The 55,742-nt window shown below is 59.1% G+C and carries 56 protein-coding genes and 1 other RNA gene (1 of these 57 running past the window's edge); 17 read left to right on the plus strand and 40 right to left on the minus strand.

Annotation, left to right across the window (positions count from 1 at the left end):
- Positions 1-54: 54 nt before the first annotated feature.
- Positions 55-591, plus strand: a complete 537-nt coding sequence (gene priC, locus ACJ8PE_RS08700; RefSeq protein ID WP_197761799.1) for a primosomal replication protein PriC — start codon at positions 55-57, stop codon at positions 589-591.
- Positions 592-699: 108 nt separating this feature from the next.
- A complete protein-coding gene (gene rsmS, locus ACJ8PE_RS08705) occupies positions 700-879 on the plus strand; it encodes a pleiotropic regulatory protein RsmS (protein WP_016928837.1) in 180 nt (59 codons plus the stop codon).
- Between the two features lie 31 nt (positions 880-910).
- Here rsmS and mscK read toward each other — a convergent pair whose 3' ends face one another.
- From mscK to acrR, 3 genes are all read right to left on the minus strand, one after another.
- Positions 911-4,237 (minus strand): mechanosensitive channel MscK, encoded by a 3,327-nt coding sequence (gene mscK, locus ACJ8PE_RS08710; RefSeq protein ID WP_442536749.1) that lies wholly within the window; start codon positions 4,235-4,237, stop codon positions 911-913.
- Between the two features lie 153 nt (positions 4,238-4,390).
- The gene (locus tag ACJ8PE_RS08715) at positions 4,391-4,744 is read right to left on the minus strand and encodes a DsrE/DsrF/TusD sulfur relay family protein (protein WP_042783805.1); all 354 of its coding nucleotides are present in this window, start codon (positions 4,742-4,744) and stop codon (positions 4,391-4,393) included.
- Between the two features lie 11 nt (positions 4,745-4,755).
- Positions 4,756-5,415: a multidrug efflux transporter transcriptional repressor AcrR gene (gene acrR / locus ACJ8PE_RS08720; protein WP_033642109.1), complete on the minus strand. Its 660-nt coding sequence runs from the start codon at positions 5,413-5,415 to the stop codon at positions 4,756-4,758.
- Between the two features lie 142 nt (positions 5,416-5,557).
- Here acrR and sdeX point away from each other — a divergent pair, with 142 nt between their 5' ends.
- The 4 genes from sdeX (at position 5,558) to ykgO (ending at position 10,503) form a co-directional block, all read left to right on the plus strand.
- Entirely contained in the window at positions 5,558-6,745 is a 1,188-nt protein-coding gene (gene sdeX / locus ACJ8PE_RS08725) for a multidrug efflux RND transporter periplasmic adaptor subunit SdeX (RefSeq protein WP_033642108.1), read from the plus strand.
- 17 nt (positions 6,746-6,762) lie between these two features.
- Positions 6,763-9,909, plus strand: a complete 3,147-nt coding sequence (gene sdeY / locus ACJ8PE_RS08730) for a multidrug efflux RND transporter permease subunit SdeY (RefSeq protein ID WP_033651107.1) — start codon at positions 6,763-6,765, stop codon at positions 9,907-9,909.
- 186 nt (positions 9,910-10,095) lie between these two features.
- Complete coding sequence (locus ACJ8PE_RS08735) at positions 10,096-10,350, plus strand: type B 50S ribosomal protein L31 (protein WP_123061424.1); 255 nt, start codon at positions 10,096-10,098, stop codon at positions 10,348-10,350.
- Between the two features lie 12 nt (positions 10,351-10,362).
- Positions 10,363-10,503 (plus strand): type B 50S ribosomal protein L36, encoded by a 141-nt coding sequence (gene ykgO, locus ACJ8PE_RS08740; RefSeq protein ID WP_004940304.1) that lies wholly within the window; start codon positions 10,363-10,365, stop codon positions 10,501-10,503.
- A gap of 105 nt (positions 10,504-10,608) precedes the next feature.
- Here the strand turns inward: ykgO and ACJ8PE_RS08745 are convergent, their stop codons facing one another.
- From ACJ8PE_RS08745 to ACJ8PE_RS08755, 3 genes are read right to left on the minus strand one after another with little or no spacing between them, the layout of a single operon-like run.
- Positions 10,609-11,487, minus strand: a complete 879-nt coding sequence (locus ACJ8PE_RS08745) for a metal ABC transporter solute-binding protein, Zn/Mn family (RefSeq protein ID WP_042783804.1) — start codon at positions 11,485-11,487, stop codon at positions 10,609-10,611.
- Positions 11,488-11,512: 25 nt separating this feature from the next.
- Positions 11,513-12,370, minus strand: coding sequence for a metal ABC transporter permease (locus tag ACJ8PE_RS08750; RefSeq protein ID WP_197793441.1), 858 nt, complete (start codon positions 12,368-12,370; stop codon positions 11,513-11,515).
- Positions 12,367-13,080, minus strand: a complete 714-nt coding sequence (locus ACJ8PE_RS08755; protein WP_197761791.1) for a metal ABC transporter ATP-binding protein — start codon at positions 13,078-13,080, stop codon at positions 12,367-12,369. The genes ACJ8PE_RS08750 and ACJ8PE_RS08755 overlap by 4 nt, the downstream gene beginning before the upstream one ends.
- A gap of 397 nt (positions 13,081-13,477) precedes the next feature.
- Here ACJ8PE_RS08755 and ACJ8PE_RS08760 point away from each other — a divergent pair, with 397 nt between their 5' ends.
- The 3 genes from ACJ8PE_RS08760 (at position 13,478) to ACJ8PE_RS08770 (ending at position 14,613) form a co-directional block, all read left to right on the plus strand.
- Positions 13,478-13,831 carry a hypothetical protein gene (locus ACJ8PE_RS08760; protein ID WP_047572432.1) on the plus strand — a complete coding sequence of 118 codons (354 nt, stop codon included), beginning with the start codon at positions 13,478-13,480 and terminating at the stop codon, positions 13,829-13,831.
- Between the two features lie 159 nt (positions 13,832-13,990).
- On the plus strand, positions 13,991-14,359 hold the full coding sequence (gene tomB / locus ACJ8PE_RS08765) for an Hha toxicity modulator TomB (RefSeq protein ID WP_004940312.1): 369 nt from the start codon (positions 13,991-13,993) through the stop codon (positions 14,357-14,359).
- A gap of 50 nt (positions 14,360-14,409) precedes the next feature.
- Positions 14,410-14,613 (plus strand): HHA domain-containing protein, encoded by a 204-nt coding sequence (locus tag ACJ8PE_RS08770; protein WP_004940313.1) that lies wholly within the window; start codon positions 14,410-14,412, stop codon positions 14,611-14,613.
- A gap of 281 nt (positions 14,614-14,894) precedes the next feature.
- Here the strand turns inward: ACJ8PE_RS08770 and ACJ8PE_RS08775 are convergent, their stop codons facing one another.
- Both ACJ8PE_RS08775 and gbpA read right to left on the minus strand, forming a co-directional pair.
- A complete protein-coding gene (locus ACJ8PE_RS08775; protein ID WP_197793439.1) occupies positions 14,895-15,413 on the minus strand; it encodes a cytochrome b in 519 nt (172 codons plus the stop codon).
- Between the two features lie 52 nt (positions 15,414-15,465).
- The gene (gene gbpA, locus ACJ8PE_RS08780; protein ID WP_197779813.1) at positions 15,466-16,893 is read right to left on the minus strand and encodes an N-acetylglucosamine-binding protein GbpA; all 1,428 of its coding nucleotides are present in this window, start codon (positions 16,891-16,893) and stop codon (positions 15,466-15,468) included.
- 253 nt (positions 16,894-17,146) lie between these two features.
- Here gbpA and gspS point away from each other — a divergent pair, with 253 nt between their 5' ends.
- The gene (gspS, locus tag ACJ8PE_RS08785; protein WP_033642100.1) at positions 17,147-17,509 is read left to right on the plus strand and encodes a type II secretion system pilot lipoprotein GspS; all 363 of its coding nucleotides are present in this window, start codon (positions 17,147-17,149) and stop codon (positions 17,507-17,509) included.
- Here gspS and ACJ8PE_RS08790 read toward each other — a convergent pair.
- The 16 genes from ACJ8PE_RS08790 to ffs form a co-directional block, all read right to left on the minus strand.
- Positions 17,506-18,321 (minus strand): prepilin peptidase, encoded by an 816-nt coding sequence (locus ACJ8PE_RS08790; protein WP_197761783.1) that lies wholly within the window; start codon positions 18,319-18,321, stop codon positions 17,506-17,508. The two genes, gspS and ACJ8PE_RS08790, sit on opposite strands and share 4 nt — an antisense overlap.
- Positions 18,306-18,800, minus strand: a complete 495-nt coding sequence (gspM, locus tag ACJ8PE_RS08795) for a type II secretion system protein GspM (RefSeq protein ID WP_197793438.1) — start codon at positions 18,798-18,800, stop codon at positions 18,306-18,308. Before gspM ends, ACJ8PE_RS08790 begins: the two co-directional genes overlap by 16 nt.
- A complete protein-coding gene (gene gspL, locus ACJ8PE_RS08800; protein ID WP_404768986.1) occupies positions 18,797-19,930 on the minus strand; it encodes a type II secretion system protein GspL in 1,134 nt (377 codons plus the stop codon). Before gspL ends, gspM begins: the two co-directional genes overlap by 4 nt.
- Before the next feature lie 3 nt (positions 19,931-19,933).
- On the minus strand, positions 19,934-20,836 hold the full coding sequence (gspK, locus tag ACJ8PE_RS08805; protein ID WP_197793436.1) for a type II secretion system minor pseudopilin GspK: 903 nt from the start codon (positions 20,834-20,836) through the stop codon (positions 19,934-19,936).
- Entirely contained in the window at positions 20,833-21,447 is a 615-nt protein-coding gene (gspJ, locus tag ACJ8PE_RS08810) for a type II secretion system minor pseudopilin GspJ (RefSeq protein WP_042783795.1), read from the minus strand. The genes gspK and gspJ overlap by 4 nt, the downstream gene beginning before the upstream one ends.
- Positions 21,444-21,821 carry a type II secretion system minor pseudopilin GspI gene (gene gspI / locus ACJ8PE_RS08815; protein ID WP_370528315.1) on the minus strand — a complete coding sequence of 126 codons (378 nt, stop codon included), beginning with the start codon at positions 21,819-21,821 and terminating at the stop codon, positions 21,444-21,446. Before gspI ends, gspJ begins: the two co-directional genes overlap by 4 nt.
- Positions 21,703-22,278, minus strand: a complete 576-nt coding sequence (locus ACJ8PE_RS08820; RefSeq protein WP_147880922.1) for a prepilin-type N-terminal cleavage/methylation domain-containing protein — start codon at positions 22,276-22,278, stop codon at positions 21,703-21,705. The genes gspI and ACJ8PE_RS08820 overlap by 119 nt, the downstream gene beginning before the upstream one ends.
- Positions 22,275-22,733: a type II secretion system major pseudopilin GspG gene (gene gspG, locus ACJ8PE_RS08825; RefSeq protein ID WP_197779839.1), complete on the minus strand. Its 459-nt coding sequence runs from the start codon at positions 22,731-22,733 to the stop codon at positions 22,275-22,277. Before gspG ends, ACJ8PE_RS08820 begins: the two co-directional genes overlap by 4 nt.
- Before the next feature lie 11 nt (positions 22,734-22,744).
- Entirely contained in the window at positions 22,745-23,956 is a 1,212-nt protein-coding gene (gene gspF, locus ACJ8PE_RS08830; RefSeq protein ID WP_099818243.1) for a type II secretion system inner membrane protein GspF, read from the minus strand.
- Positions 23,946-25,442, minus strand: a complete 1,497-nt coding sequence (gspE, locus tag ACJ8PE_RS08835; protein ID WP_404768984.1) for a type II secretion system ATPase GspE — start codon at positions 25,440-25,442, stop codon at positions 23,946-23,948. The genes gspF and gspE overlap by 11 nt, the downstream gene beginning before the upstream one ends.
- Positions 25,439-27,328, minus strand: a complete 1,890-nt coding sequence (gene gspD, locus ACJ8PE_RS08840; RefSeq protein ID WP_232096301.1) for a type II secretion system secretin GspD — start codon at positions 27,326-27,328, stop codon at positions 25,439-25,441. Before gspD ends, gspE begins: the two co-directional genes overlap by 4 nt.
- 126 nt (positions 27,329-27,454) lie before the next feature.
- Positions 27,455-27,958: a type II secretion system protein N gene (locus tag ACJ8PE_RS08845; RefSeq protein ID WP_332107494.1), complete on the minus strand. Its 504-nt coding sequence runs from the start codon at positions 27,956-27,958 to the stop codon at positions 27,455-27,457.
- A 30-nt stretch (positions 27,959-27,988) separates the two neighbouring features.
- On the minus strand, positions 27,989-28,432 hold the full coding sequence (locus tag ACJ8PE_RS08850; protein ID WP_226772955.1) for a winged helix-turn-helix domain-containing protein: 444 nt from the start codon (positions 28,430-28,432) through the stop codon (positions 27,989-27,991).
- Between the two features lie 435 nt (positions 28,433-28,867).
- Positions 28,868-29,362 carry a FidL-like protein gene (locus ACJ8PE_RS08855; RefSeq protein ID WP_033642090.1) on the minus strand — a complete coding sequence of 165 codons (495 nt, stop codon included), beginning with the start codon at positions 29,360-29,362 and terminating at the stop codon, positions 28,868-28,870.
- The gene (locus ACJ8PE_RS08860; RefSeq protein WP_033642089.1) at positions 29,347-30,144 is read right to left on the minus strand and encodes a winged helix-turn-helix domain-containing protein; all 798 of its coding nucleotides are present in this window, start codon (positions 30,142-30,144) and stop codon (positions 29,347-29,349) included. Before ACJ8PE_RS08860 ends, ACJ8PE_RS08855 begins: the two co-directional genes overlap by 16 nt.
- A 366-nt stretch (positions 30,145-30,510) precedes the next feature.
- Positions 30,511-30,607, minus strand: an RNA gene (gene ffs, locus ACJ8PE_RS08865) — signal recognition particle sRNA small type.
- A gap of 156 nt (positions 30,608-30,763) precedes the next feature.
- Between ffs and ACJ8PE_RS08870 the strand changes: the two genes are divergently transcribed.
- Complete coding sequence (locus tag ACJ8PE_RS08870; RefSeq protein ID WP_033642088.1) at positions 30,764-31,078, plus strand: MGMT family protein; 315 nt, start codon at positions 30,764-30,766, stop codon at positions 31,076-31,078.
- Between the two features lie 64 nt (positions 31,079-31,142).
- Here ACJ8PE_RS08870 and ACJ8PE_RS08875 read toward each other — a convergent pair whose 3' ends face one another.
- The gene (locus ACJ8PE_RS08875) at positions 31,143-31,634 is read right to left on the minus strand and encodes a YbaY family lipoprotein (protein ID WP_033642087.1); all 492 of its coding nucleotides are present in this window, start codon (positions 31,632-31,634) and stop codon (positions 31,143-31,145) included.
- A gap of 231 nt (positions 31,635-31,865) precedes the next feature.
- On the opposite strand from ACJ8PE_RS08875, the gene tesB reads away from it, so the two are divergent.
- Entirely contained in the window at positions 31,866-32,729 is an 864-nt protein-coding gene (gene tesB / locus ACJ8PE_RS08880) for an acyl-CoA thioesterase II (RefSeq protein ID WP_033642086.1), read from the plus strand.
- A 90-nt stretch (positions 32,730-32,819) separates the two neighbouring features.
- On the opposite strand, the gene amtB is transcribed toward tesB, so the two are convergent.
- From amtB to ACJ8PE_RS08905, 5 genes are all read right to left on the minus strand, one after another.
- Positions 32,820-34,106: an ammonium transporter AmtB gene (gene amtB / locus ACJ8PE_RS08885; RefSeq protein WP_033651092.1), complete on the minus strand. Its 1,287-nt coding sequence runs from the start codon at positions 34,104-34,106 to the stop codon at positions 32,820-32,822.
- 35 nt (positions 34,107-34,141) lie between these two features.
- Positions 34,142-34,480, minus strand: a complete 339-nt coding sequence (glnK, locus tag ACJ8PE_RS08890) for a P-II family nitrogen regulator (protein WP_004940327.1) — start codon at positions 34,478-34,480, stop codon at positions 34,142-34,144.
- Between the two features lie 278 nt (positions 34,481-34,758).
- Positions 34,759-36,537, minus strand: a complete 1,779-nt coding sequence (smdB, locus tag ACJ8PE_RS08895; RefSeq protein ID WP_187048664.1) for a multidrug efflux ABC transporter permease/ATP-binding subunit SmdB — start codon at positions 36,535-36,537, stop codon at positions 34,759-34,761.
- A complete protein-coding gene (smdA, locus tag ACJ8PE_RS08900) occupies positions 36,530-38,305 on the minus strand; it encodes a multidrug efflux ABC transporter permease/ATP-binding subunit SmdA (protein WP_033642081.1) in 1,776 nt (591 codons plus the stop codon). The genes smdB and smdA overlap by 8 nt, the downstream gene beginning before the upstream one ends.
- A gap of 92 nt (positions 38,306-38,397) precedes the next feature.
- Positions 38,398-38,859 carry an Lrp/AsnC family transcriptional regulator gene (locus ACJ8PE_RS08905; protein ID WP_004940330.1) on the minus strand — a complete coding sequence of 154 codons (462 nt, stop codon included), beginning with the start codon at positions 38,857-38,859 and terminating at the stop codon, positions 38,398-38,400.
- Between the two features lie 122 nt (positions 38,860-38,981).
- Here ACJ8PE_RS08905 and ACJ8PE_RS08910 point away from each other — a divergent pair, with 122 nt between their 5' ends.
- Entirely contained in the window at positions 38,982-40,022 is a 1,041-nt protein-coding gene (locus ACJ8PE_RS08910; RefSeq protein ID WP_197762090.1) for a PLP-dependent cysteine synthase family protein, read from the plus strand.
- Positions 40,023-40,085: 63 nt separating this feature from the next.
- Here the strand turns inward: ACJ8PE_RS08910 and cof are convergent, their stop codons facing one another.
- A complete protein-coding gene (cof, locus tag ACJ8PE_RS08915) occupies positions 40,086-40,907 on the minus strand; it encodes an HMP-PP phosphatase (RefSeq protein WP_094142063.1) in 822 nt (273 codons plus the stop codon).
- 104 nt (positions 40,908-41,011) lie between these two features.
- On the opposite strand from cof, the gene ACJ8PE_RS08920 reads away from it, so the two are divergent.
- Together ACJ8PE_RS08920 and queC are read left to right on the plus strand one after the other, a co-directional pair.
- Entirely contained in the window at positions 41,012-42,748 is a 1,737-nt protein-coding gene (locus ACJ8PE_RS08920; RefSeq protein WP_442536745.1) for an SgrR family transcriptional regulator, read from the plus strand.
- A gap of 94 nt (positions 42,749-42,842) precedes the next feature.
- Positions 42,843-43,541, plus strand: a complete 699-nt coding sequence (queC, locus tag ACJ8PE_RS08925; protein WP_197762094.1) for a 7-cyano-7-deazaguanine synthase QueC — start codon at positions 42,843-42,845, stop codon at positions 43,539-43,541.
- Positions 43,542-43,588: 47 nt separating this feature from the next.
- On the opposite strand, the gene ACJ8PE_RS08930 is transcribed toward queC, so the two are convergent.
- The 9 genes from ACJ8PE_RS08930 to bolA all read right to left on the minus strand — a co-directional run bounded on the left by ACJ8PE_RS08930 (position 43,589) and on the right by bolA (position 54,227).
- Complete coding sequence (locus ACJ8PE_RS08930) at positions 43,589-43,990, minus strand: acyl-CoA thioesterase (protein ID WP_033642075.1); 402 nt, start codon at positions 43,988-43,990, stop codon at positions 43,589-43,591.
- Between the two features lie 154 nt (positions 43,991-44,144).
- Entirely contained in the window at positions 44,145-44,525 is a 381-nt protein-coding gene (locus ACJ8PE_RS08935; protein ID WP_197793430.1) for a ComEA family DNA-binding protein, read from the minus strand.
- Positions 44,526-44,663: 138 nt separating this feature from the next.
- A complete protein-coding gene (gene ppiD / locus ACJ8PE_RS08940) occupies positions 44,664-46,547 on the minus strand; it encodes a peptidylprolyl isomerase (RefSeq protein WP_033642073.1) in 1,884 nt (627 codons plus the stop codon).
- 178 nt (positions 46,548-46,725) lie between these two features.
- Positions 46,726-46,998: a nucleoid-associated protein HU-beta gene (gene hupB, locus ACJ8PE_RS08945; protein WP_004940351.1), complete on the minus strand. Its 273-nt coding sequence runs from the start codon at positions 46,996-46,998 to the stop codon at positions 46,726-46,728.
- Between the two features lie 216 nt (positions 46,999-47,214).
- A complete protein-coding gene (lon, locus tag ACJ8PE_RS08950; RefSeq protein WP_019454189.1) occupies positions 47,215-49,569 on the minus strand; it encodes an endopeptidase La in 2,355 nt (784 codons plus the stop codon).
- A 194-nt stretch (positions 49,570-49,763) separates the two neighbouring features.
- Positions 49,764-51,035, minus strand: coding sequence for an ATP-dependent protease ATP-binding subunit ClpX (clpX, locus tag ACJ8PE_RS08955; protein WP_004940354.1), 1,272 nt, complete (start codon positions 51,033-51,035; stop codon positions 49,764-49,766).
- 143 nt (positions 51,036-51,178) lie between these two features.
- Positions 51,179-51,802 carry an ATP-dependent Clp endopeptidase proteolytic subunit ClpP gene (clpP, locus tag ACJ8PE_RS08960; protein WP_016928858.1) on the minus strand — a complete coding sequence of 208 codons (624 nt, stop codon included), beginning with the start codon at positions 51,800-51,802 and terminating at the stop codon, positions 51,179-51,181.
- Between the two features lie 438 nt (positions 51,803-52,240).
- The gene (gene tig, locus ACJ8PE_RS08965; RefSeq protein ID WP_117188096.1) at positions 52,241-53,545 is read right to left on the minus strand and encodes a trigger factor; all 1,305 of its coding nucleotides are present in this window, start codon (positions 53,543-53,545) and stop codon (positions 52,241-52,243) included.
- A gap of 367 nt (positions 53,546-53,912) precedes the next feature.
- Positions 53,913-54,227 (minus strand): transcriptional regulator BolA, encoded by a 315-nt coding sequence (gene bolA / locus ACJ8PE_RS08970; RefSeq protein WP_004940361.1) that lies wholly within the window; start codon positions 54,225-54,227, stop codon positions 53,913-53,915.
- Between the two features lie 314 nt (positions 54,228-54,541).
- On the opposite strand from bolA, the gene ACJ8PE_RS08975 reads away from it, so the two are divergent.
- Entirely contained in the window at positions 54,542-55,120 is a 579-nt protein-coding gene (locus ACJ8PE_RS08975; RefSeq protein ID WP_033642071.1) for a lipoprotein, read from the plus strand.
- 51 nt (positions 55,121-55,171) lie between these two features.
- Positions 55,172-55,742: the start of a muropeptide MFS transporter AmpG gene (gene ampG, locus ACJ8PE_RS08980; RefSeq protein WP_197793429.1), read on the plus strand. It continues 908 nt past the right edge of the window; the window shows 571 of its 1,479 coding nt (coding positions 1-571); the start codon lies at positions 55,172-55,174; its stop codon lies beyond the right edge, outside the window.

A 55,742-nucleotide genomic window follows, 5' to 3' on the forward strand; every position in this document is an offset into this window, starting at 1 on the left:
TCAGGACGGCATCGCGGGCAAGCTTACGCCTGTTGAAATCAAGAGGGAGCTTATGTGAGCACTCAGCGTCTATTACAGGTGTTGGCACAGCAGATCGCGGCGCTGGCGGCCGAAGTGACCCCGCGCGGCGATGTGCCAATCCCGCAGGCGCGGTTCGACGCCGCCCTGTTCGCCAACCGCGGCACGCGGCTGCGCGACTACCTGGCCGAAGTGGAGAAAAACTTCGCCCAGCTGCAAAACGCCGCTAACGACAGCCGCGCCAGCCAGGTGGCCTTTCTGGCCGAAAAACTGGTGGCTCAGATCGCCGCCCTGCAGCGCGAGCTGGCGACCCAGGCGCTGCGGCGCAAGAATCAGCCGAAGGAAGCTCCCGAGGTCGATCTCTACCACAAGTTGGCCGAGCATCAGGATTACGAGCGCCGGCTGATCGCCATGATTCAGGATCGGGAAAGCCTGCTGGGGCGCCAGACCACGCTGGCGGCGCAGCAAAAGCTGCAGCACGAGCTGGCGGCCCTGGAGGGGCGGCTGATGCGCTGTCGTCAGGCGTTGGCGCGCATCGAGCGCAATATCGAGCGCAAAGAAAACGGTTTTTGAAGATTTATCACAATATTTTAATGATTATTCCCCGGTTGCGCGCCGGGTTCACTATACTCTGCCGATACCCGAGTTATTCATCCCATTAATTAAATAAGCGCAGGTGCTATGTCTCTGGAAAACGCCTCACCCGAACTGCAGCTGGCGGTAGACTTGATTTACCTGCTGGAATGCAACGAGATCGATCCGGCCACCGCGCTGGCGGCGCTGGATATCGTCAAACGGGATTATCAGGAAAAGCTGCAGCGCGCCGGCGTCACCTCTCCCTATCTGCCTGCCGGACAGTAACCGGGGACAGCGCCGCTGTCCCTTTCGCCTCTCATTGCTTATCCGCCGCCGTCTGGCCGCCGTCGTCCGGCGATAGCGTTCTTTTCACTTCCTGCACTTCATTGCCCTGCTGGTTATGCAGATACACCTCCAGCTGATTGAAGGCGATGTCGATGCCGTTTTCCCGGCACAAGCGGTCGATTGAGCGATTCAGTTCGTCCACCGTGTAGCTGCGATCGCGCAGTTCCCGCACATAGAGCCGCAGTTCGTGATCCAGCGTGCTGGCGCCGAAGTTGAGGAAGAACACCTGCGGTTCGGGATCGGTCATCACCCGCGGGTTGTCGTGCGCCGCCTGCAGCAGCACCTTTTTCACCTTGTCCAGATCGGAGCCGTAGGCCACGCCGACCTTGATCAGCACGCGGGTGATGGTATCGGACAGCGACCAGTTGATCAGACGCTCGGTGACGAACGCCTTGTTCGGAATGATCACCTCTTTGCGATCGAAGTCGGTAATGGTGGTGGCGCGAATGCGGATCTTGCTGACCGAACCGGAGAAGGTGCCGATGGTGATGGTATCGCCGATGCGGATCGGGCGTTCGAACAGAATGATCAGGCCGGAGACGAAGTTGGCGAAGATCTCTTGCAGGCCGAAACCCAGCCCGACCGTCAGACCGGCGGCCAGCCATTGCAGTTTGTCCCAGGATACGCCGAGCGATCCCAGCGCAACCACGGCGCCCACGGCGGTAATCAGGTAAGTGAGCACGGTGGTGATGGCATAAGACGCCCCCTGCCGCAGTTGCAACCGCGACAGCACCACCACCTCCAGCAAACCGGGCAAGTTGCGGGTGAGCACGTAGGCGACAATCACTGCGGCGATCGCCACCATCATGTTGCCCAGCGTCACCGCCTGCGACACGCTGCTGCCCGCCACGGTGCTGGTGTAATGCCACAGCGTGATGCTGTCCAGATAAGCGATGACCGTCACCAGATCCGACCAAATGGCGTAGAAGGCGCTGGCGAAGATGGCGAACAGCACCAGGGTGGTCAGGCGCAGCGACTGCTGGTTGATCTGATCGAGCGCCAGCGGCGGCTCTTCCACCACCGGTTCGCCGCCTTCGGCTCCTTCTTTCGCCACGTTTTGCCGCCGCGCCAACGCGCGCCGGTAAGCCAGACGCCGCGCCGCCACGCTCAGGCCGCGCAGCGCGGTCAGGTATACGATATTCCACAGGAAAAACAGATACAGGCTGTCTATCCAGCGGCTGGCCAGCCGCAGCGTGGTATAGAAGTAGCCGGCGAACATCAGCCCCAGCAGGATCAGCGGCGTGGCGGCCAGCGCGGTGACCACCACCAGCCGCACGGCGTGCGAGCCTTTTTCACGCCAGCTGTCGCGGCACAGCGGGAACACCAGCACCGTGAGCAGCGCCAGCGTCAACATCACCACGATCTGGCCGATCACGTCTTCCACCAGACGCAGCGGCGCTTTCTCGCCCAATACCGACCAGAAGATCAACGGCTGCAGCGCCAACCCCAGCCGCAGCGTCTGACGGCGGTAATGCGCGCACAGGTTGGCGCCGAAGTTGAAATGCCGCTCGGCGATGCCGCCCGGTTTCAGCATGCGATAGCTGAAGCCGAACACCAGCCACGACAGCGCCAGCTGCTGCGACAATGCCCATATAAAGTCGCTGATGCCGAAATCCGCGCGATACATCCAGAAACCGACGCCGAGGAGTAACGCGGCGCCGGGCAACACTTTCAGCAAGGTCAGCGCGATGGCCTTCGGCGTGTGCAGTTGGCCGTCGCGCTTAAGTTGCCCCACGTCGTTGGCCAGCTTTTGCAAATGGCCGTCGATCAGCCGGTAGCGCCAGCGCAATACCCCGATCGCCAACAGCATCGGGATCAGGAACACCAGCGCATTCAACCCGCCCTGCACCAGCTTGCCGCCGTCGAATTTGAGATCGAGCCCGGCAATCTGATCGCGCACCGCCTCCGGCATCGCCTTCAGCCACGCCAGATCGACCGGCTTGTTGCTGTTGACCCAGAAAATCTGCTGGGTCAGCGTATCTTGCAGCGAACCGTAAACGCTGGTCAGCTGCTGCTGATTGATCTGCAGGTTGATCGACAGCGACAGCTGGTTGCTGAGCTGCTTGTTCAGCTGATCCAGCAGTTCGCGGCGCATATCGACGATCTCGTTTAACGCGTCGATCACCTCCGGGCCGGCCTTTTCCTTGCTTTCGGCCACCAGCTGGTTGATGTAATCCTCTCCTTTGAACAGATCGTCGCGTTGCTGATTGATATCGAACTGCTCCAGCCGCAAATCGGCGATGCGCGTGTCCATATCCGCCAACAGCGTGCCCTGCGGCAGGCTCTGCTGCTGCTGATACAGGATGCGCGACAGCACCAGGCTGCCCTTCAGCACCTGGATCTGTTCTTTAAGGTTACGCTCCGCCTGCAGCCCGCGGTCGAGCCAGTTTTTGACCCGAATGTTCTGCTGGAACAGGGTGTTGCTCTCTTCGGTGGCGGCGATCAGCCGCTGGCTCAGCTGGCGGTTGACGTCCAGTTGCTTGCTGACCAGTTGATCGTGCTGAATATCGGTGGCGTCTTCCGGGTTCTGCGCCTCTTTGGCGGTCTTTTCAGACAGCGTCAAACGTTTGCTGTTGACGATCTCCTGCAGCAACTGCACCGAGCGATCCAGCGCGTCGATATGCGCCGTGGTGTAATCACGCTGTTTTTGCAGCAGATCCTGCAGCGTGGTATTGGCTTCCAGACTTTTGCGCTGTAGCTCCAGCTGCGCGTTGAGCAACGCCTGTTCGGTGGTCAGCATCACCTGCTGGCTGTTGCGCAGCGAATCTTGCCCCGGCGTCTGGCCGCTGAGCTGGCTGCGGATCTCCTGCAGGCGCTGCGAAGCGGCGTACATGGTGCTTTGTACTCGTTCAGGCTGGGTTTGCAGCGACACCAGTTGGCTGTTGTAAGTAGAGAGGCTCTCCTGCGCGCTTTGCAGCTCGTCGAGCGTTTGATACAACCGGCTTTCCAATTGGCGCAGCGACAGCGGCAACAGCGCGGCGCGCGCCGCCGCATTGTCTACCGGCTGCTTCAGCGCATCCAGTTCGGCGGTCACCTGACTGAGTTTCGCCGGCGCCTGCTGCACCTGCTGTTTAAGCTGCGCCGCGTCCTGCCGATTGCGCTCGATGGCGTCCAGCAGCTCCAGCGTGCGGGTTAAATCCTGTTGGGACAGCTTTTCGACCGGCGTCAGGGCTTTTTGCTTGTTCAGCGCTTCCAGCTGGCTTTGCACTTCGCTGCGCTGCGGCAAATCGCCGTTCAGCGCCGCCTGCACCGGCAAGCTCAGCGTGCAAATCAGGAAAAGGAGTGTCGCGGCGGCGATGCGCCGACAAACGAGCGCGGCGTCAGAGAGGGCAGAGTCAACCAGCGATGCATGATTTAGCTTCGGATCGGTTAAGAAGCCTGAAGATTATCACGATCGCCGGCGGGCAACGAACAACAAAAACGTTGCCGATGATGTCCCGTTGTCGCGAAATCAGAAAGTGAGCACTTTCTCCGCCGCCAGCGTCCACTGCGCCAGTTCGACCAGCGTGCCGATCTCCACGCCGTCCGCCAGCGGCAAGCGGCTGACGCCGCGCGCGTCGGCGCAGGTCTTGCACAGCTTGACCGGCACCTGCTGCGCGGTGAGGATCTCCAGCATCTGCTGCAGATGGTATCCTTCGTGCGGCTGCTGTCCTGCCAGCCCGGCCACCACCGCGTCGGACATCAGAAACAGCCGCAGGTCGAGACTGCTTTGCTGCTCTTTCAGCGCGATGGCCAACCGCAGCGCATTGAACAAGGATTCATGGCCATAGGCGGCGCCGTTGGCGATGAGAACAACTGATGACATGAAATCTCTCCTTATAAAGGAAGGCGGTCGACGTCGGGGTTGAGGCGCAAGGTGGGGCAAAACTGCAGCATCTCCAAAAACGCATCGACCAGCGCTTCGGCTTCGGCCCGCAGATCGAAACTTTCCGGCATAAACAGCCAGTTTTCCATCAGGCCGGTGATATAACCGCGCAGGATGATCGCCGCACGGCGGGTATGCAAATCGGCGGGCAATTGCTCGTGGTGAATGCAGTTATACAGCACCGCTTCGATGCGTTCATAGCCGGCGAGGTACAACACCTTGCGCGAATCCAGCAGCGGCATCATTTCACCGACAAACTCGCATTTGTGGAATATAATCTCCATCAACGCCCGCCTGCGGCCGTCTTCAACCGTAGACGTCAGAATGTAAATCAGAATTTCCCGGATAACCCGCAGTGGATTATCGGGAAACTTTGCCTGATACTCTGTTTCGAGCTGGTCAATTTTCGGCTCGGTAGATTCCCAAACTTCATTAAACAGGTCTACCTTATTCTTGAAGTGCCAGTAAATGGCTCCACGCGTAACCCCGGCAGCGGTGGCAATATCTGTCAGTGACGTTGCAGCAACGCCACGTTCAGAGAACTCTCTCACCGCAGCATCGAGGATTTGCTGCCGGGTTTCTTGCGCCTGCTGTTTGGTTTTTCGTGCCATGGCATTGTTATTTAGGGGGAGTGTGATTTACATACATTCGCGAATGTATGTACCATAGCACGCACATATAATTAACGCAGCAATGGGTTTTAAAGCTTGTGATCCATTGATCATTTTGAAATCGGACACTTGAGGTTTTTCTATGAACAAAAACAGAGGGTTAACGCCTCTGGCGGCCGTTCTGATGCTTTCAGGCAGCTTAGTGCTAACAGGATGTAACGATAAAGAAACCCAACAGCAAGGCGCCCAACAGCAGGCTCCTGAAGTGGGCGTAGTCACTTTGAAGGCCGAGCCTCTCAATATCACTACCGATCTTCCTGGCCGCACCGCTGCGTATCGCATCGCCGAAGTTCGCCCTCAGGTCAGCGGCATCATCCTGAAGCGTAACTTCGTTGAAGGCAGCGATATCAAGGCCGGGACGTCTCTGTACCAAATCGATCCCGCGACCTATCAGGCCAGCTACGACAGCGCGAAAGGCGATTTGGCCAAAGCGCAGGCCAGCGCTTCCATCGCACGCGTGACGGTAAACCGCTACAAGCCATTGCTGGGCACCAGCTACATCAGCAAACAGGACTATGACAACGCCGTGTCCACGCTGCAGCAAGCGGATGCCGCCGTGGTGGCCGCCAAGGCCGCCGTGGAAACCGCGCGCATCAACCTGGCGTACACCAAGGTGACCTCTCCGATCTCCGGCCGCATCGGCAAATCCGCCGTGACCGAAGGCGCGCTGGTCAGCAACGGCCAGGCAACCGCCCTGTCCACCGTGCAGCAGCTGGATCCGATGTATGTCGACGTCACCCAGTCGAGCACCGACTTCCTGCGCCTGAAGCAAGAACTGGCCAGCGGCGCGCTGAAGCAGGAAAACGGCAAGGCCAAAGTGAAACTGATGCTGGAAAACGGCACCGAATACGCGCAGGAAGGCACGCTGGAGTTCTCCGACGTCACCGTCGATGAGACCACCGGCTCCATCACCATTCGCGCCCTGTTCCCTAACCCGAACGATACGCTGTTGCCTGGCATGTTCGTGCGCGCCCGTCTGGACGAAGGCGTACGCAGCGATGCATTGCTGGTGCCTCAACAAGGCGTCACCCGCAACCCGCGCGGCGACGCGACGGCGTTGGTGGTAGGGGCAGACAACAAAGTTGAGCTGCGCACGCTGAAGGCGGACCAGGCGATTGGCGACAAATGGCTGGTTACCGATGGCCTGAAAGCCGGCGATCGCGTCATCGTCACCGGCCTGATGAAAGTGCATCCGGGCGCGCAGGTAAAAGTGCAGGAAGTTGACACTCAGGCGCAAAAACAGCCGCAGTCTGAAGCGCAGAAGTCATAAAAAGGAGCCTGTAATACATGGCTAAGTTCTTTATAGACCGCCCAATTTTCGCCTGGGTAATCGCCATCATCGTCATGTTGGCGGGGGTGCTTGCAATAATGAAACTGCCAATCGCGCAGTATCCCACTATTGCACCGCCGGCGGTGAGTATTTCCGCCAACTACCCGGGCGCAGATGCCAAAACGGTGCAGGATACCGTCACACAGATTATCGAACAGAACATGAACGGTATCGATAACCTGATGTACATGTCCTCCACCAGTGATTCCTCTGGTAGCGTCACCATTACCCTGACGTTTGAGTCCGGCACCGATCCTGACATCGCGCAGGTTCAGGTCCAGAACAAACTGTCGCTGGCCACCCCGCTGCTGCCGCAAGAAGTTCAGCAGCAGGGCCTGAAAGTAGAAAAATCCAGCAGCAGCTTCCTGATGGTGGCCGGCTTCGTTTCCGACGATCCGAACATGACTCAGGACGATATTGCGGACTACGTGGCGTCCAACATCAAGGACCCGATCAGCCGTTCGTCCGGCGTGGGTGAAGTGCAGTTGTTCGGTGCCCAGTACGCGATGCGCATCTGGCTGGATCCGAACAAGCTGAACAACTACCAGCTGACGACCACGGACGTAACCTCCGCCATCACCGAGCAGAACAACCAGATCGCCGCTGGCCAGCTGGGCGGCCTGCCGCCGGTGCCGGGGCAGCAGTTGAACGCCTCGATCATCGCGCAGACCCGTCTGACTTCGCCGGAAGAGTTCGGCAAGATCCTGCTGAAGGTGAATACCGACGGTTCCCAGGTACGCCTGCGCGACGTCGCTCACATCGAGCGCGGCGCGGAAAGCTACGCGGTTACCGCTCGTTATAACGGCAAGCCTGCCGCCGGTCTGGGTATCAAACTGGCTACCGGTGCCAACGCCCTGAACACCGCCAAAGGTGTGAAAGACGAGTTGGCCAAGATGGCGCCATTCTTCCCGCAAGGGATGAAAGTGGTTTATCCGTACGACACCACCCCATTCGTTAAGATCTCTATCAACGAAGTGGTGAAAACGCTGATCGAAGCCATCATCCTGGTATTCCTGGTGATGTATCTATTCCTGCAGAACTTCCGCGCGACGCTGATCCCAACCATCGCGGTGCCGGTGGTACTGCTGGGGACCTTTGCGATCCTTGCGGCGTTCGGCTTCTCGATAAACACCCTGACGATGTTCGGCATGGTGTTGGCGATCGGCCTGCTGGTGGATGACGCCATCGTGGTGGTGGAAAACGTCGAGCGCGTCATGTCCGAAGAGGGGCTGCCGCCGAAAGAAGCTACCCGTAAATCGATGGGCCAGATCCAGGGCGCGCTGGTGGGTATCGCCATGGTGCTGTCGGCGGTATTCGTGCCGATGGCGTTCTTCGGCGGTTCAACCGGCGCCATCTATCGTCAGTTCTCGATCACCATCGTGTCCGCGATGGCGCTGTCGGTGCTGGTGGCCTTGATCCTGACGCCGGCGCTGTGCGCCACCCTGCTCAAACCGATCCCGAAAGGCGATCACGGGGTCAAAACGGGCTTCTTCGGCTGGTTTAACCGCATGTTCGAGAAGAGCACGCATCACTATACCGACAGCGTGGGCAACATCCTGCGCAGCACCGGCCGCTACCTGATCATCTACCTGCTGATCGTGGTTGGCATGGGCCTGCTGTTCCTGCGCCTGCCTTCTTCGTTCCTGCCGGATGAAGATCAGGGCATCCTGTTGACCATGGTGCAGTTGCCTGCCGGCGCCACCGAATCCCGCACCAACAAGGTGTTGGAAGAAGTCTCCGACTACTTCCTGAACAAGGAAAAGGACAACGTGGTTTCGGTGTTTACCGTCGCGGGCTTCGGCTTCAACGGTAACGGCCAGAACAACGGCCTGGCATTCGTCAGCCTGAAAGACTGGGGCGAGCGGCCGGGAGCCGGGAACAAGGTCGAAGCGATCGCGGGTCGCGCCATGGGCGCCTTCTCGCAGATTAAAGAAGGCCTGGTGTTCCCGTTCAACCTGCCGGCGATCATCGAACTCGGTACCGCAACCGGCTTCGACTTCGAGCTGATTGACCAGGGCGGCCTGGGGCACGAAAAACTGACCGAAGCGCGTAACCAGCTGTTGGGCATGGTTGCTCAGCATCCGGACGTGCTGGTGGGCGTGCGCCCGAACGGCCTGGAAGATACGCCGCAGTTCAAACTGATCGTCGATCAGGAGAAAGCCAAGGCGTTGGGCGTGAGCATCACCACCATTAACAGCACGCTGAGCACCGCGCTGGGTGGCTCGTACGTCAACGACTTCATCGACCGCGGTCGTGTGAAGAAGGTGTACGTACAGGCCGAAGCGCCGTTCCGCATGCTGCCGGAAGACATCAACAAGTGGTACGTGCGCGGTACCAGCGGCCAGATGGTGCCATTCTCCGCCTTCTCTTCGGCGAAATGGGAATACGGCTCACCGCGTCTGGAACGCTATAACGGCTTGCCGTCGATGGAAATTCTGGGCCAGGCCGCACCGGGCAAGAGTACCGGTGAAGCGATGAACCTGATGGAACAGCTGGCGTCCAAACTGCCAAGCGGCATCGGTTACGACTGGACCGGCATGTCCTATCAGGAACGTCTGTCGGGCAACCAGGCGCCGGCGTTGTACGCCATCTCGATTCTGGTGGTGTTCCTGTGTCTGGCGGCGCTGTATGAAAGCTGGTCCGTGCCGTTCTCGGTCATGCTGGTATTGCCGCTGGGGGTTATCGGTGCGTTGTTGGCCGCGACGATGCGTGGCATGAATAACGACGTGTACTTCCAGGTGGGGCTGTTGACCACCATCGGTCTATCGGCGAAGAACGCCATCCTGATCGTGGAATTCGCCAAGGATCTGATGGAGAAAGAAGGCAAAGGTCTGATCGAAGCGACGTTGGAAGCGGTGCGTATGCGTCTGCGTCCAATCCTGATGACGTCTCTGGCCTTCATCCTCGGGGTTCTGCCGCTGGTTATCAGCAGCGGCGCAGGCTCCGGCGCACAGAACGCGGTAGGTACCGGCGTAATGGGCGGGATGATCACCGCGACCGTATTGGCGATCTTCTTCGTACCGGTGTTCTTCGTGGTGGTTCGCCGCCGCTTCAGCAAGAAGAACGAAGACCTGGAACACAGCCACCCGGTAGAGCATCACTGATCGTTCAGTGAAGGGAGCTCTACCCGATAATCGAAAAGGCCGCGCATGCGGCCTTTTTCTTTTGCTTCAGTTGTTTAATGCAAACCGTTCTCATTAATTCACTCGTGTGTGCAATTTACGCTTGATCGTGATGCCCGGTCGGCGCATAATTGTTGTTATAGTATAACATTACATGAGAGAGCCATTATGAAACCCGGCATCCATCCCGATTATCGCACCGTGGTGTTCCACGACGTCAGCGCCAACACCTACTTCAAAGTGGGATCGACCATCAAAACCGATCGCACCATCGAGCTGGACGGCGAAAGCTGGCCGTATGTCACCCTCGACGTCTCTTCCGCTTCGCATCCGTATTACACCGGCAAGCAGAAAGACTATTCCAAAGAAGGCAGCACGGCGCGCTTCCAGCAGCGCTTTGGCCGCTTTATCGGCAATAAGTAACAAGGAAACCCCATGCAGGTATTGAGTTCATTGCGTTCGGCGAAAAATCGCCATCCGGATTGCAAAGTCGTGCGTCGTCGTGGCCGCATCTATGTGATCTGTAAAAGCAATCCGCGATTCAAAGCGGTACAGGGACGTAAGAAAAAGCGTTAACTCCAAAGTGTCATCTGTCGCAAAGCCCCGTTGCTGCTCAACGGGGCTTTTTTTATGGCGAGAAAGTACCTGCAAGCTGCCCCCGCCGGCAAGCGGGGGCGGAGATTACTTCATGCTGCTCAGCAGCGCGTCGACATTGTGCTTGAACGCCTGCTCATAGGTGGCCGCAGGGCCGCCCACGCGCGAGAGCGCTTCAGGGTACAGCTCGCCGCCCGCCTTGGCGCCGGTGGCGGCGGCAATCTGTTTCACCAGCCGCGGATCGGTCTGGTTTTCGATAAAGTAAGCGTTAACTTTTTCCTGTTTGATTTGCTTGATCAGGCCGGCCACATCGCTGGCGCTGGCTTCGGCCTCGGTGGAAAATCCGACCGGCGCAAGGAAGGTGACGCCATACTCTTGCCCAAAGTAACCAAAGGCATCATGGCTGGTGAGCACCTTACGTTTCTGCGGCGGCACAGCGGCGAACTGGGTTTTGGCCCACAGATCCAGCTTTTGCAACTGCTGAATATATTCGGCGCCGCGCTGGCGAAAATAGTTGGCATCCTCGGGATCGGCGGCGATCAGGGCGTTCATCACATTGGTGGCGTACTGCACGCCGTTTTTCATGCTGTTCCAGGCGTGGGGATCGGTAATCGGTTTGCCGTCCTCCTCCATTTGGCGGGTGTTGATGCCCTGTGACGCGGTAATCACCTGTCCTTTATAACCCGAAGCGCTGACCAGGCGATCGATCCACCCTTCCAGCCCCAGGCCGCTGACGAACACCACGTCGGCCTGCGCCAACGTCTTGCCGTCCTGCGGTGAAGGCTCGAAGCTGTGCGGATCGCCATCCGGCCCCACCAGTGTGCTAACCTTGACGTGATCGCCCCCTACCTGTTTAACGATATCTCCCAGAATGGAAAAGCTGGCGACGGCGTCGACGGTCTTCGCCATCGCCAATGGGCTGGCCAGCAGAGCAGCGACCGCCAGCGATATAGGTAAACGTTTCATATTTTCTCCTTGCAAATGGCACTTCTCAACGGCGCGCAAAGGCGTAAATGCCTCCACGCGTTCCAAACAGGATCGAGACAAAGAAGATGACGCTGGCGCTGAGCACGATCGCCGGACCGGCAGGCAGCGAAGCGTAGTAGGACCACACCAGCCCAATCAGGCTGGACAGCGCGCCGATGCCCATCGCCACCGCCAGCATCTGCGGCAGATTGCGCGCCCAGAAGCGTGCGCTGGCGGCGGGCAGCATCATCAGCCCCACCGACATCAGGGTGCCGAGGATCTGGAACCCCGCCACCAGATTGACCACCACCAGCGCCAAAAACAGGCCGTGGATCAGCGCCAACCGGCGCGGCGCGTTAACGCGCAGGAAAGTGACGTCGAAGGACTCGATCACCAACGCGCGGTACAGCACCGCCAGCGCCAGCAGCGACACCGTGGCGATCGCACCGACCATCAGCATCGCCTGCGCATCCACCGCCAGAATCGAACCGAACAGCACGTGCAGCAGATCCACGCTGGAACCGCGCAGCGAGACCAACGTGACCCCGAGCGCCAGCGACCCCAGATAGAATCCGGCGAAGCTGGCGTCCTCTTTCAGCGGCGTGCGGCGGCTCACCAGGCCGGACAACATCGCCACCGCCAGCCCGGCGATAAAGCCGCCCACGCCCATGGCCACCAGCGACATGCCGGAAATCAGATAACCGATTGCCGCGCCGGGCAACACCGCGTGGGACAACGCATCCCCCACCAGGCTCATGCGGCGCAGCAACAGAAACACCCCCAGCGGGGCGGCGCTGAGCGATAGCGCCAGACACGCCATCAATGCGCGGCGCATAAAACCGAAAGAGAGAAAAGGGTCGATAAGCCCATGCAACAGCATCATGGCGCCACCACCCGCAGGCCCGGCTGCCGTTCGGCGGCGAGATACCGCGGCACCTGTTCCAGCACGCGCTCGGCCGCGCCCCAATGACACGCCTGCGGGGTCAGCAACAGCACCTGCGGAAAATGCTCGGCGACCATCGACATGTCATGCAGGACGGCGATCACCGTTCTCCCCTGCTGGTGCAGCTGCGCGATCACCTGCAGCAGGATCTGCGTAGTGGCGCTGTCGATGCCGGTGAAGGGTTCATCCAGCAGGATCAACGGCGCCTGTTGGACCAACAGGCGCGCAAACAGCACCCGCTGCAGCTGGCCGCCGGAGAGCTCACCCACCGGACTGTGCGCCAGCGCGCTCATGCCGACGCTCGCCAGCGCCTCATTAACCTGGCTCGCCGCACGCTGGTTCATACCACCGAACATGCCGCTTTGCGGCCAACATCCCATCGCCACCAGATCGCTCACCGCGATCGGGAATTGCCGATCCAGCTCCGCCTGCTGCGGTAAATAAGCCTTGCGCAGCGGCTTTTCACCGCTAAAGTCCAGGCGACCCGCCAAGGGCGGCAACAAACCGGCGAGCGTTTTCAGCAACGTCGATTTCCCTGCCCCGTTGACGCCCACCACCGCGGTTAACGAACCGGCGCTAAACTGCCCGCTCAGCGGCGGGAAAAGCGGCGTGGCGCCATAGCCTATCGCCAGCTGACGTAATGAAATCATGGCAGCGACACCGCCCAAAAAATGCCGAGCCACAGCAGAGCCAACAAAACGATAGCGCCCGCGCAGCGCAGGGCCGCAGAGGTGGTGAACAACGAATTCAGTGACGACGCGGCGTCATTTTGCGAAGTGGGAATCAAGGGAATAACCAAAGCAGCAGATTTGTAGTTACAATATAACATCACAATAAATAACTTGTCTCAAGCGTTGCCGGACTCATTAATGCAACGGAACGTAACAGCTCGTCGCGCAGCAGGTCTCCCCCCTCACCCCCTTGGGATATTCCCGTTCGGCAAAAATGTTGGCGGAAGGTAAAAAAACAGCGGTAAATCGAAAAATTTACCGGCGCGAGTGGAAAAGGAGTAAGATGAGCAGATAACATTGTTGTTGGCCGAGATTAATGCTTGTTACCCTTGCCTGTAACCTGGACGTCAACGCACTTTCTGTTAAAAAATTAAAGAAAGTGATTAATGACAATATTGCGGAGTTAGTGCCGGCGCTGACCAGCGGACTCAGTTTTTATTCTGAAAGCGCACGCTATGCCGAAGATTCATTAGAAATACTTGATATAGTGCAACAAGGTGACAGCGATTATTCAATGAGTTATCGCTATAAGTGGGGCATTTTTAATGCTTGCCTGGATATCAACAGCGAAGACACGATCAGCGATAGCGTCCGGTTCCGCGTGGCGCAACGGGGTTTAATCTTCGACATCATTGATAACTCACGCCCATCAACCGCGGATGAATTGTAAGTTTACGTAATAACTGCAGGCCAAACGCGAAAAAATGATTTATATTCATTTTACGGGAAGTTTATTTAACCACCGTTAAGCTGCCTCCGTTCATGATGTAAATCAGCTTACTCACATAGTGTTATCAACACCGCCATTAAGACTTACGGAGGGGATGATATGGATGAGTATTCGCCTAAGCGACACGACATTGCTCAACTCAAATTCTTGTGCGAAAATTTGTATGATGAAGGTATCGCCACCCTGGGAGACAGCCACCACGGGTGGGTCAACGATCCGACATCCTCCGTCAACCTTCAGCTTAATGAGTTGATCGAACATATCGCTTCGTTTGTGATGAGTTATAAAATTAAATACATGGACGAATCCGATTTGTCGGAGTTAGTCGAGGAATATCTCGACGATACCTATACGCTGTTCAGCAGCTACGGTATCAATGATTCCGACCTGCGCCGCTGGCAAAAAACCAAGGCGAGATTATTCAGAATGTTCTCAGGAGAGGACATCTGTACGACAATGAAAACTTAGGGGATAATTATTCCCGAGCTATTTTACGGTTATTAAACTAAAAGGCCACCATGACTAAAACCGACTATCTGATGCGTTTACGTAAATGCACCACGATTGATACTCTCGAACGTGTTATTGAAAAAAATAAGTACGAGCTTTCCGATGATGAACTGGAGCTGTTTTACTCAGCCGCCGATCATCGTTTGGCGGAGCTGACCATGAACAAGCTGTATGACAAAATCCCCACCTCCGTTTGGAAATATGTCAGATAATCAGCCCCCAACGCGTTGAGCCGATGCTTTTATCGGCTTCAATGTTCAAGTTGAATAGGTCATTTTCCTATTGACAACGAAATGTTAATTACGCTCATCTTTGCCGTTAATAATAAATAGCAACAATTCTCGGTTAATGCCCGGGGTATTACGCCTTAACGCTATTCACGCGTGAAGACGCTCGCCTCACATTGCCTGTGTGGTGCAAATCGCGGCGAATATCCCTGAGGCCATCGCTGCCACGCCGCCGCGCCGGGCGGCGTGATCCATCACCGCCAGGCTCAGAGCATACGGCGCAAAATCGCCCGCCGGGCGAAACAGTGATGCTTAATCACCGCCGCGATGTGCAGCACAATCATGGCCGACAGCGCGATGCATGAATAACGGTGCACGGCGAAAAAGAAACGATTAACCTCAAGATTCGCAATCGGACGGGGAAAATCGATCGCGCCGAAAACCGCAAAGCCGTGCTCCAGCATGAGAAAGCCGCTAAGCAACACCACGAAAATCAGCAGGTAGAATATTTCGTGCAGCAAATGCACCAACCCCTTCTCGCGCCCTTGCAGCATATTGCCATAAGGCACTTTAGGCCGAAAAAAACGCCAGATAAAGCGCGCCGCCATCAGCGGTGTCAGCACCAAGGCCAACGACATATTGGTCACGGAGAAAAAGGCGAAGATGCGCGCATCCGTCATAAAATGCAGTGAATAACCCACGATCATGACGTAGATCATCACGGCGGCAATGCCCCAATGCAGTAACCGACTGAAAAGATCGTAACGGGCAGGTTCGTGTGACATAAAGCTCCTTTAAAAGCGGCCATCATTGGCCGCTTGACTATCCGATTCGCACTTACTTTTTCACGACCCAGGCGTCCTGCCAGTTGGATCCCACGCCCGGCTCAAACTGCGTCGCGCCGCTGTTCCACTGCATGCAGTAACCGCTGTAAGGGAAAGGTTTGCACTGATAAACCTTGCCGTCTTTCGGTTGCAGCACCGTGGTACCGGCGGTGTATTTACTCAGCGCGTTCGGGAAGACGAAGTTGTAGTCGCCATTGCCGCCACCGCCGGTGGATTCAGCTTCCAGATTGAAGTTTTCGATATCCGGCTGAATGCTCTGCCCATTGTCGTTGCTGGCGATCACTTTCAGCATGTGGTGGCCCTCGCTGACGTTGTTCAGCGCGATGGTCAGCGGCTGGCTGGCGTCTTCCAGCGTCTCTTTCACGTAGCCTTTTTCCGTCTGGCCGTGATCGTAAACGCGCGCTTCAACGGTCAATTTGCCTTTAACCTCGGCATTGAAGGTCAGCTGAGCTTTACCGTCCTTGATCTTGGTGCTGGACAGGTTGCCGATGCGGATCTCTTCGGTGATAGCCGGCGTTTCTTCCTCATAGGAGATCACCACACTCTTCATCGTGCTGCCTTGTTTGGCGAAGACCGCATTATTGCCAAACACCGGATTGACGTTGCCTTTAGCGTCTTTCACCCCGGCACGCACCGCTTTCTGTTCGGCGTTGATCTTGCTGGCCAACGCGTGGCTCCAGCGGTTTTTGTCGGTCAGCGCCTCACTGTCGATCGCCAGCTCGGTTTTCATCGTCAGCACTTCACCGTCCGCATCGAAGAAGCGGGCGATCACCTTGTCGCCAACCTGCAGGTTTTTGCCGGTGAGAGAGCCTTGCAGCTGCTTGCGCCATTCGGACACGACGCCGTCGTCCTCGAAGTTGACGTCAACCACCTGATAGAAACTGTTCACCGTGTCATTGATTTCCCACACGCCATAAATCACCTGATAGCCGGTTCTCTCCGGCACTACGCACTGGTGCACTTCGCGATCTTTTGGCGCCTGAGCATGGCCATCGACTTCACAGAACGGCTCTTTTTCGAAAGCCTCGCGCGACAGCGGCTTATTCACGTCCCAGTCTTGTTTGGTGATGTAATAACGCCAGTTATTGGTTTTGTGCTTGGCGGTGTGGTACCAGGTGAACGTCTGCGGTCCCGGCTTCATGGTGTTCAACGCCCAGACGTTGACGCCCTGACGATCCAGCGGCTCGAAACCGCCCACCCCGCCGCTGGCCAGCTGACCGTCGCGCGGCGTCGCGCCGCCAGGGAAGCCGGAAACCTGCTCGACGCTCTGCGGTTCCCACTGCGCTCGGCCGCAGTCGGTGTTGCTGCCCAGCTTGCACTTGTAAGCGCGGCTCTCGGGCACTTCGATATAACCGTGCGACCAGGCGGCCGAGGAGGCAGTGAGCGCTGCCATCATCAGGGCGATTTTGGATAATTTCATTACGACTCCAGTTAAATTTATTGGATTCCAACTGAGTGAGAAGAAACTCAAAGAGATGCGGCGATACCGCGAGAGGAATAATAAGTAGAAGCCCTGAACGCCCGGCACTTAGAATGCATTAAAATAATAAAACCTAATGCCGTCAGAATATTAAACCGCATGATAAAGGGTTAAAATATTCCTGACCTCATAAAGCGCCGCCATGCGGCGCAAGAAAATACCGACACCGCGCCACTTCCACAGGGAAAATAACGTGACATTGAAAAACATCGCCACGGCGTTCATGGCATGCCTGCTGTTATCCGGCTGTCAGCACGCCGCCAAATCGGCCCCTGACGCCGCCATCCAGCGCGACCAGCTGTCATCGCTGGTCGGCGCCGGCCAGTTTCTGAGAGAACGCTGCAACCGCGCCGATATCCCGGCCAACGACCCACTCGCGGCGGCGGCGTTGCAGGCGGCGGAGAGAAAAGGCTGGGCGCCGGCGCTTAATCGCACCCAGTTGCTTGACGCAGGCAAAAACGTCGCCGCGCAGCTGGAGGCCGACGCCACGCCGTTGCAAGAGAAGTGCAGCGGACTCAACCGAACGCTGGCGCCGTTTTTAGCCCAGCTCCGTTAACCCGCCAGCGGTAGCGCAAGCCACTGGCAGGCTACCGCGCCGGCGCCCGCCACCGCCAAACCCGGGCCAAAAGGCAGGGGCTGCGCCCCATCGCCGCCGCGCCACACCCGCAGCAGCAGCCACAGCAGGCTGCCGGTGGCGGCAAACAGCAGAATCGACGGCAAAACGGCATAGCCGCCCCAGGCGCCGAGCGCCGCCAGCAGTTTAAAATCGCCGTATCCCAGCCCCTCGCGGCCGGTCGCGAGACGAAATCCCCAATACAGCAGCCACAGCGTCAAATACCCCGCCAGCGCGCCGATGACCGCCGTCGGCAAAAATGCCGGGTGCGCCAGGCAATGCCACAACAGCCCGGCCCACAGCAGCGACAGCGTCAGGCAATCCGGCAACAGCTGACAATCGCTGTCGATCGCCGCCAAGGCCAGCAGCAATGCAGCAAACGCCAACATGAAAACCCAATCCACACCGATGCCGACGCGCCAGGCCAGCGTTATTCCCATTAGCATCAGCAATAGCTCCACCAGTGGATAACGGATGGAAATAGGCGTGCGACAATAACGACAGCGACCGCGCAACAGCAGCCAACTTAATAAAGGAATATTATCGAGCGCCGATATTTTCATTGTGCAACACGGGCAGAATGAACGCGGCAAAAAGAGATTAAATCGTTCGGCCTGCGCCATTTCCATTTCGCGCTCAAGCATGACAGGCAGCCGATAAACGACCACATTGATAAAACTGCCGATGCACAGGCTCAACACGGCGCTAAATAGCAGCCAGTGTTCATCGGCCACTGCGTTTATTGCGGATAGCATGGCTCTCTGGATCCTCTATTGTCGTCGCGTGGGTGACATCCCGGTTGCGCCGTTACCCGCAGTTGGCTGATTTGCACCACGCCCGGCGCCTGCCCCGCACGTTCTGCGGCGAGTGAGAGCACGCGGATCCCGTGCTCGCGTTGCAGGGCGGCCAGCCACGGCAACAGGCGTTCAAACGGCACCGGTGGCAGCGTGACCCGCACATCCGCTTCACTTTCCGTCAGTTCGGCGATGGCGATGCGATATGCCAGCGCACTCTGTCGCAGTCGCTCCGGCAGTTGCTCGCGCGCGGCGACGCTCTGCGGCAAACGCGCCTGCAATTGTTGGATGACGCGCGCCTGCTCCCGCAGCGCCGCCAGCCGTTGTGCGTTTTTTTGCGCCTGTGAAAATTGATACAGGCAGTAGCCGCAGGCCATCAGCATCAACAGGCTTAACAGCACTGCCCGCCGCAGCGCCTTATCGCGCCAACCGATGTTCATCGCTCACCTCTCACCGTCAGGATCGCCTGGTTAGGCGCGCTTCCCTCGCTGAACGTCATGCTGACGCCACCGGCGTTGACCGGCGCCGGCAGCGGCGCGTCGTTTCTGTTTACCGTCACCACCAAACGATCGTCGGCGGCGTCGAAAGCCAGCGCCTGCAACTGCGGAGGTTCCCAGACAGCAAGCGCCTCGGCCGCGTAGGGCAACAGCCTGAACAGCTGCGGCGCATTCAGGGTGTCTTGCATACGCCGTGCCCACGCTTGCGCCGCCCGTTCGGCGAACGCCGGCGCGGTCTCGCCACTCGGCAGCAGGCGCTGAGTCAGCGCCGTTATCTGGCTTTCGCTCTGTCTGGCCTTCAATTGGTGATGCAAGCCCCCCACCAGCAGCGAACCGCTGAGCAGCAGCATCGCGCAGGCGGTCTTATCGGGCAGACGGCGCGGCCAGCGCACGCCCGGTTTGAAACGCCCCTGCAACAGCGTGGATGTGCTGTTCCAGGCCTCTTCCGCCAATCGCCACAGCGGATCCTCATCGATACGCGCCGTTTCCCAGCCCGCCGGCACCTCTCCGCCACGGTGCAGACACCAATCCGGCGTCGGCCACGGGACGCTGTCCCCCCAGGCATCGGGCAACTGCATGCCCTGCATGCCCCCCGTTCGGAGCAACCAGTGTCCGCGCCAGCGCAGTGCGCTGCATTGGTTCGGCAACGGCAACGCCAGCACGTCGGGCAGCAGGGCATCGACGCGAATGCCGCAGGCGTTGAGGCTATCGACCCAGCCTTGCATCTGCGCCAGCGCAACGCCGGCGATAGTGAAATCGCGCTGCACCTTGCCCAGCACCGCCCAATGCATCTGCTCGACATCGGTCAACAATCCGGTCTCATGGGAGTACGCCAGCGCCAGCGGCGTCGCCTGCCGGGCCTTGCCCTGGAATGTCGTTTGTCTCAGCACCACATGACGGGCAGGTACCAGCACCACAACCCGGCTGCCCTGCGCCATAGCCGCCAACTCACTACCGCCTTCGGCCAGATCGAGGCGGGCGGCAAAGCGGCAGCGCGTCTCGCCGACGCGGCCCCAGCGCACATCGGCCATCGCATCATCGTCCAGCGCGATAAGCAGGATGGTGTTCGCCATCGTTTACCCTTCCCCTCTGTCGAACCGACGTCCGCTGACCGTGACGCCTGACGGGCCCGGCTGCAACGCGCTGACCAGCCGATAGCGTCCGTCGTTCAGCCTAAGCTGCAGCTGCGCAATCCAGCGGTTATCGTCGAAAATAAGTCGCTCGCCAAGGCCATCCTCGCCCAGCGCCTGCAGCGCTTTTTCCTGCGACAAAAACGCCAGCGTCTGCCAGCCCTGCGGCGGGCGGGCCGCCAGCAGCGCCCGCAGCCGCTCATCGCTCAGCGCGTTCATCAACATCGCCCGCAGCAGCGGCAGCTGAGCTTCGTTCACGGCGTCCGGATTGAGGCGCAGCTCGGCATCCGGCGCCGCACAAAGCAGCGGCGCAAGACGCAGATAAAGCTCGCGGTCGATGCCGGCCAGCTCCCGCAGCTCGCTGACATCCCCCATCAGATATCCTTCGCCATAGGCTCTGGCGACGATCGCATCGGCAATCGCGCCCGCCTGGGCAGCGGCGATCCCCTGATTGTTCAATAGCAGCATGAATATTCGTCTCTCCTTATTGGGGGTTCCCCCCTCGCTATCGCCGACATCCGCCGGGCGGGCGGCGCGGATCAGGGCGTTGAGGTTGAAACAGGCGTCAACGCGGCGCAGACGTATCGCCACTTCCCCCTCTTCGGTGCGCATGCTGAAGGTCGCCCCTGATGCCCCCCACGCCTTCCGCTGCTCTCCCGCCTGCTGCAGCCGCTGCCGGGCGTAGCTCTCGCCGCCCAGCAGCAACCATTTCGCCCGCAGCCGATCCTGCTGCGACTGGGTGCGCGCCAGCGAACGCTGCCAGTTATCGTTGATATTGACCGCCACGATCGCCATCAGCGACATCATCAGCAACACCATCAACAGCGCCATACCGCGTTGTTTATTCATAATGGCCTCGCGGCAGGCAACGTGACGATGCGCCGGACTTCTCCCAGCGCGGGGGTGTCGATGGCGATCTCCACCGCCTGCGGCAGCAGCCCGCCGGCGCGCCAGGCCGTCAACCATTCGCCCTGCCGGTAAAAACGCAGTTGGAACCGCGTCACCTCAGACAACAGCAGCACGCTGCGCGCCGCCGCCTGCGGGCTGCTCAAATTCGGGTAACTGAGGCGTTCGAGCCGCCCCTGCCGGTAGCGATACGCCACCCGCTCCTGCGTGGCGCGCGGCAATCGGGCCTGGGGGTTCGGCCAGCCGTTTCGGATCAGCAGCAGCTGAAAATCGCCGCCTTCCTCTCCCGCCGTCTGCAGCACCGCAAACTCCGGCGCCGCCGGCCAGCGTTTATCGCCGGTCGGCGCGCGCGCCTGCGCCTGCGTCAAATCGCGCTCGACGATCGCCAGCGCCCGTTGCAGCTGGGTCAACTGCGTCGATTTGCGCTGGGTGATTTCGTCGTTTTTCAGCACGCCTCTGAAGACCGTCAATGCGGTGAGCGACAGCATGGCGAACAGGGCGATGGCCAACAGCATTTCCACCAGCGTAAAACCCCGTTGCAAAGCGCGCTTCACAACAACGCCCTGTAGGTGAGCATCTCCACCAGCGCATTGCGATCCTGCGGGTCGCGCCTGACTTCAATCGCGATCGCCCGCATCCCGGCGTCGCTGGTCTCCCGCCCGCGATAGCGCCAGTGCCAGGTTTCACCGGCCATCACCGTGGTGCCCGAATGCCAGGCGAGCGTCGGTGGGCGGGGATCGAGCTGCAGCAGCGTCAGCTGGTTGTCCGCCACCCACAGCGCCACGGTCTTGGCTTCGATCGCGCTCAGGCTACGCACCTGGCCGCCGGTGCTGTTGATCAGCGCCAGACAGCCGATGGCGAAGATCATCAGGGCCACCATCACTTCCAGCAGCGTCATGCCCTGCTGGCGTCTCATTTTCCGCGTCATCGCAACGAATGTCCGTCGTTTCAAATACAAAGTAACCGGGCGCCTGCAATCGCCACAGACACTTGCCCTGCGATAGTTCCACGCTGAATGCCGTGGTTTCGCCCCCCGGATACAACCACACCTGCGGCAGCGCCGCCTCTGCGGCGAGCGCGACGGTTTGCCCTTCAACGCTCAGCCGCAGCGCGACGCCGTCCGGCAGAGCGTACTGTTCCCGGCTCTCCCGCCCCGCTTCGGCGACGCTGCGCCAACCGCCGTCATCGAACGCCACGCCATACCTCACCCCTTCGCGCTCGGCCCGCTCGGCGAGGGCATTAAGCCAATGGCTCAATCGCTCCCCCTGCTGCGCCAACGGCTTCTCATCCGCTGGAAAACTCAGCATCACCAGGCCGCTGGTCACCCCCAGCAGCAGCAATACCAACATGGTCTCCAGCAGCGTAAAACCGCGTATGCGCCTCATGGCGCGTCGGCCACCCAGTTACCGATGTCATCATCGGTATCAGCGACGCCGTCCGGCCCCAGCGTGAACACATCCAGCTTGCCATGGCGCCCCGGGTTGCGCAGACGATAAGCTTGCCCCCAGGGGTCTTGCGGCAAGCGGCGGATATAACCGTCTTCGGGATAATTCCTTGGGATCGGCGCCAGCGTCGGCCGGGTCACCAGCGCCGCCAGCCCCTGCTCCGCGCTGGGATAACGGCCGTTATCCAGCTTGTACATATCCAGCGCGTTCTCCAGCGCGACGATATCGCTGGCGGCCTTTTGCCGATCGGCCTTCTCCTTGTTACCCATCAGGCTTGGGATGGTCAGGCTGGCCAACAGCCCCAGAATGACGATCACCACCATGATTTCCAGCAGCGTGAACCCACGCTGCCGGGACCTGCGCAAATTGCTGATATGACTCACCTTACTCTCCATTAACGGCATGATTAACCGACCATATTATTGAGCTGCAATATCGGCTGCAGGATGGCCAAAATGATAAACAGCACCGAACCGGCCATCGCGATCACCAATAAAGGCTCAAACAGCCCCAGCGCCAGCGTGATTTGCCGGCTGAAGGCCTCCTGCTGCATCGCCGCCGCCCGTTCGAGCATCATGTCCAGTTCGCCGCTGCGCTCGCCGGACATGATCATGTGTCGCATCATCGGCGAGAACAGCGCGGTACCTTCAAGCGACGGCGACAATCCTTCCCCCTCTCGCACCCGCTCCATCGCCGCCAGCAGGCGCTCACGGGCAGCCTCGTTGCCCAACACGCCGGCGCTGATGCGCATCGCCTCCAGCAACGGCACGGCACTGGCGTTCAAAATGCTCAGCGTTTTGGCGTAGCGCGCGGTATTCACCGCCAGCGACAGCTTGCCGACCACCGGCAGCCGCAGGATGAACGCATGCCAGCGTGCGCGCCGCGCCGGATCCCGCAGGCGATAACGGAAAGCGCCAAGGCCCGCCAGCGCCGCCATCAACACCGCCGCCCCCCATTGTCGCAATCCGTCGCTGGCGCCGAGCAGCATCCGGGTCGACAGCGGCAAGGTCTGCTTCATATGCACAAACTGTTCGATCACCTTCGGCACCACTGCCGTCAGCAAGATAGCCACCACGCCAATCGCCACCGCCGTCAGCACCATCGGGTACACCAACGCCTGTACGATCTTGTTCTTCATGTGCTGGCGCTGTTCGACATAGTCAGCCAGCCGTTCCAGCACCGGCCCCAGATGGCCGGCAATCTCACCGGCCGCCACCATGGCGCAATAGAGACGGTCAAAAATCTGCGGATACTGCCCCAGCGCCTGCGCCAGCGGGAAACCCTCCAGAATGCGCTGCCTCACCTGAGTCAACGCCGCCTGCAGGCCTTTTTTCTCCGTTTGCCGCGCCACCGCCATCAGCGCCTCTTCCAGCGGCAGCGCGGCGGACAGCAGCGTCGCCAGTTGCCGGGTGAGCAGCGCCAGATCGCCGCTGCTCACGCCGCTCATCCAACGGCCGGCAAGCAGGCCGGCAAGAGCGGATCGCCTGCGCGCCTGCACCGCCAGCACCTGCCACCCCTTCTCACGCAACCGATCGCGGGCCTGACGCAGAGAATCCGCCTCCAACACGCCACGCCGGGCGCGCCCCTCACGATCGCAGGCGCGATAATCAAACTTCATCGCCATCCCCTTCGCGCGTCACCCGCAACACTTCTTCCAGGCTGGTCTCTCCGGCGCTCATTTTGGCGATCCCATCCTGACGCAGCGGCTGATAGCGCTCCCCGGCCAGCCTGGCGATGTCCAGCTCACCGTCGCTACGGTGGATTGCCCTGCGCATCGGTTCATCCAGCACCAACAGTTCATGCAAACCGATTCGGCCGCGATAGCCCTGCCCGCCGCAGACCTCGCATCCTATCGGGCGCCAGCAGGTCAGCGCCTGCGTCGACGCCAGCCCCAGTTGGCGCCGCTGCGCGTCAGGCAGCGCATAAGGCTCGCGACAGTGCGGGCAAAGCCGGCGCACCAGGCGCTGCGCCAACACGCCGCTCAGCGAGCTGGAAAGCAAAAACGGTTCAACGCCCATGTCCCGCAGCCGGGTCACGGCGCCGATCGCCGTGTTGGTATGCAGGGTCGACAGCACCAGATGCCCGGTCAATGAGGCCTGCACCGCGATCTGCGCCGTTTCACCGTCGCGGATCTCGCCGATCAACACCACATCGGGATCCTGACGCAGCAGCGCGCGCAGCCCGCGCGCGAAGGTCATGTCCACCTTGGGGTTCACCTGCGTCTGCGCGATGCCGGCCAGTTCATACTCGACGGGATCTTCGATCGTCATGATGTTGCGCTGTTCGTCATTGATCTGGTTCAGCAAGGTATAGAGCGTGGTGCTCTTGCCCGAACCGGTCGGGCCGGTGACCAGAATAATGCCGTGCGGCTGGCGGATCAGGCGCAGCAACGCCTGTTGGTGCGCCGCCGCCATGCCCAGGCTGGGCAGTTCGAGCCGCACGCCCTGTTTATCCAACAGGCGCATGACCACGCGTTCGCCGTGGCTGGCCGGCATCACCGACACCCGCACGTCGATCGCCCGCCCGCCAACCTTCAGCGCCATGCGCCCATCCTGCGGCACGCGCTTCTCGGCGATATCCAGCTTCGACATGACCTTGATGCGCGACACCAGCAGCGCCGCCAGCTTGCGCTGCGGCGCCAGAATGCGGCGCAGCGCGCCGTCAATACGAAAACGGATCACCAGCTCGCTCTGGTAGGTTTCGATGTGAATATCGGAGGCGCGCTCTTTGATCGCCTCACTCAGCAAGGCGTTAATCAGGCGGATAATCGGCGCATCGTCCTGTTCGTCCAACAGGTCTTGCTGCTGCGGCAGCTCTTCCGCCAACGCATAGAAATCCAGTTCGCCGCCCAGATCGTCGATCATTTTCTGCGCCTGGCCGCTTTCCCGCTGATAGTGCGCCACCAGCCGTTGTTCAAAGGCCTCCGTGTCCAGCCGGGCCAGCGTCGGCTCACCGGGCAGGCAGCGGTACGCCTCCATCAACGCGGCCTGGCGGGTCTCGGGGTGACAATACAGTTGGATGCCGCTCTGCCCGTCGACGGCCAGCACGCCATGCTGCCGCGCCCAGCCAAAAGGCAGCCGCGGCCCCACAGAACGGGGCTTCACGGGCGCGCTCCGCGCGAATAAAACGCCTCGATACGCGCGACGGTGGCGAGGAACGCCCGATTGTCGATCGCCTTCTTATCGCCGGCGATCTCGCTGCGCAGTGCGTTATTCAGCTCACGATCGTCCTGCTGCTCGGCGTCGAACTTGCCTAACTTGCGCTGGCTCTGCCGGGCATACCCCTCGGTGCTGCGAATGATGGTCGGGCGGATAAACAGCATCAAATTACGCTTGCTCGCTTTGGTGGCGTTCGAGCGAAACAGCGCCCCCACCAGCGGGATCTTGCCCAGGATCGGCACGCTGCTCTCCAGCTCCGAGTTGGACTTGTCCAGCAGCCCGCCCACCACCACGGTCTCACCGCTGTCCACCAGCACCGTATTGTTGACCGTGCGGATATTGAAGGTCGCCCCCAGCGAATCCGGCGTAGCGCCGGCGCTGTCGGCAACGCTGGAGACCTCCTGCTCGATCTGCATCAGCACGGACTGGCCCTGATTGATCTGCGGTTTGACCTTGAGCTTGATGCCCACCGTTTTGCGCGACACGGTATTGAAGACGTTATCGCTGTTGGTGGTTTGCGAACCGGTGAGGATCGGCACATCCTGCCCGACGCTGAACTCCGCCTCGGCGTTATCGAGCGTAACGATGCTCGGCGTAGCCAGGATATTGTTTTGGTTGTTGCTGGCGATGGCGGACAGCAATACGCCCCAGTTGCCGCTGTAGAAACCGGTCATCAGGCCGTTGGCCTTGCCGAACACATCGCTCATGCCGTTTTCGAACCCCGCCGAGATGCCGGGCGCCTGGCCGGCGAACTGCGTGCCGCCGCCGTATTTGTTGGCCCACTGCACGCCGATGTTCAGCCCCTGCCCATCCTGCACTTCGACGATCACCGCTTCGACCAGCACCTGCGCGCGCCGCACATCCAGCTTGGCGACCACCGCCTCCAGATCGCGCATCACGTCCGGCGCGGCGGTGATGATCAGCGCATTGGTCTGCTCATCGGCCTTGATCACCACATTTTTCAACAGCGCCACGTTGGCGGCGGCGCTCTCTTTCTCGTTTTGCAGGCCCGCGCTCACGCCGGTCAGCACCTCGACCAGGCTCTGCGCCTTGGCGTATTTGAGCGGAATGACCTGGGTATTGCCTTGGGTGACACTCTTGTTATCCAACTGCTCAATCAGTTCTTTGGCGTGTTCGCGGGCCCGATCGTCCCCGGCGATCATCACGCTGTTGGTGCGCTCATCCGCCACCAGACGCAGCGAGCCGGCCCCGGCCATACGCCGTTTGCCCTCTTCGCGAAACAGTTCGTTCACCATCCGCGCGATCTCCGGCGCCGCCGCATGCTTCAGCGCGAAGGTCTCCACCTGATTGCCGTCGTCCTGATCCATCTCCCTCACAAGGTCGAGTAGGCCGTTGACCACCCCGGCTCGGCCGGTGATCAACAGCGCATTGCCCTGCTCGTAATGCGCCACGCTGCCCACGCCGATGCTGTCGTTAAGCTGGCGCAAGATCGGAGAAACGTCTTTGGCCGCGATATTGCGCAGCGGTACCACCCGCATCACCACTTCATCCCCTTCGGCGATCGCCTCGCCGCCGCTTTGCGACAGCGCGGCTCTTTTTCCCTCTTTGGCGGCGATCACCTTCAGGATATTGTTGGGCATGCCGATGACCGTATAGCCGTAGACGTCCAGCACATTGAGAAAGAACTGGTAATATTGCTTCTCGTCGAGCTGTTCGTAGCTGCGCACCGTAACCTTACCTTTCACCGCCGGATCGATAATGATGGTCTTGCTCAGGTTTTTACTGACCGTATTGATAAATTCCTGAATGTCCGTGCCTTTGAAATTGGCGGAGAATTGCTCCGCACGCGCCAGGCCCCCCAGGGCAATCATGACAGCCGCCGCCGCTAACGCGCGCCATAAACCGGCGCTCCAGCCTGCGCGGGAACGAAAAATAAAATGCGTCATCACAGTGTTGCCTTATGCTGTAAAACACCCCACGCCGAAGCGGTGCGCCGGCTACTCTTTAAACGTCAGCGCGGCGTAATAACCGTTTTCATCGAGCAGTATTTTGTTTTTTAATATCCGCACGATAACGGCATTGCTGCCGACCAGCCGGTCGCCAACGCCATACCCGGTTTGCTTACCGCCATGTTCCACGATAACCAGGCTTTTTTCGGCGTTATCACTGAACAGCAGACCGGTTATCTTGCCGAGCGCCGCGGCCTCCGGCGCGTTAGCCAGCAGCTCGGCGCCGATCGCCCACTCGCCGACCTTATACCCGCGCGCCTTTTCGCCGCTTTTCGCCGCCTGATAACGGCCAAACCAGTGTGCGTCGTTAATTTTCTTGATGTCATCTTCCTGGGGAAAGACGCCATGGCGCACTTGCTCACGCCCACTTTCAAGGTGCGGCTCAACGGGTTCGTTATTCACGGTTATCATTCGCCACACCTGAGAAAGCATGAACGTCAAATTAGCCAGGAAGAAAAGTAGAATAAAAAAGTCTATTAACCGCTTGCTCACTGGCCCCCCGGTTATTCAACGGCGCCAACGCTAAGCGGAAATGCCCAACACCATCGCCACGGAAAACAGCAGCGTGATGGCCAGCGCCACTTTATAATTTACGGCGTCCAGCCACGTTCGCCGCTGTTTATTAGCCGCCGGTGCCAAGCATTGCTCCCGCGTATTCGCGCGTTCGCAGGCCTGGAAACTCAGCATCACGCCAAATCGGGGAATGGTTTTGATCACCTCGCCCGGAATACCGTGGCGGGAGAGCAAAGCTCGGCATTGGAATATCATTTGATAATAGTTATTGTCGCTGATGGTCTCATGGTTGCAGAACCAGACTGCGCGAATAATGTCATTTTTCTTATAGATGCCACTCAACAGGCACAGCATGAAACGCCGCTGCAATTCGGTCATTTCGATGAGCACATTCTCTTTTTTAAATAACAGCGTCTTTTCATTGTTGTTTAAGATCACCAACTCATTTTCCAACAGAGTCTCGTTCAGGGCAATGCTATGTATGTCCATCTCTCGCCTATCAGTTTAATGAAGTCCAAAGGCTCCCTGTGCCATTACCTTTGCACGCATGCGGCAGATGCATTTTCAACGCAAACAAGTGATTCGCCGTGTTAAGAGCCGGCTCAATTAATCATGTTAAAAATATTCATGCAACTTATTTATTTAAAATAAACAATATAAAATTAATCTAACAAAACAACACAAGCCAAAAACCATTAAGTCATTTAAAAACATGGTGATAGAAGAATTTATAAAATAAGTGAACCGCCATTAAATTCGATTAGTGATGCGAAAAATAGACAATGACCGATAATAACTCATGTTATTAGTTATGCGCTAAAAAGACGGTGGAACGCTATAAACGGCAAATAAAATACATCTTTATCGGAGGGGGCAATAAAGTAAACGTCAGGATTCAATATTGCATAAGAACATCGGCGAATAGGCATTGCTAAACATCAACGTGTTTTTATCAATGCTGCGAATATGATAAAATGTCGACTCATTGCTGAAAAAGTAGGTATAAATCTCTTCCGGTAAGGTATCACGCGGCGAATAGTTGACCTCGCCATACTGAAAGCGATAAAAACTCCCCTGCGAAACATAGCTGAAGTTAACCCGCCGATTGACGAAGTATTTCTTTTCACCGTCGTTGGCTAACCCCGACAGGACCATCACGCCCTTATCGCCGGACAAAAAGATGTAGTTTATTTTCAGCGACAGCTGAATGTCGTTATGGGCCGCCTGCGCGTCCAGTGAATTGAAATAATTGAACGTGGCGTTCGCTTCGCAGGAAAAATCACTGAAGTCATGATGGCTGCGTATCAGGGAATACATCACGCTGCCGGTCAACACGCACAGGCCGACCAGCGTGGCTGACAGAATATTTAACTTTTTTTCCATGCCCGAATGTACTCGCTCTCACAGTTATGCAAAACAGCCGCACTGTCCTTCGTGCATTTGGCGATAAACTGGCGTCCGCTGTCTTCATTGGCATTTTGAGAACGGTTAACCTTGGTAATGACGACCTCGCCGGATCGGCAATGTCGGCCATACAAATCTTTCCTGACCAGAAACTGCAAGTAGCCGTCCTGGTGATTCGCCAAAAAATGGCCGGCATAGTAGATCGGGCAACCGTTCACCGTGCCGACGTAGGACAATACCTGCTTCTTTTCACTGTCGCGATGGTGCTTGTAATAGATGAAGCACAGCGCCAGAAAAGATAAGGGTACGACGATCGATAAACTGCGCAGCAGAATAAAAAAATAGTGATGGGTGTTTTTTGTCGTTGCGGCAGGTGACGCCAACGTCACCGCGGCATCGGCAAGCTGAGGGGGCTCGGGTAAATCAATCCGCAGTCGGTCGACAGGTATTATTCGATTAAGTCTATACCCCTTTTTGGATAGGGTAACGATGAGGCGCTCGTTGAAACCGACAGACGTCAATGCGCGTCGGGTCAGGCTGATATATTGATTTAACGTCGCGGAAGAGGCGCTCAAGCCGTGATCGGTCCAAACCTGCTGCAACAGCGTCTCGCGGCTCACCGTCTCATGGCCGTGTTCAAGCAAGCATTTGAATACTCTGGCATTGACGCTGGATAAGAAAACTTCCCGCCCCTTCTTTAAACTTTTCAATGAACCGTTTTCAGTATTAAATGTAATATCTTTATCAATGATATAAATCATGTTTAGCCTGACAGCGCACACGGGTTATTATTTAAACTTATTGAGCCAGTTCGACGACCGCCGCTAAGCGCGGATAGTTTTTTTGCACAGAGAAAAAACAATACTAACGTCATCCCAACAGGTGCGCAACTTTAAGAATTTTCCCCATCTCTCCATCCTTATTTGTCCCACAAATGGCGGTATACGCGTTATTTTTTCGCCGTCATCGGATCTGTTGGCAACAATACATTTCTATCAGGGGGATAAAGGCTAAAACGGTGCAGAGGACACGCTTCGCGATCGCGACGTGAAAGTAACGCCTGTTCAGCGTATCGACTTGATGAATAACGGGGAAGAGCGTTTTTGCGGGACGCAAATGGGTGGGGACCCTGCCAGCTACATCCCGGCACACACGTCACCTGCTGCGGCTGCTTCCTTCCGGACCTGACCGAGTTCACAAGTTAGTGTTGCGGGAGAACCAACAGGGCCCCCATTGACGGCTTCTGTACTCCGAAGCGGTGGGCATTATCGGCGATGCCCCATCAAATAGCAAGCCAACCGGGGCCAACCGCTGTTTTCTTGCCCACCTGCATTGTGGCACACTCTCCGCCTGGGTTTTGACTCGCGCAGGAACTGCAACATGCAACCAGAAGACGCCTCTTTCAGCCAGCGGGTATTCCATATCGTGGCCGCTATTCCGTACGGCAAAGTCACCACCTACGGTGAAGTCGCCCGTCTGGCCGGTTCGCCGCGCGCCGCGCGTCAGGTCGGCGGCGTGCTGCGGCGTTTGCCGGAAGGCAGCACGCTGCCGTGGCACCGCGTAATCAACCGGCACGGGCAAATCTCGCAACAGGGGGAGGATTTTCAACGGCAACGGCAGGCATTGCTGGCGGAGGGGATTATTTTCGGCCCGCACAGCACGGTCGATTTCGATCGCTACGGCTGGCGCTGGTAAAAAAAAACAGCCTTTGGCCGAAGCGCAAAGGCTGTTGATTGGGTCTTGCCGTACCGCAGCAGAATTACTGCATCGCGCTTGGCGCAGCCTGCATCGGCACGCCCTGCACCGGAACCAGCAGCAGATCGGCGCGGGTGCCGTTGCGGTTAACCACTTCCTGGATCGTGTCGGTAATGAACATCAGTCGCCCGTTGACCGTCACCGCCGCGCTCAGAATGATGCGCGCATTCGGTTGGATATCAGACGGGTTGTACGGCAGCGTAAAGTTGAACGGCGCTTGTTGCCCTTCGGTACGTATCGCGCGCTGTGCAATCACTTTGGACGGCGCATCCGCCAGCGAGGCATCAGAGAGGGTGACAGTCAGTACGGCGTCCGGCGGCAGCGCAATGCGCTGACGTATATTAACCGAACCTGTCACCGCCGGCCCCTGAATCTGCGTTTGCGCAGCCGCCGGGTTGCCGGCCGCCGGTGTAGGCACATCAGCACTCTTTTGCGCGCATCCTGCCAGCGTGATCGTCAGTGCTGCGGCACCGCCTACGATTTGCCAGAGTTTCATGGATCGGTCTCCTTTTTTATTATCAACACGTTGGTGGCTTTCACCACCTCACTCATTAAACTTAGCACAAAACACTGATAAATCCACTTTGCCCCGCCTATTAATCACTTAGCCAGCCTAATGCGCTCACTATTAAGAGCATTCTCATCGGCCCTTTAACGCAAGATATTGACGCCGCGCCGTGATATTCCGCACACTGCGCAAAATGATTATTAGAAAGGTAACAATTTTATGAGCCAGGCATTGCAAAACCTCCTCGATCTGTTGGATCTGGAGAAAATCGAAGAAGGGCTGTTCCGCGGCCAAAGCGAAGATCTGGGGCTGCGCCAGGTGTTCGGCGGGCAAGTGGTCGGCCAGGCGCTGTACGCCGCCAAACAGACGGTGCCGGACGAGCGCAGCGTGCACTCGTTCCACAGCTACTTCCTGCGCCCGGGCGACAGCAGCAAGCCGATCGTCTACGACGTAGAAACCCTGCGCGACGGCAACAGCTTCAGCGCCCGTCGCGTCAGCGCCATCCAGCACGGCAAACCTATCTTCTATATGACCGCCTCCTTCCAGAGCCCGGAAGAAGGTTTCGAGCACCAGAACCAGATGCCGGACGTGCCGCCGCCGGAAGGGCTGCTGTCCGAATCAGAGATTGCTCAGAAGCTGGCGCCGATGCTGCCGACCAAAGTACGCGAAAAATTTATCGGTCAGAAACCGATCGAAATGCGCCCGGTGAAATTCCACAACCCGTTGAAGGGCAGCGTGGAAGAACCGCATCGCTACGTGTGGTTCCGCGCCAACGGCAGCATGCCGGACGATGCGCGCATCCACCAATATCTGCTGGGCTACGCATCGGACTTTAACTTCCTGCCGACGGCACTGCAGCCGCACGGCGTCGGCTTCCTCGAGCCGGGCATGCAGGTGGCCACCATCGACCATTCGATGTGGTTCCACCGCCCGTTCCGCATGGATGATTGGCTGCTGTACGCGGTGGAAAGCTCCTCCGCCTCCGGCGCTCGCGGCTTTGTGCGCGGCCAGATCTACACCCGCGACGGCGTGCTGGTCGCCACCACCGTACAGGAAGGGGTGATTCGCCAACGCGACGCCTGATTTGCGGCATAAAGAAAGGGGCGATGTTTCCATCGCCCCTTTTTGCTTCATCATTATTTTCGTATTTAGCGCACTGCCCTGCTTCGAGTCTTACTGGTTGTAGGCGCTCTCGCCGTGGCTGTTGACGTCCAACCCTTCGCGCTCCTGCTCTTCCGGCACTCTCAGCCCCACCATCGCGCCCGCGATCTTGAAGGCGATAAAGGCGGCGACGCTTGACCACACCAGCGTAATCACGACGCTCAGCAGCTGGATCCACACCTGATGCCCCATCGTCACCCCTTCGGCATAGCCGGTGCCGCCGAGGGAAGAAGCGGTGAACACGCCGGTCAGCAGACAGCCGACGATGCCGCACACGCCGTGCACGCCGAACACGTCGCAGGTGTCGTCCACTTTCAGCCATTTCTTCAACGTCACTACGCCCCACAGGCCTGCGACGCCCCCCACCAGGCCGATGATCAACGCGCCGCCCACGCCCACGGTGCCCGCCGCCGGCGTAACGGCAACCAGCCCGGCGATCATGCCGGAGCAGGCGCCCAGCAACGAAGGCTTGCCGCGCAGCACCCACTCGGCGAAGGTCCAGGACAGAATGGCGCCCGCAGTAGCCACCACAGTGTTCAGGAATGCCAAGGCCGCGATGCCGTTAGCCGCGCTGGCGGAACCGGCGTTAAAGCCGAACCAGCCGATATACAAGATGGACGCGCCGGTAAACACCATCGGCAGGTTATGCGGTTTGAACGCCTCTTTACCGAAGCCGGCGCGTTTGCCGAGCAGATAGGCGCCGATCAGCCCGGCGCTGGCGGCGTTGATGTGCACCACGGTGCCGCCGGCGAAGTCCAGCGCACCGTCGGTGGCCAGATAGCCACCGCCCCACACCATGTGTGCGATCGGCAGGTAAGACAGGGTGAACCACAGGATCGCGAAGATCAGCACCGCCGAGAAGCGAATGCGTTCGGCGAAGCCCCCCACCACCAGCGCCACGGTAATGCAGGCGAAGGAGGCCTGGAAAGCGACGTGGATCATCTGGCTGATGCTGCCGGTGACGCTGTCGATGCCGATGCCTTTCAGCATCGCCGTCTGGAATCCGCCGAACACCGCATTGCCTTCGCTGAACGCCAGGCTGTAGCCATACAGCACCCACAGCACGCAGACCAGCGCGAAGGTGACGGTGACCTGCGTCAGCATCGACAGCACGTTTTTGCCGCGCAGCAGGCCGCCGTAAAACAGCGCGATGCCGGGCAGCGTCATGAACAGCACCAACGCGGTGCAGATCATCATAAAGGCGTTGTCGGCCTTATCGGCGACCGCCGGGGCGGCCAGGGCCAAAGAAGGAACCAGGGTTACCGAACTCAGGCCCAACATGGATAACAGTCTTTTCATTATCAATCATCCCCATCACTTAACTGAGTTCGCGGTTACAGTGCCGATTCGTCGGTTTCGCCGGTGCGAATACGGATCACGCGTTGCAATTCGGCAACGAAAATTTTGCCGTCGCCGATTTTGCCGGTGTAGGCGGCTTTGCTAATGACATCAACCACTTCATCCAACTGATCGTCGGCGATGGCGATATCGATTTTGACCTTGGGCAGGAAATTGACGTTATATTCGGCGCCGCGATACAGCTCGGCGTGCCCTTTCTGGCGGCCAAAGCCCTTCACTTCGGTTACGGTCAACCCCTGAATGCCCACGGAGGACAAGGCCTCGCGCACGTCCTCCAGCTTGAACGGTTTGATTACCACGGTCACCAGCTTCATATTGCCTCTCCACGAATTAAGCCCAAACTCACCCCGGTACACCTCATATGTAGCAAGGGCTGTGCCAAATTTTATTTTGCATGGCGATTCAGCGGATTAGCGGGCACGCGGGCGCCGCCGCGGCGCGGTACAGTACCGATACTTTGAATGGGTTAAATAATGCGCACTGATTTGGTGCGCGTCGCGTCGAAAAAGTGCAGAAAGGGGGCGTAGCCTGGCGGAGTTGCCTGCTTGTGGTGCGTTGGGAAAAATAAGGGCCGCGATCGCGGCCCGTGGGATCAGGCGGGTTGGCTCTCGTCGCGCACCGCTTCAGCCAACTGCTCGCCCGCCAGCTGCAGCTGATACATCTGGTAGTAGCGCCCCTGCTGCGCCAGCAGCTGTTGATGGTTGCCCTGCTCCACCGCCTGGCCGCGATGCAGCACCAGAATGGAATCGGCATCGACGATCGTCGAGAGGCGGTGAGCGATCACCACCAGCGTGGTGTGCTCGCGGATCACGCGCAGCGCCCGCTGGATAGCCTGCTCGGTGCCCGAGTCGATGTTGGCGGTCGCCTCGTCGAGGATCAGGATCTGCGGCGCCTGCACCAATACCCGCGCCATCGCCAGCAGCTGTTTCTGCCCGACCGACAGGTTATTGCCCTGCTCCCCCAGCCGGGTATGGATACCCTGTGGGAAGCCGCGCACCAGACTCGCCAGCTGCACCGTTTCCAGCGCCCGCCAGACGGCTTCTTCATCGATGTTGCGCCCCAGCGTCACGTTGGCCAGCACCGAATCGGCGATCACCACCGGATCCTGTTGCACCATCGCCACGCCCTGGCGCAGCGTGCGGTGCGACAGGCTGGAGAGCGGACGGCCGTCGAGACGCACTTCCCCTTCGCTGACCGGGTAATAGCCCATCAGCAGGTTAGCCAGCGTGCTCTTGCCGCTGCCGGTGTGGCCGACCAGCGCCACGAAGCCGCGTGAGGGCACCGCCAGCGAAATATGCTGCAGCACCTTTTTATCCGCACGGTAGGCGAAGCTCAGATCGGTGATGTCGATGCTGCCGCTGGCCAACGGACGATCGTCTGCGCCGTAGCTTTGCTGGCTGCGATCCATCAGTTCGAAAATACGTTCGCCGGCCACCACCGCCTGCTGCAGGATCGACTGTTGTGACGTCAACTCGATCAGCGGTTCGTTCAAACGCCCCAGGTAGTTGATGAAGGCATAGAGCACGCCGACGCCAATCACGCCTTCGCCGCTGAAGCCGAACAACATCAGCAAACCGCACAGCACCAGCGCCGAAAATAGACTGAGCAGCGGCCGCAGCAGAAAACCGTCGAGCCGCAGCGTCTGCATGCGCGCGAGATAGTGCGACTGGCTGGCGGCGCTCATGCGTTCGCCGAAGCGCACCTGCTGGCGGAATTGCTGGATCACACCCATGCCGTTGATCACTTCGTTGAAACCGTCGTTGATGTCCGCCAGATAACTGCGCACCCGGCGCACAATCGGCGTGCTGTAATATTGATAGATGCCCATCACCACGAACACCGCCGGGAAGATGCAGATAGCCACTAACGCCATGCGCCAGTCGAGGCTGAACATCGCCACCAGCATAGCGCCGATCAGCGCGGCGCTTTTCAGCACCGTGGATACCACCATCACGTACAGGTCCTTGATCACTTCGGTGTCGTTGGTGACGCGCGAGATCAATTGCCCGACCGGTTGCGTGTCGAAGGCGCTGAGCGGCTGGCGCAGCGCGGCGTCCATCACGTCGGTACGCAGCCGCTGCACCACGCCTACCGCCGCCTGGTTGAACAACAGCGCCTGGAAGTAGTGCAGCGCCGCCGCCAGCAGCTCCAGCAGAATGTAGGCCGCCGCCAGCCCGCCGACAATCATCAGCGGCAGTTGCCCTTTGGCGACGTAATTATCGATAAAATAGCTGACCAGGATCGGCCCGGCGACTTCCGCCGCCGCCGCCACCCACAGCATCAGCACCGCCATCCCCAGCGGTTTGCGGTACGGCGAGCCGTAGGCCAGTAGCCGCTTCAACGTCGGCCACAGCTTTTGCACTTTATTCATCGGCCAACGCCTCCTCGCCGTTTTCCGGCGCTTCGTCCAGCGCCGCTTCCAGCTGCTGATAACGGTACATATCGCGATACCAGCCCGGCTGCGCTGCCAGCGCCGCCGGATCGCCGCGCTGCGCCACGCCGCCGTGCTGCATCACCAGGATTTCGCTGGCCTCGGTCAATGCCGACAGCCGGTGCGCGCTGATGATCACCGTGCGATCTTGCCCCCAGCTGCGCAGGTTGTGCAGGATCTGGTGCTCGGTACGGCCGTCCACCGCCGACAACGCATCGTCGAGGATCAGGATCTCCGCATCCAGCAGCAACGCACGCGCGATGGAGATGCGCTGTTTCTGGCCGCCCGACAGCATCACGCCGCGTTCGCCCACTTCGGTGTCATAGCCCTGCGGCAGCCGCAGAATGTCCTCATGGACGCTGGCCAGCCGTGCCGCCTGTTCAATCTGCGCCTGCGTCGCCCCCGGCTGGCCCAGCGCGATGTTGTTCGCCACGGTATCGGAGAACAGGAACGGCGTCTGGCTCACCACCGACAGCCGCGAACGCCAGTCGTCAAGCCTGACCTGCGGAAGCGGCAGGCCGTGATAGCGGATCTGCCCTTGGTCGACGTCGAACTGCCGCTGGATCAGCGACAGTAATGTCGACTTACCGGCCCCGGTCGGCCCGCACAGCCCCAGCATCTGCCCCGGCTTCAACGTCAGCGCCACGTCATGCAGCGCCGGGTGCGGGTTTTCCGGGTAGTGGAACGCGCGGATATCCACCTCCAGCACGCCGCGCCCGGCCGGCAACGCCTGCGGGCCATCCTGCACCGCCGGCGCCTCGTCGAGCAGGCTGCGGATACGGCTGTAGGCCGCGCTGCCGCGCTCGACGATGTTGAACATCCAGGCCAGCGCCAACATCGGCCAGATCATCAGGCCGAGGTACATCACAAAGCTGGTCAGTTGCCCGAGCGTCAGCGAACCGTTCACCACCATCCAGCTGCCGCCGCCGATGGCCAGCAGGTTAGAGGCGCCGATGGCGATATAAATGGTCGGATCGAAGCGCGCATCCACCCGCGCCACGTGCATGTTCTTGGCGCCGGTCTGCGCCGCGACGTCGGCGAAGCGGTTGGATTGGTGATCCTCCAACCCGAAGGCCTTGATCATGCGGATGCTGGTCATGCTTTCCTGCGCCTGATCGTTCAGGCTGGAAAACGCCGCCTGCGCCGATTTAAAGCGCTGGTGCAGCTGATCGCCGTAATATTTGATGGCGATCGCCATCAGCGGCATCGGGATTAACGCCAACACCGTCAGCTGCCAGCTGATTTGGGTGCTCATCACCACCAGCACCACCAACCCCATCACCAGCGAATCCACCAGCGTCAGCACGCCTTCACCGGCGGCAAACACCACACGATCCACGTCGTTGGTGGCGCGCGCCATCAGATCGCCGGTGCGGTGGCGCAGGTAGAACGCCGGGTTCTGCCGACTGAGCTGACGGTAAAAGTTTTCGCGCAGCTCGACCGCCAGCTGGTAGGAAGCGCCGAACAGCAGCACCCGCCACACATAGCGCAGCAGGTAAACGACGATCGCGGTGCCGATCATCAGCCCGAGCCAGGCCAACAGCACGCCGGTGGACATCTGTTTTTCGGTGACACCGTCCACGATGATGCCGACCAGTTTAGGCGGCAGCAGTTGCAGGATGGCGATGACGATCAGCAGCACCACCGCGCCCAGGTAGCGGCGCCACTCCCGGCGGAAGTACCAGCCGATTTGTGCAAATAATCTCACGCAGTTTGATTCCAGGGTTTTATGAGGTTTGTCTCTTTTTCCGCTTCAACGGAGCAGGATACCACCGTTGAGCCGCCCGTCCGGTGAACTTTTCACTCCGGCACCGGCAGCGCGGTGGTGTATTTGATTTTTTCCATGGCAAAGCTCGAGGTGACGTCGATAAGGCCCGGCACGCCGTTCACCAGGCGCTTGTAAAAACCGTCGTAGCTTTTCATGTCCGCCACTTCGACCTGCATCAGGTAGTCGTACTCTCCCGCCATACGGTAGAACGCCAGCACCTCGGGCATCTGACTGGTCAGCTGCACAAACGCCTGATACCACTCGCTGCTGTGCTGTTGGGTCTTGATCAGTACGAACGCCGTCAGCCCCAGGCCAAGCTTTTCGTTATCCAACAAGGCCACCCGGCCGCGGATATAGCCTTCGTCTTCCAGACGCTTCAGGCGCTTCCAGCACGGCGTAGAGGTCAAATTAACCGCATCGGCCAGCGCCTGCAGCGACTGGGTGCAATCTTGCTGCAGCATGCACAGCAGCTTACGGTCTGTTTTATCTAACATAGCGGCCACCTGGAGAAAAATTTTCTCCCATTAGGCGATTAAACAGGGAAAATGGCAATCCTTTTTTCCTGCCGACAGGCTATGCTACGCCATAAATCAGCCCCCTATTCTGAGGCCAAATCATGACAAACTCTTGGGTAAAATATGCTATCGGTGAAATAGAAGCGGATTTTCAACGCTCCGCCGATACGCACCTGATTCGCCTGAACCTGCCGGCGTTTCCCGGCATCTGCCTGTACCTGAAAGATGAGAGCACCCACCCGACCGGCAGCCTGAAACACCGCCTGGCGCGCTCGCTGTTCCTTTACGGCCTGTGCAACGGCTGGATCACCGAGAACACCACCATCATCGAGGCCTCTTCCGGCAGCACGGCGGTGTCCGAAGCCTACTTCGCGCGGCTGATCGGTCTGCCGTTCATCGCGGTGATGCCGTCCTGCACCGCACGCCGCAAGGTAGAACAGATCGCCTTTTACGGCGGCCGCTGTCACTTCGTCGATCACGCCGCCCAGATCTACGCCGCTTCCGAACAGCTGGCGAAAGAGCTGAACGGCCACTATATGGATCAGTTCACCTACGCCGAGCGCGCCACTGACTGGCGCGGCAACAACAATATCGCCGACAGCATCTTCCGCCAGATGGCGCGCGAACCTTTCCCGGTGCCGAAACACATCGTGATGAGCGCCGGCACCGGCGGCACCTCCGCCACGCTGGGGCGCTATATCCGTTATCAGGGGCACGACACCCGGTTGACGGTGGTCGATCCGGAAAACTCGGTGTTCTATGACTGCTTCCACCACGGCGATCGCACCCTGATCGGCAGCTGCGGCAGCCGTATCGAAGGCATCGGCCGCCCACGCGCCGAGCCGTCGTTCATCCCTGCGGTGGTCGATAACATGTTGCGGGTGCCGGACGCCGCCAGCGTCGCCACCATTCACTGGCTGGAGACCGTGCTTGGCCGCAAGGTCGGCGCCTCCACCGGCACCAACGTCTGGGGCGCGCTGCAATTGGCGAAGCAGATGCGGGAAAACGGCGAGCAAGGGGCGATCGTTACCCTGCTGTGCGACAGCGGCGAGCGCTACCTCGATACCTATTACAACCCGGAGTGGGTCAGCAACAACATTGGCGATCTGCAACCGTATCTGGCGCAGCTGGCGGATTTGTAACGCCGGGCGCAACGTAAAAAAAAGCCGGGTAGTCATACCCGGCCGGCTGTAAGGAGAACCTCATTATTCGGGGGAATAGGTGAGGCAAGGTGAACGCAGCCAATGTTGTAAATAATGAGCCACCGCCTGTTGTTGGCAGTGGCCGATAACCGGCAGCTGTGGCAGCAGGGATTTCAGCTGCGGCAGGGCGTTCCCCATCACCACGCCGTGTCCCACCGCGCCCAGCATCTCTTTGTCGTTCATCGCATCGCCGAACGCCATGCAGTCGGCCATCGTCAATCCCAGGTGACGGCTCAGCCGGTCCAGCGCCGCGCCCTTGTTGCAACCGAGCGGCAGCACCTCCAGGCAATCGTAAGCGGAGAAACACAGATCGGCCTCGCCGCCCAGCTGCGCCCGCAGCTGCACCTGCAATTCCAGCAACGCCTCATGCGGTGCAACAAAGCACACCTTGCTGTTGCCGAACGCCGGTAAGCGGCGCACGTCAGCCAGTTGGAAGCGAAAGCCGCTCAGGTGGTGCGCCTGCAGCATCTCTTCCGGCGCGGGGAACTCGGTCAGCCACCCTTCGTCGCGGAACACGTGCATGCTGGCGCGGGTGCGCCAATGATGATGCAGCACCTCTTCGGCGATCTCCGCCGGCAGATCGGTGGCGTGCAGCTGTTGGCCGCGGTTGTCATACACCCGCGTGCCGTTGCCGGTGATCAGATAACCCTGCAGCCCCAGCTGCGCCATGATCGGTTGCGCATCAAGGTAGTGCCGCCCGGTGGCGAACGTCACCACCATCTCCCGTTCCACCAGCTGGTTCAGCACCGCCAGCGTTTCCGGGCCAACCCGGTGATCCGGCATCAACAGCGTGCCGTCCATATCGAAAGCCGCCAGGCGATACATAAAGACCTCATGAATGTGAACGCGATTACAATCAGTGCAGTATGGGATGGTATTTGCGGAAGTAATAGTGAACAATTTGGGAAAACTGTTCCGGATTTCTGCTCATGCGCCTGGTTCACCGTCTCAGCCAATACCAACGCCTGTATCAACAGCTCGGCAACGCGCCGGTCGCCGTGACCATCGGCGAGCTGGCGGCAATGTTCTACTGCAGCGAACGCCATGCCCGCACGCTGGTGCAGCAGTTGCAGGATCAGGGCTGGCTGAGCTGGCATTCGCAGCCCGGCCGCGGCAAACGCGCCAGCCTGCACTGCCTGAAAACACCGGATGAGCTGCGCGCGCAGCTGTTGCAGCAGCTGTTGCAACAGGGCAATCATCAGGGGGCGCTGGAGATGGCGCAGCTCGATCCGCAGCACCTGCAGGATCTGCTCAGCCCGCACCTCGGCGGGCAATGGCAGGCCGGCAGCCCGACGCTGCGCATTCCCTATTACCGCACGCTGGAGGCGCTCGATCCGCTCACGCTGACCGGCCGCGCCGAGCAACATCTGGTGTCGACCCTGCACGCCGGGCTGACGCGCCTGATGACCGGTAACCCGGAGCCGCAGCCCGATCTGGCGCACCACTGGCAGATAAGCGATGGCGGCCTGCGCTGGCGTTTCTTTTTGCGTAGCCAGCTGCGCTGGCACAGCGGCGAACCGTTGACCGGCCAGCAACTGCTGCAAACGCTGGAAAAACTGCTGGGCCATCCGCGCAGCCAACCCAGCCTGAGCAGCGTCGCGAACGTCAGCCTGCCGCATCCGCTGTGCATTCAGTTCGACCTGCACCTACCGGACTATTGGCTGGCACACCGGCTGGCGGAGCTGCCTTGTCTGATGACGCACCCCGAACTGCCGGCCATCGGCGCCGGCCCATTTAAACTGGCGTTGAATGAACCGCAGTTGGTGAGGCTGGAACAGCATGCCGATTACCATCTGCAGCATCCGTATCTGGACACCATCGAATACTGGATCACGCCCGATCTGCCCATCACCGGCGCCGACGCCAGCTGCCGGCATCCGGTGCGCATCACCATCGGTCAGCAAGACGATTTGGCGCAGGCCCGGCCGGTGCAGCGCAGCATGAGCCTGGGCTGGTGTTATCTGGCGCTGAACCTGCGCCACGGCGTGCTGAGCGAAGCCCAGGGGCAAAAGCTGCTGATGCTGATCCAGCAGTCCGGCCTGCTCAGCCATCTGCCGATCCCCAACAGCGTGATCACCCCCAGCCATGAAATGCTGCCCGGCTGGCGCATCCCCAGCCAACGGATTGAAGAAGATGTCCCGCTGCCCGCTCGGCTAACATTGCTGTATCGGCCGCCGGTCGAGCTGGAAACGGTGACGGTCGCGCTACAGCGGCTGCTCGCGCAGCACGGCTGCGAGCTGGAAGTGCGCTACTACGCCGGCAAGCGCTGGCAAAGCGAGGAACAGATCGCCCAGGCCGACCTGCTGCTGGCGGACAACCTGATCGGCGAGGCGCCGGATGCGACGCTGGAGAGCTGGCTGCGGCAGGATCCGCTGTGGCGCGGCATCCTGACGGCAAGCCGCTGGCAGCAGCAACAGGAGACGCTGCGGGAGATCCAGCAGCTGCAGGCGCAGCCACTGCGCTTCGAACGGCTGCAGGCCTATTATCAACAGCTGATGGCCGCCGCCATCATCACGCCGCTGTTCCACTACCAGTATCAGATCAGCGCGCCGCCGCGCATGCATGGCGTGACGCTGACCGCCCATGGCTGGTTCGATTTTTGCCAGGCGTGGCTGCCGCCGCCGGTGGATGACGCACCGACCGGAGCCGAACCGCCCTGCGCCTGACGGCCCTTTCTGCTACTATTGTCGCCGCAACGCAATTTTTATCCTGCCGCCCGAATGTGTATCGGGAATGGCCAAAGCCCAAAAAGGTGATTTTATGAAGCGCGCGGTTGTCGTTTTCAGCGGTGGACAAGACTCCACGACCTGCTTGATCCAGGCATTGCAACAGTATGACGAAGTTCACTGCGTCACGTTCGATTACGGCCAGCGCCATCGCGCCGAAATTGAAGTGGCTCAGGAGCTGTCGGAGGCCCTCGGCGCCAAGGCGCACAAGGTGCTGGACGTGACGTTGCTCAATGAGCTGGCCATCAGCAGCCTGACTCGCGACAATATTCCGGTTCCCGCCTACGATCCCAATCAGAAAAACGCGCTGCCGAGCACCTTCGTGCCGGGCCGCAACATCCTGTTCCTGACGCTGGCGGCGATCTACGCCTACCAGGTGGAAGCGGAGGCGGTGATCACCGGCGTGTGTGAAACCGACTTCTCCGGCTACCCGGATTGCCGCAACGAGTTCGTCAAAGCGCTGAACCAGGCGGTGGTGTTGGGCATCGCCCGCGATATCCGCTTCGAAACGCCGTTGATGTGGCTGAACAAGGCCGAAACCTGGGCGCTGGCGGACTATTACCAGCAGTTGGATCGGGTGCGTCAGGATACGCTGACCTGCTACAACGGCATCAAGGGTGACGGCTGCGGCGAATGCGCCGCCTGCAACCTGCGCGCCAATGGCCTGACGCAATATCGCGCCAACCAGGCGGAAGTGATGGCGGCGTTGAAACAGAAGGCCGGTCTGGCCTGAGGCAGCGACGGCGGCAGCCTCCGCCGCCGGTGAGCTGACTGCGAATGTTATTTGGGCGTGAGCGCTTCCAGGTGCTCGCGCAATTCCCCTTCAATCGGCAGCGCGCGCTGCGTTTTCAGATCGACGCACACGAAAGTCAGCAGCGCGTCGGCCACCGGCGTCCCCGCCGGATCCTGCGTCACCTTCTGGCTCAGCACCCCGCTTTTGCCGTTGAGCTGCACCATCTGGCTGTCGATGCGCAGTTTATCCCCCAATACCGCCGGGCTGCGGTAATTGATATTGATGTTCACCACGATGAAAGCGATGTTGTTTTCCGTCATCCAGCGGAACCCTGCCTCGTTTTCCAGCCACTCCCAGCGCGCCTCCTCCAGAAACTCCAGATAGCGGGCATTGTTAACGTGCTGGTAGACATCAAGGTGATAACCGCGAACTTTGATAAAGGTTTGCATAGGGAACGATCGCTCCTGCCTGGTGATTACAGAAAGAGGGAGCCGCGTGGGCTCCCTCGCCCGTTTGGTCAACGCGCCAAACTGGTAAGACCTGTAAAATGTAGCAGAGTCGCCATTGCCTCAGCGGCATTTTGCCGCGCAGCCGCGACCGGGATCACATTTTCAGCCGAGTGCGGTTCTTCTCGAACAGCGCCGGTCCGATGCCCGGCACCTCCTGCAGTTGCTCAACCTGGGTGAATGGCCCGTTCTGTTCGCGATAGCGCACAATGCCTTCCGCCTTCTTCAGACCGACACCGCTCAAAGCCGCTGCGAGCTGTTCGGCGGTGGCCTGATTGATGCTGACCGCCGTCTCTTCGGCCGCCTTGGTCATCGCCTGTTGCCCGCCATTGCTCGTCGGGGTTGAGAGCATCGGCGCCCGCGCATCGGCTTTATCCGCCGCGGCGGCCGGCACCGCCAGGCATAACAACAGCGCGGCCAGCGCGGCTTTAACGTGATGACGGTAACCTGATAACGTTTTTTTCTCTGTATGTTGCATGCTGTATCCTCCTTGTGTGTGACAGCACGGCTACCTTGCCGCGGCGGCAGATATTCAGCAATCGGCGGATATCAGATGTGGAAAAGGCCGCGAAAGCGGCCTTTGTTTGTTGCACTGCGTTGCAGAAAAATGCGGCGATTACTGCGGCTGTTGCTCAGCGGCGCCCATTTTAATTTTGGCTTCTTTACGCAGGCTCGCCAGCAGCGAATCGAAGGAAACGCCGGTCGCGCCCTCTTCCATCTTGCCGACGAAGGTTTTCATTTCGTCTTCCGGCAGCGTGCCTGGCTTCACCGCATCGAGTGCGATCAGCACCACGTTGTCCTGGCGATCCTGCGACATGCCGTACACCGGTTTGCCGTCCTGCGGGTGCGGCAGCGCGAACACGCTCTCCACCAGCTGGCTGTCTTCCGGCGCGCGCGCCATCTTCTGTACGGCGCCAAAGCTCAGGCCGGCGGCTTTCATCGCCTCGTCGCCCTTGCCCTGCTTCAGCTCAACCAGCAGCTTCTCGCCCTGCAGTTTCGCTTCCTGCACCGCCTTGTTGCGCTTCACCAGATCCGCCACGCGGTCTTTTACCTGGTCGAACGGCTCGATGCCTTCCGGCTTGTGACCGCTCACGCGCACCACGAAGGCGCGGTCGCCGTCTACGGTGATCACGTCGGAGTTACTGCCCGGCGCGCCGTTCTCGCCGATCAGCGAACCGTCGAAGATCGCCTGCACCACCGGCTTGAAGTTCAGCGCTGCAGGGATGTTGTCACGGGTGAACCAGTCGGTTTGCGCCGCTTTCACGCCCGCCGCTTCTTCAGCCGAGGCCAGGGATTCGTTGTCGCTGGTCGCCGCTTCGCTCACCTTCTGCTGCAGCGCGTAATACGCATCTACCGCTTTCTCCTGCTTCACCTGCTTGGCGATAGCGTCATGCACTTCGCTCAGCGGCTTCAGTTTCTCTGGTTCGATGTCGTTCAAACGCACGATCAGGTAGCCGACGGAAGATTTCACCACGCCGGACAGCTGCCCTTTTTCAGTCAGGTTAGCCTGCTTCAGCTCGTCGGCGGTGGTTTCCGGCTCCAGCCAACCCAGTTCACCGCCGGTACGGCGTGAGATGATGTCGGTGGATTTTTCTTTCGCCAGCGTGGCGAAATCGGCGCCCTTCTTCAGCTCGTCCAGCGCCGCATTGGCTTCCGCCTCGGTTTTCAGCTGGATCACGCTGTAGTTTTTACGCTCCGGCTGGCCGTAGCTGCTCTTGTGCTGGTCGTAGTAAGCGCTGATGTCCTCTTCGCTCACTTTCACCTTGTCCTGCATGGACGCGGCGTCCAGCGGGATATAGCTCACCTTCACCTGCTCCGGGGCGATGAAGCTGTTCTTGTTCTGATCGTAATACGCCTTCAATTCGTCGTCGCCGGCGCTCTGTTTCGCCTGCAGCGCCTTCAGATCGATAGTCGCCAGACGCACGTCGCGCTCCTGCAGCACCAACGCCGCCATGGCTTGCGATTCGGACGGCAGCACGAAGCCGGATTCGCCGAAGGCCTGGATCAGCTGCTGATTGACCAGCTGCTGACGCATCGACTGCGCGAAGTTGTCGGCGGTGTAGCCCATACGGCCGATCAGGTCGAGGTACTTGGCGTTATCGAACTGGCCGTTGGTTTGGAAATAAGGCGCCTTGCGGATGGCGTCCTTGATCTGATCGTCGCTGACCGCCAGGCCCAGCTTCTTGGCGTATTGGTCGAGCAGCATGTTGTCGATCAACTGGGACAACACCTGACGGCGCATCTGCTGCATGTAGCCTTCGTTGCCGGCCAGCGCAGAGAACTGGTCACCCAGCTGCTGCTGCATGCGGCTACGCTCGCTTTGGAAAGCCTGTTCCAGCTGAGCGCGTTCGATCGTCTGACCATTTACTTTCGCAGCATAATCGCCGGAGCCGCCGATCAGGTAGTTACCCACCCCGGTCAGGACGAATGACAGGATGATCAGGGCCAGGATGATTTTGAGCACGACGTGATTGGCAGCCGCGCGTAAATTGTCCATCATAGTGTGACAACACTCCGCTGTGATGTGGATTAACAACCCTTGTGCAGGCGCGTTCCCTGCGACAAAAATAAAAAAAGCGCATCAGTCCGATGCGCCTTGTATCTTACCTTACCAGCACCGCTGCGTCAGGTGATTGTTTATTACAAAACCCTGTTACGCTAAACGGTTAGACGCCAAATCAGTTTACAGCGTCTTTCAGCGCTTTCCCTGCACGGAAGGCCGGCACTTTGGCTGCCGCGATCTTGATTTCTTTACCGGTTTGCGGGTTACGGCCGGTACGAGCCGAACGTTCACGCACGGTGAAGGAACCGAAACCAACCAGAGCCACGTCATCCCCAGCTTTCAGAGAGTCGGTAACGGAAGCGATTACTGCGTCTAAAGCACGTCCAGCTGCCGCTTTGGAAATATCAGCACCTGCGGCAATCTTGTCGATCAGTTGTGACTTATTCACTCTATCATCCCCTCTAGAATTCTATCGTCGCACCGAAAAATCCCTACGGTTGCGACAGCGCAGCTGTTATATCAATCCCATCGAACCTTGGCAAGCCACCGACTGCGTGGCAAAACGTGGGCCGACAGAGATCTAACTTAGCGGTACAAAAAAATACTGGCAAGTCCGAAATGGCTTGCCAGTATAAGTTTTATCAATGGTTTTTGCGATTCGTCACTATTTTGCCGCTACCGGCAGTGCGCCGAAGGCCGGGTTTTGCAACGCAATGTTCAAAACTTCATCGATTCGCTGCACCGGATGAATCTCCAGATCGGCGATTACATTGTCCGGGATCTCTTCCAGATCGCGCTTGTTCTCGTAAGGGATCAGCACGGTTTTGATGCCGCCGCGATGCGCCGCCAACAGTTTCTCTTTCAGGCCGCCGATCGGCAATACCTGGCCGCGCAGCGTGATCTCGCCGGTCATCGCCACATCGGCGCGTACCGGGTTGCCGGTCAGGCAGGAGACCAGCGCGGTGCACATCGCGATACCGGCGCTCGGGCCGTCTTTCGGCGTCGCCCCTTCCGGCACATGCACGTGGATGTCGCGCTTCTCGTAGAAATCGGCGTTGATGCCCAATTTCTCCGCGCGCGCGCGCACCACGGTCAGCGCTGCCTGAATCGATTCCTGCATCACTTCACCCAGGGAACCGGTGTAGGTCAGCTTGCCTTTGCCCGGCACGCAGGCGGTTTCGATGGTCAGCAGATCGCCGCCCACTTCCGTCCACGCCAGCCCGGTGACTTCGCCCACGCGGTTTTCGGTATCCGCACGGCCGTAATCGACGCGCTGCACGCCCAGGTAGTCCTTCAGGTTGTCGCCGTTGATCTCAATGTGCTTGCGCTTCTTGTCCATCAGCAGCGTTTTCACCGCTTTACGGCACAGTTTGGAGATTTCACGCTCCAGGCTGCGCACCCCGGCTTCGCGGGTGTAGAAGCGAATGATGCCGATGATGGCGCTGTCGTCGACCGTCAGCTCGCCTTTTTTCAGCGCGTTGCGCTCAAGCTGCTTCGGCAGCAGGTGCTGTTTGGCGATGTTGAGCTTTTCGTCCTCGGTATAACCCGACAGACGGATCACTTCCATACGGTCCAGCAGCGGCGCAGGGATGTTCATCGAGTTGGAGGTGGCGACGAACATCACGTCGGACAGATCGTAATCCACTTCCAGGTAGTGGTCGTTGAACGCCACGTTCTGTTCCGGATCCAGCACCTCCAGCAGAGCGGAAGCCGGATCGCCGCGCATGTCGGAAGACATCTTGTCGATCTCATCCAGCAGGAACAGCGGGTTCTTCACCCCAACCTTGGCCATTTTCTGGATCAGTTTGCCCGGCATCGATCCGATGTAGGTACGGCGGTGACCGCGGATTTCCGCTTCGTCACGCACGCCGCCCAACGCCATGCGCACGTACTGGCGCCCGGTCGCTTTGGCGATCGACTGCCCCAGCGAGGTTTTACCCACGCCCGGCGGCCCAACCAGACACAGGATCGGCCCTTTGATTTTGCTGACGCGGCTCTGCACCGCGAGGTACTCGAGGATGCGATCCTTGACGCGCTCCAGGCCGTAGTGATCGGTATCGAGCACTTCCTGCGCCTTGACCAGGTCTTTTTTCACCTTGCTGCGCGCGTTCCACGGCACCTGCAGCATCCAGTCGATGTAGCCGCGTACCACGGTCGCTTCCGCCGACATCGGCGACATCATCTTCAGCTTTTGCAGTTCCGCTTCGGTTTTCTCGCGCGCCTCTTTCGGCATTTTCGCCGCATCGATCTTACGCTTCAGCGCTTCGTGCTCGTCCGGCGCGTCGTCCATCTCGCCCAGTTCTTTCTGAATCGCCTTCATCTGCTCATTCAGATAGTACTCGCGCTGGCTCTTCTCCATCTGCTTCTTGACGCGGTTGCGGATGCGTTTCTCAACCTGCAGCAGGTCGATCTCCGACTCCATCATCGCCATCAGGTATTCCAGACGCTCGGTGATGTCGGACATCTCGAGCACCGACTGTTTGTCGCTGAGTTTCAGCGGCATGTGGGCGGCGATGGTGTCCGCCAGGCGCGCGGCGTCGTCGATGCTGTTCAGTGATGTCAGCACCTCCGGCGGGATTTTTTTGTTCAGTTTGATATAGCCTTCAAACTGATTGATCGCGGTGCGCACCAGCACTTCTTGCTCGCGCTCGTCGATAGCCGGCGATTCAAGGTATTCCGCCTGCGCGGCAAAATGCTCACCGCTGTCGGACAGCGTAGTGATGCGTGCGCGCTGCAGCCCCTCGACCAGCACTTTTACCGTGCCGTCCGGCAGCTTCAGCATCTGCAGGATCGACGCTACGGTGCCAACCGAGAACAAGTCGTTAATGCCAGGTTCATCCGTTGAGGCCTCTTTCTGTGCCACCAGCATGATCTTCTTATCGTGATCCATTGCGGCTTCGAGGCACCGAATCGATTTTTCCCGGCCAACAAATAACGGGATCACCATGTGCGGATAAACCACCACGTCGCGCAATGGCAAAACGGGGATTTCAATGCGTTCGGAACGCTCAGGGTTCATAGAGCTCTCTCTTAGTTTAATTTCCGCCAGGTTGAGGGGGAATCTCATGAGACGCAAGCATCTAACGTTTCATAAAATCTGGTTAATGAGTATATGGGGATGAATCTCTTACATTCAACGGCAAGAATGCAGGAAAAAGAAATGGGGGATGAAATCCCCCATTTTGCTGATAACGCGCTGGTTTAACTGGCTAATTATTCGCCAGACGCCTGGGCTTCCGGCTTGCCGTAAATCAGCAGCGGTTTGGATTGACCGGCGATCACCGACTCGTCGATCACCACTTTATCCACGCTGTCCATCGACGGCAGATCGTACATGGTATCGAGCAGCGCGCCTTCCACGATGGAACGCAGGCCGCGGGCGCCGGTTTTGCGCGCCATGGCTTTCTTGGCGATGGCGTTCAGCGCTTCGTCACGGAACTCCAGCTCCACGCCTTCCAGGTTGAACAGCGCCTGATACTGCTTGGTCAGAGCGTTCTTCGGCTCTTTCAGGATCTGAATCAGCGCGTCTTCGCTCAGCTCGCTCAGGGTCGCCACCACCGGCAGACGGCCGATGAACTCAGGGATCAGACCGAACTTGATCAGGTCTTCCGGTTCGGCCTGCAGCAACAGTTCGCCTTCAGTGGCCTTCTCGGACTCGCCCTTGACGGTCGCGCCGAAGCCGATGCCGGAGCCGGTGTTGACGCGCTGACCGATCACCTTATCCAGGCCGGCAAATGCGCCGCCGCAGATAAACAGGATCTTGGAGGTATCTACCTGCAGGAACTCCTGCTGCGGATGCTTGCGCCCGCCCTGCGGCGGAACCGCGGCGATAGTGCCTTCAATCAGCTTCAGCAGCGCCTGCTGCACGCCTTCACCCGAAACGTCACGCGTGATAGACGGGTTGTCGGACTTGCGGGAAATCTTATCGATTTCATCGATATAAACGATGCCGCGCTGCGCTTTCTGCACGTCATAGTCACATTTTTGCAACAGCTTCTGGATAATATTTTCCACGTCCTCGCCCACGTAACCGGCTTCGGTCAGCGTGGTGGCGTCAGCCATGGTGAACGGCACGTCCAGGAAGCGCGCCAGCGTTTCCGCCAGCAGAGTCTTGCCGCTGCCGGTCGGGCCAATCAGCAAGATGTTGCTCTTGCCCAACTCGATACCGTTGCTGGTATCGCCGTTGCGCAGGCGTTTGTAGTGGTTGTACACCGCAACCGCCAGCACTTTCTTCGCCTGCTCCTGACCGATGACATAGTCATCCAGGTGGTGGCGGATTTCGTGCGGCGTCGGCAGCGCACTGCGCTCACGATGCGGGGCAACTTCTTTAATCTCTTCGCGAATAATGTCGTTACACAGATCGACACATTCATCGCAGATATACACTGACGGCCCGGCAATCAGCTTACGCACTTCATGCTGGCTTTTGCCGCAAAAAGAGCAGTACAGCAGCTTTCCTGAACCGTCTTTGCGCTTATCTGTCATCAGTCAAACCTCTTCTTTAGTCTTGTCCCGCAGGAAAATCACGGCGGCAGTGCGCCCAAACTCATATCGGGAACGCCGGGGGGCTACAACAGAGCGAGCCCCTGCCCACTCTGATTACTATAGTCCATCGGCGCCGCGTGGTTCTAGCTGCGGTGTGTCAGAATGCCGTCAACCAGGCCGTATTCCACGGCTTCTTCCGCGGTCATAAAGCGATCGCGCTCGGTATCGCGCTCGATCTGCTCCAGCGGCTGGCCGGTATGCTCGGCCATCAGTTCATTCATGCGCGCTTTCACCTTGAGGATTTCACGCGCGTGGATTTCGATGTCCGTCGCCTGGCCCTGGTAGCCGCCCAGCGGCTGGTGAATCATCACGCGCGAGTTCGGCAGGCAGAATCGTTTGCCTTTGGCGCCCGCGGTCAGCAGGAAGGAGCCCATCGAGCACGCCTGCCCCATACAGATGGTGCTGACGTCCGGCTTGATGAACTTCATGGTGTCGTAAATCGACATGCCCGCGGTGATCACCCCGCCCGGCGAGTTGATGTAGAGGAAAATGTCTTTTTCCGGGCTTTCCGCTTCGAGGAACAGCATTTGCGCCACGATCAGGTTGGCCATGTGATCTTCCACCTGGCCGGTCAGGAAAATGATGCGCTCTTTCAGCAGGCGGGAATAGATGTCGTAAGAACGCTCCCCGCGTGAAGTCTGCTCTACCACCATCGGCACCAGCGCCATGTTCGGTGCAAATTGATCTCGTTCGCCACTGTATGACATTACCGTCTCCTAATAGAAATTGCCTTGGCGGCCAGGGTGTCACCCTAATACGCCGATTCTACTTGAGAACGGCCATGATGACTATGCTCAAGCATTCGACCCGCGCCACACGTACCCGACGGTTATTTCATCCCGCGCACTTTGGCAAACAGCCCCAGAATTATTCTTTACAGATTGGGGGAGCCCGGCGCGATTTCAAGCCCAGAGGCCGATTTTCTCCGCGCGCCGGAAACGATGCCGTTATTCTGACCGTTATCATGCCAGCCAGTTCCCCAGGCAACAGGGTAAATATAGTGCATATTGCCCCGCTTAACCTGAGATTAATCAGCAACGTGGCAAAAAGAAAAGCCCGCAACCTCAGGTTGCGGGCTTTTTCATCGTGCGCCGGTTCGCCAGGCGAAACCGGGGGCGCCGTTCATCGCGCCCGGCACGCAGGCATTACGCCTGTTGAGTTTGGTTCATCAGCTCGCTGAAGGTAGTGGCTTTTTCAGTCACTTTCGCTTTTGCCAGCAGGGCTTCAACCGCTTGCTCTTCCAGAGCCACGTTGCGCATGTTGTTCATCAGCTCTTTGTTTTTGCTGTAGAACTCAATGACTTCGCTCGGATCTTCGTAGGCGGAGGCCATTTCTTCGATCAGCGTCTTCACGCGGTCTTCGTCAGCTTTCAGATCGTTGGTGCTGATCACTTCGCCCAGCAGCAGGCCAACCACTACGCGGCGTTTGGCTTGCTCTTCGAACAGCTCGCGTGGCAGTTCCAGCGCTTGCTTCTCGTTGCCGCCGAAACGCTGTGCAGCCTGACGACGCAGCACGTCGATTTCGCCGTCGATCAGCGCAGCAGGCACGTCGATTTCGTTCGCGCTCACCAGGCCTTCGATCGCCTGAGACTTGATGCGGTTACGCACGGCGCCTTTCAGCTCGCGCTCCATGTTCTTGCGAACTTCGGTGCGCAGACCGGCAACGGAACCGTCCGCCACGCCGAAACGCTTGATGAACTCTTCGGTCAGTTCCGGCAGCTCGCGCTCTTCAACTTTCTTCAGCACGATAGCGAATTTGGCCGCTTTGCCCTTCAGGTTTTCCGCGTGGTAGTCTTCCGGGAAGTTCACGTCGATGGAGAACTCTTCGCCCGCTTTGTGACCGACCAGACCTTCTTCGAAGCCTGGGATCATGCGGCCCTGGCCCATTGCCAGCACGAAGTCGGACGCTTTGCCGCCTTCGAACTCTTCACCGTCGATAGAACCGGTGAAGTCAACGGTTACGCGATCTTCAGCTTCCGCCGCGCGATCGGTTTCTTTCCAGGTCGCCTGCTGCTTGCGCAGAGTGTCCAGCATCGCGTCGACGTCTTCGTCGTTCACTTCCACTACTGGTTTTTCAACTTCGATGTTTTCCAGGCCTTTCAGCTCAACGTCTGGATACACTTCGAATTCAACGGCGAAAGTGAAGTCTTCACCTTCTTTGTACTCGCCCGGCACGTAGTTTGGTGCGCCGGCCGGATTAATCTTTTCTTTGATGATCGCGTCAACGAAGCTGCGCTGCATCGCTTCGCCCAGCACGTCCTGACGAACAGAGGCGCCGTAACGCTGTTCCACGATGTTCATCGGCACTTTGCCTTTGCGGAAGCCGTCGATACGCACGCTTTTCGCTGCGTTGATCAGCTCTTTCTTCACCGCCTGCTTGATAGTATCAGCCGGTACAGTAATAGAGAGACGGCGCCCAAGGCCTTGAGTGGTTTCTACTGAAACTTGCATCTTGTTACCTCAAAAAAATCACAGTGCTCGGTCAACTCCGTTCCAAGAACCAGGACGGCTACAAATAAGAACCGAGTTCCCTGATGACAGAAGCGTCCCGAAACCATTCCGGAAAAATAAGACGCGACATTATAGCGGCGCATGCATGGCGAGTCGAGGAAAGCTAGGCGGCGCAGGCGCGCTAAAAATCACACTTTTGTCGATTCGATCGCCAAAAGGCCGCCAAAACAGACCGAACGTTGGCCATATTGCGCATCGGCCGTGTCGTCGTCAAAAACAGAAACGGCCCGCAGGCCGTTTCAAAATTCGTCAGTAGTAATACCCTAATTCGAGGGCAAAGTTCCACTGATACCTGAAAATTTCCCCCTCAGGCCAGCGTTCCGGCGCCGCGGCACGGCGGCGAGGCCGGCACGGTATCCTGCAACCCTTCCCACTCTTTGAGCGTATAGGTGTGCAGCGCCAGCGCGTGTACGCCATCGGCCAACTCTTCCGACAATACCCCGTAGATGGAGCGGTGACGCGTCAAAAACCGTTCGCCGACGAAGCGATCGCTGACCAATACCACTTTGAAATGACTTTCTGAACCCGCCGGAACGTTATGACGATAGCTTTCATCAACGACTTCCAGATACGCGGGCTCAAACGCCGCCCTTAACTTTGCTTCTATTTGCTCGCGAATCATAGGATCTCCTTACAACACCGGCAGAGGACCGTGCCCATCTAGTTCAATATTAGCCGGTTTTCCCCCGTTTAGACCATCGCCTGGACAAATTTCTCTTTTCTGCGGTCAGAGGATGGGCGTCATCCCCGCCGCTTGGGGGATTATCCGATTGAGCGGGCCAAAAAAGCGTGTTTTTATCAACGGCAGGTAAAAATTTGTCACTCAGGCGCCTTCCGCGCTTCCACCGCACGGCGGCGATGCTATGATGTCGGCAATTCGTTGTCGGCTATCCCGCTCTGATTATTGCTAAATCCATCAAGAATGAGACAGAAAACATGTTAAAGAAACTTTGTCTTCCTTTGCTGACCGCCCTGCTGCTGGCCGGCTGCGCGACCAGCAGCAACACCCTGAACGTCACGCCGAAAATCGTTCTGCCGCAGCAGGATCCTACCCTGCAGGGCATCACCATCAGCATCAACGGCGCGGATCAGCGCACCGATCAGGCGCTGGCCAAGGTGAACCGCGACGGCCAACTGGTCACGCTGACGCCGTCGCGCGATCTGCGTTTCCTGCTGCAGGAAGTGCTGGAGAAACAAATGGGCGCCCGCGGTTACATGATTGGCGCCGACGGCCCGGTCGCGCTGCAGGTGGTCGTCAATAATCTGTACGCGGACGTATCCGAAGGCAACCTGCGCTACAACATCACCACCAAAGCCGACATCTCGATCATCGCCCAGGCGAAGAACGGCAACAAGCAGGTGAAAAACTACCGCTCGACCTATAACGTGCAGGGCGCCTTCACGGCGACCAACGACAAGATCACCGACGCCGTCAACTCCGTGCTGGGCGACGTGATCGCCGACATGGCGCAGGACACCAGCGTCAACGACTTTATCAAGCAAAACGCGCGCTAATCGGCGCGCCTGGCGCCGCCCGGCGGATCGGGCGGCGCAGACAGGGAACTCATGTCGAAACACTATCTGAACATCTTCACCCAGCGTAACTCCGCCATTCTGCTGCTGCTGGGCTTCGCGTCGGGTCTGCCGCTGGCACTGACCTCCGGCACGCTGCAAGCCTGGATGACCGTCGAAAACATCGATCTGAAAACCATCGGCATCTTCTCGCTGGTGGGCCAGGCCTACGTCTTCAAATTCCTCTGGTCGCCCTTCATGGATCGCTATACCCCGCCGTTCCTCGGGCGGCGGCGCGGTTGGCTGCTGATCAGCCAGCTGCTGCTGGTGGCGGCGATCGTGGCGATGGGCTTTATGCAACCCGCGCAGCACCTGTGGTGGCTGGCGGCGTTGGCGGTGCTGGTGGCGTTCTGCTCCGCCTCGCAAGATATCGTGTTCGACGCCTATAAAACCGACCTGCTGAAAGCCGAAGAACGCGGCGCGGGCGCGGCGATATCGGTGCTGGGTTATCGGCTGGCAATGCTGGTTTCCGGCGGCCTGGCGCTGTGGCTGGCGGATCGCTATTTCGGCTGGCAAGCCACCTACTGGCTGATGGCCGGATTGATGCTGATCGGCGTGGCCGCCA

It is taken from the genome of Serratia sp. CY74737 (assembly GCF_052166775.1).
Lineage (GTDB): Bacteria > Pseudomonadota > Gammaproteobacteria > Enterobacterales > Enterobacteriaceae > Serratia > Serratia ureilytica.

What these genes read in the sequence shown, in the direction of transcription:
- amtB (WP_033651092.1), bottom strand. Translation starts at nt 34,106, where the DNA reads ATGAAAAGACTGTTATCCATGTTGGGCCTGAGTTCGGTAACCCTGGTT.
- ACJ8PE_RS08790 (WP_197761783.1), bottom strand. Translation starts at nt 18,321, where the DNA reads ATGCTATCCGCAATAAACGCAGTGGCCGATGAACACTGGCTGCTATTT.
- lon (WP_019454189.1), bottom strand. Translation starts at nt 49,569, where the DNA reads ATGAACCCTGAGCGTTCCGAACGCATTGAAATCCCCGTTTTGCCATTG.
- clpX (WP_004940354.1), bottom strand. Translation starts at nt 51,035, where the DNA reads ATGACAGATAAGCGCAAAGACGGTTCAGGAAAGCTGCTGTACTGCTCT.
- ACJ8PE_RS08975 (WP_033642071.1), top strand. Translation starts at nt 54,542, where the DNA reads ATGTTAAAGAAACTTTGTCTTCCTTTGCTGACCGCCCTGCTGCTGGCC.
- ACJ8PE_RS08905 (WP_004940330.1), bottom strand. Translation starts at nt 38,859, where the DNA reads ATGTTAGATAAAACAGACCGTAAGCTGCTGTGCATGCTGCAGCAAGAT.
- clpP (WP_016928858.1), bottom strand. Translation starts at nt 51,802, where the DNA reads ATGTCATACAGTGGCGAACGAGATCAATTTGCACCGAACATGGCGCTG.
- gspG (WP_197779839.1), bottom strand. Translation starts at nt 22,733, where the DNA reads ATGGAGAGTAAGGTGAGTCATATCAGCAATTTGCGCAGGTCCCGGCAG.
- acrR (WP_033642109.1), bottom strand. Translation starts at nt 5,415, where the DNA reads ATGGCACGAAAAACCAAACAGCAGGCGCAAGAAACCCGGCAGCAAATC.
- ACJ8PE_RS08860 (WP_033642089.1), bottom strand. Translation starts at nt 30,144, where the DNA reads ATGATTTATATCATTGATAAAGATATTACATTTAATACTGAAAACGGT.
- ACJ8PE_RS08935 (WP_197793430.1), bottom strand. Translation starts at nt 44,525, where the DNA reads ATGCAACATACAGAGAAAAAAACGTTATCAGGTTACCGTCATCACGTT.
- ACJ8PE_RS08750 (WP_197793441.1), bottom strand. Translation starts at nt 12,370, where the DNA reads ATGATGCTGTTGCATGGGCTTATCGACCCTTTTCTCTCTTTCGGTTTT.
- tig (WP_117188096.1), bottom strand. Translation starts at nt 53,545, where the DNA reads ATGCAAGTTTCAGTAGAAACCACTCAAGGCCTTGGGCGCCGTCTCTCT.
- ACJ8PE_RS08930 (WP_033642075.1), bottom strand. Translation starts at nt 43,990, where the DNA reads ATGCAAACCTTTATCAAAGTTCGCGGTTATCACCTTGATGTCTACCAG.
- gspM (WP_197793438.1), bottom strand. Translation starts at nt 18,800, where the DNA reads ATGAACATCGGTTGGCGCGATAAGGCGCTGCGGCGGGCAGTGCTGTTA.
- bolA (WP_004940361.1), bottom strand. Translation starts at nt 54,227, where the DNA reads ATGATTCGCGAGCAAATAGAAGCAAAGTTAAGGGCGGCGTTTGAGCCC.
- ACJ8PE_RS08775 (WP_197793439.1), bottom strand. Translation starts at nt 15,413, where the DNA reads ATGTCACACGAACCTGCCCGTTACGATCTTTTCAGTCGGTTACTGCAT.
- gspF (WP_099818243.1), bottom strand. Translation starts at nt 23,956, where the DNA reads ATGAAGTTTGATTATCGCGCCTGCGATCGTGAGGGGCGCGCCCGGCGT.
- ykgO (WP_004940304.1), top strand. Translation starts at nt 10,363, where the DNA reads ATGCAGGTATTGAGTTCATTGCGTTCGGCGAAAAATCGCCATCCGGAT.
- queC (WP_197762094.1), top strand. Translation starts at nt 42,843, where the DNA reads ATGAAGCGCGCGGTTGTCGTTTTCAGCGGTGGACAAGACTCCACGACC.
- ACJ8PE_RS08760 (WP_047572432.1), top strand. Translation starts at nt 13,478, where the DNA reads ATGCTTGTTACCCTTGCCTGTAACCTGGACGTCAACGCACTTTCTGTT.
- ACJ8PE_RS08770 (WP_004940313.1), top strand. Translation starts at nt 14,410, where the DNA reads ATGACTAAAACCGACTATCTGATGCGTTTACGTAAATGCACCACGATT.
- rsmS (WP_016928837.1), top strand. Translation starts at nt 700, where the DNA reads ATGTCTCTGGAAAACGCCTCACCCGAACTGCAGCTGGCGGTAGACTTG.
- ACJ8PE_RS08715 (WP_042783805.1), bottom strand. Translation starts at nt 4,744, where the DNA reads ATGTCATCAGTTGTTCTCATCGCCAACGGCGCCGCCTATGGCCATGAA.
- ACJ8PE_RS08755 (WP_197761791.1), bottom strand. Translation starts at nt 13,080, where the DNA reads ATGATTTCATTACGTCAGCTGGCGATAGGCTATGGCGCCACGCCGCTT.
- ppiD (WP_033642073.1), bottom strand. Translation starts at nt 46,547, where the DNA reads ATGATGGACAATTTACGCGCGGCTGCCAATCACGTCGTGCTCAAAATC.
- gspK (WP_197793436.1), bottom strand. Translation starts at nt 20,836, where the DNA reads ATGAATAAACAACGCGGTATGGCGCTGTTGATGGTGTTGCTGATGATG.
- smdB (WP_187048664.1), bottom strand. Translation starts at nt 36,537, where the DNA reads ATGAATAAAGTGCAAAAGCTGTGGCCGACGTTGAAGCGGCTACTGGCC.
- ACJ8PE_RS08745 (WP_042783804.1), bottom strand. Translation starts at nt 11,487, where the DNA reads ATGAAACGTTTACCTATATCGCTGGCGGTCGCTGCTCTGCTGGCCAGC.
- gspL (WP_404768986.1), bottom strand. Translation starts at nt 19,930, where the DNA reads ATGGCGAACACCATCCTGCTTATCGCGCTGGACGATGATGCGATGGCC.
- ACJ8PE_RS08820 (WP_147880922.1), bottom strand. Translation starts at nt 22,278, where the DNA reads ATGAGGCGCATACGCGGTTTTACGCTGCTGGAGACCATGTTGGTATTG.
- cof (WP_094142063.1), bottom strand. Translation starts at nt 40,907, where the DNA reads ATGTATCGCCTGGCGGCTTTCGATATGGACGGCACGCTGTTGATGCCG.
- ACJ8PE_RS08870 (WP_033642088.1), top strand. Translation starts at nt 30,764, where the DNA reads ATGCAACCAGAAGACGCCTCTTTCAGCCAGCGGGTATTCCATATCGTG.
- ACJ8PE_RS08855 (WP_033642090.1), bottom strand. Translation starts at nt 29,362, where the DNA reads ATGGAAAAAAAGTTAAATATTCTGTCAGCCACGCTGGTCGGCCTGTGC.
- sdeY (WP_033651107.1), top strand. Translation starts at nt 6,763, where the DNA reads ATGGCTAAGTTCTTTATAGACCGCCCAATTTTCGCCTGGGTAATCGCC.
- gspI (WP_370528315.1), bottom strand. Translation starts at nt 21,821, where the DNA reads ATGACGCGGAAAATGAGACGCCAGCAGGGCATGACGCTGCTGGAAGTG.
- gspD (WP_232096301.1), bottom strand. Translation starts at nt 27,328, where the DNA reads ATGATTGCCCTGGGGGGCCTGGCGCGTGCGGAGCAATTCTCCGCCAAT.
- tomB (WP_004940312.1), top strand. Translation starts at nt 13,991, where the DNA reads ATGGATGAGTATTCGCCTAAGCGACACGACATTGCTCAACTCAAATTC.
- ACJ8PE_RS08910 (WP_197762090.1), top strand. Translation starts at nt 38,982, where the DNA reads ATGACAAACTCTTGGGTAAAATATGCTATCGGTGAAATAGAAGCGGAT.
- sdeX (WP_033642108.1), top strand. Translation starts at nt 5,558, where the DNA reads ATGAACAAAAACAGAGGGTTAACGCCTCTGGCGGCCGTTCTGATGCTT.
- glnK (WP_004940327.1), bottom strand. Translation starts at nt 34,480, where the DNA reads ATGAAGCTGGTGACCGTGGTAATCAAACCGTTCAAGCTGGAGGACGTG.
- ACJ8PE_RS08875 (WP_033642087.1), bottom strand. Translation starts at nt 31,634, where the DNA reads ATGAAACTCTGGCAAATCGTAGGCGGTGCCGCAGCACTGACGATCACG.
- gbpA (WP_197779813.1), bottom strand. Translation starts at nt 16,893, where the DNA reads ATGAAATTATCCAAAATCGCCCTGATGATGGCAGCGCTCACTGCCTCC.
- ACJ8PE_RS08920 (WP_442536745.1), top strand. Translation starts at nt 41,012, where the DNA reads ATGCGCCTGGTTCACCGTCTCAGCCAATACCAACGCCTGTATCAACAG.
- ACJ8PE_RS08735 (WP_123061424.1), top strand. Translation starts at nt 10,096, where the DNA reads ATGAAACCCGGCATCCATCCCGATTATCGCACCGTGGTGTTCCACGAC.
- tesB (WP_033642086.1), top strand. Translation starts at nt 31,866, where the DNA reads ATGAGCCAGGCATTGCAAAACCTCCTCGATCTGTTGGATCTGGAGAAA.